The organism is Rhodococcus sp. no. 34, from assembly GCF_054589475.1.
The window spans coordinates 340,564-398,234 of the sequence record NZ_BAAILK010000041.1; the positions used below are offsets into that span (position 1 = coordinate 340,564).

43 protein-coding genes (2 of these 43 only partly in view) are annotated in these 57,671 nt (G+C 62.5%); 21 read left to right on the plus strand and 22 right to left on the minus strand.

Annotated features, from left to right (window positions below; all coding sequences use genetic code 11):
• From ACYP01_RS19100 to ACYP01_RS19120, 5 genes are all read right to left on the minus strand, one after another.
• Positions 1–261: the start of an NADP-dependent oxidoreductase gene (locus ACYP01_RS19100; RefSeq protein WP_042921812.1), read on the minus strand. The gene continues 669 nt to the left of window position 1, outside the view; 261 of the gene's 930 nt are visible here — the first part of the coding sequence; its start codon is at positions 259–261; its stop codon lies beyond the left edge, outside the window.
• A gap of 66 nt (positions 262–327) precedes the next feature.
• Entirely contained in the window at positions 328–1,140 is an 813-nt protein-coding gene (locus ACYP01_RS19105) for a mycofactocin-coupled SDR family oxidoreductase (RefSeq protein ID WP_007733124.1), read from the minus strand.
• 94 nt (positions 1,141–1,234) lie between these two features.
• Positions 1,235–3,592, minus strand: coding sequence for a malto-oligosyltrehalose synthase (treY, locus tag ACYP01_RS19110; protein WP_459681742.1), 2,358 nt, complete (start codon positions 3,590–3,592; stop codon positions 1,235–1,237).
• Between the two features lie 13 nt (positions 3,593–3,605).
• Positions 3,606–5,945 (minus strand): glycogen debranching protein GlgX, encoded by a 2,340-nt coding sequence (gene glgX / locus ACYP01_RS19115; RefSeq protein WP_064689174.1) that lies wholly within the window; start codon positions 5,943–5,945, stop codon positions 3,606–3,608.
• Positions 5,946–6,002: 57 nt separating this feature from the next.
• Positions 6,003–7,295, minus strand: coding sequence for an adenosylmethionine--8-amino-7-oxononanoate transaminase (locus tag ACYP01_RS19120; RefSeq protein ID WP_007733120.1), 1,293 nt, complete (start codon positions 7,293–7,295; stop codon positions 6,003–6,005).
• 38 nt (positions 7,296–7,333) lie between these two features.
• On the opposite strand from ACYP01_RS19120, the gene ACYP01_RS19125 reads away from it, so the two are divergent.
• From ACYP01_RS19125 to ACYP01_RS19135, 3 genes are all read left to right on the plus strand, one after another.
• The gene (locus ACYP01_RS19125) at positions 7,334–8,479 is read left to right on the plus strand and encodes an 8-amino-7-oxononanoate synthase (RefSeq protein WP_314676926.1); all 1,146 of its coding nucleotides are present in this window, start codon (positions 7,334–7,336) and stop codon (positions 8,477–8,479) included.
• The gene (gene bioD, locus ACYP01_RS19130; protein WP_459681746.1) at positions 8,476–9,159 is read left to right on the plus strand and encodes a dethiobiotin synthase; all 684 of its coding nucleotides are present in this window, start codon (positions 8,476–8,478) and stop codon (positions 9,157–9,159) included. Before ACYP01_RS19125 ends, bioD begins: the two co-directional genes overlap by 4 nt.
• Positions 9,160–9,346: 187 nt before the next feature.
• Positions 9,347–10,759: a GGDEF domain-containing protein gene (locus ACYP01_RS19135; protein WP_459681748.1), complete on the plus strand. Its 1,413-nt coding sequence runs from the start codon at positions 9,347–9,349 to the stop codon at positions 10,757–10,759.
• A 61-nt stretch (positions 10,760–10,820) separates the two neighbouring features.
• Here ACYP01_RS19135 and ACYP01_RS19140 read toward each other — a convergent pair whose 3' ends face one another.
• From ACYP01_RS19140 to ACYP01_RS19170, 7 genes are all read right to left on the minus strand, one after another.
• A complete protein-coding gene (locus tag ACYP01_RS19140) occupies positions 10,821–12,203 on the minus strand; it encodes a tripartite tricarboxylate transporter permease (protein WP_459681750.1) in 1,383 nt (460 codons plus the stop codon).
• Entirely contained in the window at positions 12,200–12,691 is a 492-nt protein-coding gene (locus ACYP01_RS19145) for a hypothetical protein (protein ID WP_459681752.1), read from the minus strand. The genes ACYP01_RS19140 and ACYP01_RS19145 overlap by 4 nt, the downstream gene beginning before the upstream one ends.
• Before the next feature lie 76 nt (positions 12,692–12,767).
• Positions 12,768–13,736, minus strand: a complete 969-nt coding sequence (locus ACYP01_RS19150) for a hydroxymethylglutaryl-CoA lyase (protein ID WP_459681754.1) — start codon at positions 13,734–13,736, stop codon at positions 12,768–12,770.
• Between the two features lie 5 nt (positions 13,737–13,741).
• A complete protein-coding gene (locus ACYP01_RS19155; RefSeq protein WP_050655329.1) occupies positions 13,742–15,034 on the minus strand; it encodes a hydroxymethylglutaryl-CoA reductase, degradative in 1,293 nt (430 codons plus the stop codon).
• A gap of 106 nt (positions 15,035–15,140) precedes the next feature.
• A complete protein-coding gene (locus tag ACYP01_RS19160; RefSeq protein WP_459681757.1) occupies positions 15,141–17,114 on the minus strand; it encodes a helix-turn-helix domain-containing protein in 1,974 nt (657 codons plus the stop codon).
• Between the two features lie 10 nt (positions 17,115–17,124).
• Complete coding sequence (locus tag ACYP01_RS19165; protein ID WP_030537101.1) at positions 17,125–17,640, minus strand: tail fiber domain-containing protein; 516 nt, start codon at positions 17,638–17,640, stop codon at positions 17,125–17,127.
• Positions 17,624–17,752 carry a hypothetical protein gene (locus ACYP01_RS19170; protein WP_003941742.1) on the minus strand — a complete coding sequence of 43 codons (129 nt, stop codon included), beginning with the start codon at positions 17,750–17,752 and terminating at the stop codon, positions 17,624–17,626. The genes ACYP01_RS19165 and ACYP01_RS19170 overlap by 17 nt, the downstream gene beginning before the upstream one ends.
• Positions 17,753–18,040: 288 nt before the next feature.
• Between ACYP01_RS19170 and ACYP01_RS19175 the strand changes: the two genes are divergently transcribed.
• A complete protein-coding gene (locus tag ACYP01_RS19175) occupies positions 18,041–18,205 on the plus strand; it encodes a hypothetical protein (RefSeq protein ID WP_003941708.1) in 165 nt (54 codons plus the stop codon).
• 5 nt (positions 18,206–18,210) lie between these two features.
• On the opposite strand, the gene ACYP01_RS19180 is transcribed toward ACYP01_RS19175, so the two are convergent.
• The 3 genes from ACYP01_RS19180 to ACYP01_RS19190 all read right to left on the minus strand — a co-directional run bounded on the left by ACYP01_RS19180 (position 18,211) and on the right by ACYP01_RS19190 (position 19,702).
• Complete coding sequence (locus ACYP01_RS19180) at positions 18,211–18,585, minus strand: VOC family protein (RefSeq protein ID WP_003941681.1); 375 nt, start codon at positions 18,583–18,585, stop codon at positions 18,211–18,213.
• Between the two features lie 29 nt (positions 18,586–18,614).
• Positions 18,615–19,028 (minus strand): VOC family protein, encoded by a 414-nt coding sequence (locus tag ACYP01_RS19185; protein ID WP_030537099.1) that lies wholly within the window; start codon positions 19,026–19,028, stop codon positions 18,615–18,617.
• Between the two features lie 101 nt (positions 19,029–19,129).
• Entirely contained in the window at positions 19,130–19,702 is a 573-nt protein-coding gene (locus ACYP01_RS19190; RefSeq protein WP_459681760.1) for a helix-turn-helix domain-containing protein, read from the minus strand.
• A gap of 64 nt (positions 19,703–19,766) precedes the next feature.
• Here ACYP01_RS19190 and ACYP01_RS19195 point away from each other — a divergent pair, with 64 nt between their 5' ends.
• Together ACYP01_RS19195 and ACYP01_RS19200 are read left to right on the plus strand one after the other, a co-directional pair.
• Complete coding sequence (locus ACYP01_RS19195; protein ID WP_459681763.1) at positions 19,767–20,480, plus strand: AzlC family ABC transporter permease; 714 nt, start codon at positions 19,767–19,769, stop codon at positions 20,478–20,480.
• A complete protein-coding gene (locus ACYP01_RS19200) occupies positions 20,477–20,797 on the plus strand; it encodes an AzlD domain-containing protein (RefSeq protein ID WP_459681765.1) in 321 nt (106 codons plus the stop codon). The genes ACYP01_RS19195 and ACYP01_RS19200 overlap by 4 nt, the downstream gene beginning before the upstream one ends.
• Here ACYP01_RS19200 and ACYP01_RS19205 read toward each other — a convergent pair.
• The gene (locus tag ACYP01_RS19205) at positions 20,783–21,439 is read right to left on the minus strand and encodes a TetR/AcrR family transcriptional regulator C-terminal domain-containing protein (protein ID WP_065352567.1); all 657 of its coding nucleotides are present in this window, start codon (positions 21,437–21,439) and stop codon (positions 20,783–20,785) included. The genes ACYP01_RS19200 and ACYP01_RS19205 overlap by 15 nt on opposite strands.
• Before the next feature lie 164 nt (positions 21,440–21,603).
• Between ACYP01_RS19205 and bioB the strand changes: the two genes are divergently transcribed.
• The 3 genes from bioB to ACYP01_RS19220 are packed head-to-tail and all read left to right on the plus strand — an operon-like array spanning position 21,604 to position 23,440.
• Positions 21,604–22,617: a biotin synthase BioB gene (gene bioB, locus ACYP01_RS19210; protein ID WP_024487821.1), complete on the plus strand. Its 1,014-nt coding sequence runs from the start codon at positions 21,604–21,606 to the stop codon at positions 22,615–22,617.
• Positions 22,614–22,838, plus strand: coding sequence for a biotin synthase auxiliary protein BsaP (bsaP, locus tag ACYP01_RS19215; protein WP_459681767.1), 225 nt, complete (start codon positions 22,614–22,616; stop codon positions 22,836–22,838). Before bioB ends, bsaP begins: the two co-directional genes overlap by 4 nt.
• 11 nt (positions 22,839–22,849) lie before the next feature.
• Positions 22,850–23,440, plus strand: a complete 591-nt coding sequence (locus ACYP01_RS19220) for a DUF2567 domain-containing protein (RefSeq protein WP_003941661.1) — start codon at positions 22,850–22,852, stop codon at positions 23,438–23,440.
• Positions 23,441–23,451: 11 nt separating this feature from the next.
• On the opposite strand, the gene ACYP01_RS19225 is transcribed toward ACYP01_RS19220, so the two are convergent.
• Positions 23,452–24,282, minus strand: a complete 831-nt coding sequence (locus tag ACYP01_RS19225; RefSeq protein ID WP_003941736.1) for an SDR family NAD(P)-dependent oxidoreductase — start codon at positions 24,280–24,282, stop codon at positions 23,452–23,454.
• A gap of 83 nt (positions 24,283–24,365) precedes the next feature.
• Between ACYP01_RS19225 and ACYP01_RS19230 the strand changes: the two genes are divergently transcribed.
• On the plus strand, positions 24,366–24,968 hold the full coding sequence (locus ACYP01_RS19230; protein ID WP_007733070.1) for a TetR/AcrR family transcriptional regulator: 603 nt from the start codon (positions 24,366–24,368) through the stop codon (positions 24,966–24,968).
• Between the two features lie 109 nt (positions 24,969–25,077).
• The gene (locus ACYP01_RS19235; RefSeq protein ID WP_003941794.1) at positions 25,078–25,410 is read left to right on the plus strand and encodes a Rossmann-fold NAD(P)-binding domain-containing protein; all 333 of its coding nucleotides are present in this window, start codon (positions 25,078–25,080) and stop codon (positions 25,408–25,410) included.
• 14 nt (positions 25,411–25,424) lie between these two features.
• Here ACYP01_RS19235 and ACYP01_RS19240 read toward each other — a convergent pair whose 3' ends face one another.
• Positions 25,425–26,153: an NUDIX hydrolase gene (locus ACYP01_RS19240; protein WP_333830160.1), complete on the minus strand. Its 729-nt coding sequence runs from the start codon at positions 26,151–26,153 to the stop codon at positions 25,425–25,427.
• A gap of 102 nt (positions 26,154–26,255) precedes the next feature.
• Here ACYP01_RS19240 and nadA point away from each other — a divergent pair, with 102 nt between their 5' ends.
• From nadA to nadC, 3 genes are read left to right on the plus strand one after another with little or no spacing between them, the layout of a single operon-like run.
• The gene (gene nadA, locus ACYP01_RS19245; RefSeq protein WP_003941702.1) at positions 26,256–27,293 is read left to right on the plus strand and encodes a quinolinate synthase NadA; all 1,038 of its coding nucleotides are present in this window, start codon (positions 26,256–26,258) and stop codon (positions 27,291–27,293) included.
• Entirely contained in the window at positions 27,290–28,861 is a 1,572-nt protein-coding gene (locus ACYP01_RS19250) for an L-aspartate oxidase (RefSeq protein WP_003941771.1), read from the plus strand. Before nadA ends, ACYP01_RS19250 begins: the two co-directional genes overlap by 4 nt.
• A complete protein-coding gene (gene nadC / locus ACYP01_RS19255; protein WP_003941805.1) occupies positions 28,861–29,733 on the plus strand; it encodes a carboxylating nicotinate-nucleotide diphosphorylase in 873 nt (290 codons plus the stop codon). Before ACYP01_RS19250 ends, nadC begins: the two co-directional genes overlap by 1 nt.
• A gap of 6 nt (positions 29,734–29,739) precedes the next feature.
• Here nadC and ACYP01_RS19260 read toward each other — a convergent pair whose 3' ends face one another.
• Positions 29,740–30,648 (minus strand): LysR substrate-binding domain-containing protein, encoded by a 909-nt coding sequence (locus ACYP01_RS19260; protein ID WP_070160579.1) that lies wholly within the window; start codon positions 30,646–30,648, stop codon positions 29,740–29,742.
• Positions 30,649–30,719: 71 nt separating this feature from the next.
• Between ACYP01_RS19260 and ACYP01_RS19265 the strand changes: the two genes are divergently transcribed.
• From ACYP01_RS19265 to ACYP01_RS19290, 6 genes are all read left to right on the plus strand, one after another.
• A complete protein-coding gene (locus ACYP01_RS19265; protein ID WP_459681774.1) occupies positions 30,720–31,613 on the plus strand; it encodes a dihydrodipicolinate synthase family protein in 894 nt (297 codons plus the stop codon).
• Positions 31,614–31,661: 48 nt separating this feature from the next.
• Complete coding sequence (locus ACYP01_RS19270) at positions 31,662–32,957, plus strand: HNH endonuclease signature motif containing protein (protein WP_459681776.1); 1,296 nt, start codon at positions 31,662–31,664, stop codon at positions 32,955–32,957.
• Between the two features lie 124 nt (positions 32,958–33,081).
• Entirely contained in the window at positions 33,082–33,588 is a 507-nt protein-coding gene (locus ACYP01_RS19275; protein ID WP_459681778.1) for an N-acetyltransferase family protein, read from the plus strand.
• Between the two features lie 94 nt (positions 33,589–33,682).
• The gene (locus ACYP01_RS19280; RefSeq protein WP_459681781.1) at positions 33,683–35,674 is read left to right on the plus strand and encodes an ArnT family glycosyltransferase; all 1,992 of its coding nucleotides are present in this window, start codon (positions 33,683–33,685) and stop codon (positions 35,672–35,674) included.
• Positions 35,675–35,708: 34 nt separating this feature from the next.
• Positions 35,709–36,947, plus strand: coding sequence for a hypothetical protein (locus ACYP01_RS19285; RefSeq protein ID WP_459681783.1), 1,239 nt, complete (start codon positions 35,709–35,711; stop codon positions 36,945–36,947).
• Between the two features lie 61 nt (positions 36,948–37,008).
• A complete protein-coding gene (locus ACYP01_RS19290) occupies positions 37,009–37,512 on the plus strand; it encodes a GbsR/MarR family transcriptional regulator (RefSeq protein WP_459681786.1) in 504 nt (167 codons plus the stop codon).
• Between the two features lie 36 nt (positions 37,513–37,548).
• On the opposite strand, the gene ACYP01_RS19295 is transcribed toward ACYP01_RS19290, so the two are convergent.
• Together ACYP01_RS19295 and ACYP01_RS19300 are read right to left on the minus strand one after the other, a co-directional pair.
• Positions 37,549–38,580, minus strand: coding sequence for an iron-siderophore ABC transporter substrate-binding protein (locus ACYP01_RS19295; RefSeq protein ID WP_042449574.1), 1,032 nt, complete (start codon positions 38,578–38,580; stop codon positions 37,549–37,551).
• 182 nt (positions 38,581–38,762) lie between these two features.
• Positions 38,763–40,622 (minus strand): DUF4012 domain-containing protein, encoded by a 1,860-nt coding sequence (locus ACYP01_RS19300; protein ID WP_459681790.1) that lies wholly within the window; start codon positions 40,620–40,622, stop codon positions 38,763–38,765.
• Between the two features lie 192 nt (positions 40,623–40,814).
• Here ACYP01_RS19300 and ACYP01_RS19305 point away from each other — a divergent pair, with 192 nt between their 5' ends.
• On the plus strand, positions 40,815–57,026 hold the full coding sequence (locus tag ACYP01_RS19305) for an amino acid adenylation domain-containing protein (protein ID WP_459681793.1): 16,212 nt from the start codon (positions 40,815–40,817) through the stop codon (positions 57,024–57,026).
• Positions 57,027–57,376: 350 nt separating this feature from the next.
• On the opposite strand, the gene ACYP01_RS19310 is transcribed toward ACYP01_RS19305, so the two are convergent.
• Positions 57,377–57,671, minus strand: the 3' portion of a protein-coding gene (locus ACYP01_RS19310; RefSeq protein WP_459681795.1) for a DUF5655 domain-containing protein. Its footprint extends 275 nt past the window's final position; 295 of the gene's 570 nt are visible here — the last part of the coding sequence; its start codon lies beyond the right edge, outside the window; its stop codon occupies positions 57,377–57,379.

Below are 57,671 nucleotides of genomic sequence, written 5' to 3' on the forward strand. Positions count from 1 at the left end.
CACTTCGTCGCCGACGTTCACATTTGTGACGCCGTCGCCGACAGCCGAGACGACGCCCGCTGCCTCGCCGCCGAGGCGGATGGGAAGTTTCTCGGGGTCGGTGCCGAAAGCGCCGCTGTAGAGCTTGAAGTCGAAGGGATTGACGCCGATCGCCTTCACATCGACCAGGACTTCACCTGATTTCGGCGCCGGTAAATCGACGTCCACGAGCTTCAGGACTTCGGGCGTGCCGTACGTCTGCGCTACAACAGTTTTGGTCATGCCTCGCGCAACCGTCCTCGGGGAAGCGATATTCCCCGAGGACGGGAAAAACTCGAGAAGATTCGATCAGCGGATCAGGGTGCCCAGATCGAGCGGCATCGCGATGCCGGTGATGTGATGGGCCTCGTCGGAACCGAGGAACGCGACGGCGGCGGCGATGTCCTCCGGCTGGCTGACCGGGTCGGGCAAGGTCTGCATGAAGATCGGACCGAGTGTGTGGGCGTTGGCGTCGATGAGCGGCCGCATGTCCGTCATCTGCATTCCGGTTTCCACGCCGTGTGGGTGGATGGTGTTGACCCGAATGTTGTACTGCCCCAACTCCGAGGCCATCGTCTTGGCCAGACCGGTGATGCCGTGTTTGCTCGCGACGTAATGGCCGAGGAAGGGGAGGCCGCGCAGGCCGGCGACGGAGCTGGTGAAGATGATCGAGCCACCGGTGCCTTGCTTGATCAGGTGCGGGATCGCTGCCTTGGCGGTGTGGAAGACGCCGGTCAGGTTGACGTCGAGCGTTTCCTGCCACTGCTCGGGCGTGATCTCCCAGGACATGTTGGCAGAACAGATTCCGGCGTTCGCGACGACGACGTCAAGTCGCCCCAATTCGTCGATGCCGGCCGCGAGCGCCGCGGACAGCGCAGAGAAGTCGCGAACGTCGGTCTTGGTAGCGACAATTCGACGGTCCAGGGCCTTGACCAGTTCGACTGTCTCGGCCAGGTCGTCGTCGGTGGCGCCGGCATACGAGGTGGATTCGAATTGAACACACGCGTCGACGGCGATGATGTCTGCGCCCTCTTCTGCCAGCCGGACAGCTTCGGCGCGCCCCTGACCACGGGCGGCTCCGGTGATGAAGGCAACTTTTCCGGTGAATCGACTGGCGGCCATGCTCAAACCTCCGACTAGTGGTGACGATCTGCTCTTCGGAAGTTAGCGCGACGAAGTTCTTTTCGGGGGTGAATGCCCAGTCAGCGGAAACCGCTCAGCGCACCCTGGTCAACAGGGCACATGGCCCGGCAGCGAAGATGTCCCGCGCATCCGAAGACAAGACGGGTTGTCCGCTCAGTGCGTCGACCCATTCGCCATCTGGCAGGTCCACTCGCGTATCTCTCCAACCGTGCGACGAGAGTCTGAGCGAATGTCGCGTCGCCAGAGCAACGACCATAGGCGGATCACCTGCCGGGCCGCGCGAGAAGCCGACCAGATGACCGGATCCGGAACCTGAAGCGAAGACCGGCCGGTACTCACCGTGATCGAACCACGAGGGGTTCTCCCGCCGCAGTGTCAGTGCCGTGCGAACGAGGTGCAACTTTGCGGTACCTGTTGCGTCGATCGGCGCGGCGCCGGAATCGAGCAGTGATCGCCTCGTTCCGTAGTCGACAAGCCGCCGGTTGTCCGGATCGACCAACGAGTCCTCCCACAGCTCAGTGCCCTGGTAGACGTCGGGAACGCCGGGCCCGAGAAGTTGGAGCAGCTTTTGGCCCAGAGAGTCCGACCAGCCGTGACGCGCGATCCGGCCGACGAATTCGCTGACCGAATCACCGACCGGGCCGTCGATCACCTCGTCGATCCAGCGGTGCACTGCCGACTCGAAGTCGACGTCCGGATCGTTCCAGGAAGTTCTGGCGCCGGACTCGCGGACGGCTTTCTCCGCATAGGCGTGCAAACGCTCGCGCAGCTCTGGAACCGAGACTGCCGAGCGGCCGTCCGCCGGCCACACACCGATGATGTTCTGCCACAAGAACAATCCGGTAAGCGGATCAGGGCTGGGGCACACGTCTTCCCACTCGCGAATCAGCCGGGCCCACAGCGTCGGCACTTGAGACACAACACCGATCCGTGCCCGCACGTCCTCGCCGCGTTTGGTGTCGTGAGTGGACAGACTCGTCATCGCGCGCGGCCACCGCTTCGCTCGGTCCGCGTTGTGGAGATGGAATTCGGCGACGGAGACGGCAAGCGATGCCGGGTTGCCGCCGACTTCCTGACGTGAGACCAGGCGCGCCGTCCGATAGAAGAGTCGATCTTCGACGGACTTGGCCATGACAGCGCCACACACCTGCTGGAAGCGAACTGAGGCTTCACCGCTGTTCACCAGGGATTGCGCCAACACGTTGAACGATGGTTCATGTCCGGGAGCCAATTCGTGCATGTCGCCGACGATCCGAGCGGCCAAACCGGCGAGGGGACTGTAGTCGGATCGGTACACCGGCATCCGAGCGATCGCGACGACAACTGCGTCGTTCAGTTCGGTCTCACTGCAACGACTTCCGGTTTCGCGTCGGATTGCGCGCACGAGTCTGCGAACCTCGGGTGCAAGGTCACCGCGCCCGGTGTCGCGTTTGAACTGACGTTCGGTGTGATGCAACCACGTACTGTCCCCGTCGTCGCCGGTCAGATCTGCGGAGAGTTCGGTCAGTTCGAGTTCGGCGGCGGGATCGACGAAAATGCCGCCCAGTTGATTGAGTGCGTCGTATCCGGTGGTGCCGTCGATCGGGAGCAGCGGATCGAGTGGTTCCGTATGGCCGAGGATCTTTTCGATCACGAGCCACTGATCTGGTCCGATCAGTTCCCGCAGGCGCCCCAGATACTCCGCCGGATCGGCGAGTCCGTCCGGGTGATCGATGCGAACGCCGTCGATCAGTCCTTCGTCGACCCACGACTTCACTTGCCGATGGCAGAGTTCGAAGACTTGGGGGTCCTCTTGGCGCAGTGCAGCGAGTTCGTTGACGGCAAAGAACCGTCGGTAGTTGATGATTCCGGCGTTCCACGGTACGAGTCGGTACGACTGCCTGGAGTGGACCTCCTGTGGAGATCCGGATTCGGTGCCGGAGGCGATGGGGAAGCGGTGCTCGTAGAACGCGAGAAGTGTTTCCTCACCGTCTTTCTCGACAGTCAGTGCGTCGAGATCGTCCTGGCTGCCCAGCACCGGGAGCGAGAGTTTGCCGTCGGCTCCGTTGTCCTCGGCCCAATCGATGTCGAAGAAGTCCGCGTACTCCGACGACTGCCCGTGCGTGAGAACGTCCCACCACCAAGCATTTTCGCGAGGTTTGGCGACACCGACGTGGTTGGGGACCAGATCGACGATCAGGCCCATCCCACGTGATCGAACGGCGCGCGAGAGCTCCACCAGGGCCTCGCGGCCACCAAGTCCTTCGGACACGGTTGTCGGATCGGTGACGTCGTAGCCGTGCGTCGATCCGGACGTCGCAGTGAGGATGGGGGAGAGATAGAGATGTGAGACCCCCAATGCCTCGAAGTAGTCCACCTGTGCGGCCGCATCACGAAGAGTGAATACATCCGGTCGCAACTGCAGTCGGTAGGTGCTGGTTATCGGGGCCATGTGCACGTCTCCCTCAAGCGGTTCTGCGAAGTACCGTCAATGCTCGCGCTTTTACATCCAATGTTGTTCCGGCTTTGATCACGGTATCGCTCTCACCGGTGGGGACCGAGGTGTCGAGTACGACGGTCCATTCCGACGCGTAGTCCGCGTTGGGGGTGGAGAATTCGAGATCTTCGTAGTGGGCGTTGAAGCAGAGAAGGAACGAATCTCCCGTGACGCGCTCGCCACGGTAGTTCGGTTCCGGGATCGCGTCACCGTTGAGAAAGACAGCCAACGACTTGCCGAAACCGCTGTCCCAGTCGGCCGGAGTCATCTCTTCGCCAGACGGCGTGAGCCAGGCGATGTCGCGACTCTGATCGCCGCTTCGAATAGGTCGCCCCTCGAAGAATCGACGACGCCGGAAGACCGGGTTCTTGGCGCGCAAAGCAATTGCGCGCTTGGTGAACTCGACGAGGTCGGCGTTGGTTTCCGCGAGAGTCCAATCCATCCATGACAGTTCCGAATCCTGGCAGTAAACGTTGTTGTTACCCTGCTGAGTTCGGCCCATCTCGTCGCCGTGAGCAAGCATCGGGGTGCCCTGGCTGAGCATCAGCGTAGCCAGTATGTTCCGGCTCTGACGGCCACGCAGTTCGAGGATTTCCGGGTCGTCGGTGGGGCCTTCGACTCCGCAGTTCCACGATCGGTTGTGCGATTCGCCGTCGTTGTTGTTCTCACCGTTGGCTTCGTTGTGCTTCTCGTTGTACGAGACGAGGTCGTGCAGGGTGAAACCGTCGTGAGCGATGACGAAGTTGATGCTCGCGCCAGGGCGACGTCCGGTGGCCTCGTAGAGATCAGAGGATCCGGTGAGACGTGAGGCGAACTCCCCGAGCGTTGCCGGCTCACCACGCCAGTAGTCGCGGACGGTGTCGCGGTATTTGCCGTTCCATTCGGTCCACAGGCCAGGGAAGTTGCCGACCTGGTAACCGCCTTCGCCGACGTCCCACGGCTCGGCGATCAGCTTCACCTGACTGACGATCGGATCCTGTTGCACGAGATCGAAGAAGGCCGAAAGGCGGTCCACGTCGTGCAGTTCACGGGCGAGTGTCGAGGCGAGGTCGAAGCGGAAACCGTCGACGTGCATCTCCGTGACCCAGTACCGCAGAGAGTCCATGATCAATTGCAGCGTATGCGGATGACGGGCGTTGAGGCTGTTGCCCGTTCCGGTGTAGTCCATGTAGTGCTCTTCGTCGCCGTCGACCAGGCGGTAGTAGGCGGCATTGTCGATACCGCGGAAACTGATGGTCGGCCCCATGTGATTGCCCTCGGCGGTGTGGTTGTAGACCACGTCGAGGATCACTTCGATACCCGCCTGGTGGAAGCTGCGCACCATGGCTTTGAATTCCGCTACGGCCGCATCGGGTTTCGTGGCCGAGGAGTAGTCGGTGTGCGGAGCGAGAAAGCCGAAGGTGTTGTAACCCCAGTAGTTTCGCAGACCTTGGTCGAGAAGCACCTGATCGTGCATGAACTGGTGGACCGGCATCAGTTCGATCGCCGTGACACCCAGATCGGTGAGGTGCTCGATGATCACCGGATGAGCGAGCCCCGCGTACGTGCCGCGCAATTCCTCCGGAACTCCGGGATGCGTCGCGGTCATACCCTTGACGTGCGCTTCGTAGATGACCGTCTCGTGATACGGACGCTTCGGCGAGTGGTCGGACGCCCAATCGAAGAACGGGTTGATGACGACGGTCGACATCGTATGGCCGAGCGAATCATGTTGGGGGAAAGGGATCGTGGCGGGTTCGTCGACGAGTGGTTCCGGCTCGAAGGGTTCGGGCTCGAGGATCTCGTCCGATTCCTGATCGCCCGTGGGCGAGTCGTCTTCGAGGCCCACCTCGTCCGATTCGGCTTCCGAACTCGTGTCGTCGGTAGCCTCTTGCGGCTCCACGGCGGGAGATTCGTCGTCTCCTGAAGGTTCGGGGTCCGCCGCCGATTCGACGTCGTACGAGAACAGCGAACGGTCTCCGTCGAAGTCTCCGTCGAACGCTTTTCCGTACGGGTCCAGCAGGAGCTTGCTCGGATCGCATCGCAGACCTGCAGCCGGATCGTACGGCCCGTGTACGCGGTAGCCGTATCGCTGGCCGGGGGATACCGACGGAAGGTACGCATGCCAGACGTAACCGTCGACCTCGTCCATCCGAATGCGGGTTTCGGTTCCGTCCTTGGCGATCAGGCACAGCTCGACGGCCTCGGCGACCTCGGAGAAGAGCGAGAAATTGGTCCCCGCGCCGTCGTAGGTGGCACCGAGTGGGTACGCACTGCCAGGCCATACCGGGATGGGAGTGGCTGAGGTCTCGCTCGGCGGTTGATCCATGAATCAGACCCTATCGGGTGCAGCCGATCGAATCTCGTCGACTGTCTACGGTGCCGATCACCGTTTCGCCTGGCTGCGGGCGGTTGCAAGCATTCCGGCTGTGATCTGTTCCACCTCTGCCTCCGAACACAGGTACGGAGGCATCGCGTATACGAGGTTGCGGAACGGCCGGAGCCAGACGCCGGCGTCGACGGCTGCATCGGTCGCGCTCTGCATGTCGACCGGCTGTTCGAGTTCGATCACTCCGATTCCGCCTTTGACGCGGACGTCGACGACCCCGGGAATTGTGACGGCTTCGGCGAGGCCTCGAGCGAGGCCACGTTCGAGGGTTGCGACGTCACGCCGCCAGTCCATCGCAAGCAGAAGTTCGGTCGACGCCACCGCGACGGCGCACGCGAGTGGATTGCCCATGAAGGTGGGGCCGTGCATCAGCCCGCCGCCCTCACCGGCAGTGATGGTCTCCGCGATCTCCGTGGTGCACAGCGTTGCTGCCAGACTCATGTACCCGCCGGTCAGTGCCTTGCCGACGCACATGACGTCGGGACTGACGCCGGCGTGATCGGCGGCGAACAATTCTCCGGTGCGTCCGAATCCGGTCGCGATTTCGTCGAAGACCAGGAGGACTTGGTACTTGTCGCAGAGGTTACGCAGGTCGATCAGGTACGCGGGATCGTGGAAACGCATTCCGCCGGCGCCTTGGACCACCGGTTCCACGATCACCGCTGCGAGGTGCTCGTGATGCTCGGCCAAGAGCGATTCCAACTCCTGCACGTATTCGGGGAGATAGCCCGCCGGGGGAGCCTGCGCGAAGACCTGAGGGCGCAGGACGTCGGTCCAGAGAGAATGCATGCCGCCGTCGGGATCGCAGACGCTCATGGGGGTGAAGGTGTCACCGTGGTATCCGCCGCGCCAGGTCATCAAACGATTCTTCGACGGCTTTCCGAGGCTCCGCCAGTACTGCAGGCACATCTTCACTGCGACTTCGACGGCCACCGAACCGGAGTCGGAGAGGAACACCTTGTCGAGGTGGGGTGGTGTGATGTCGACGAGCAGCCGCCCGAGGCGAGCGGCGGGTTCGTGTGTCAGTCCGCCGAACATGACATGGCTCATCTTGCCGAGCTGCCGTGCGGCGGCGGTGTCGAGCACGGGATTGCGGTAGCCGTGAATGGCGGCCCACCACGAGCTCATCCCGTCGACCAATCGGCGGCCGTCGGAGAGCGTCAGGGTAGCCCCCTGCGCAGAGTCGACGATCAGCGGACGAGTCGACGCGGGAAACGATCCGTACGGATGCCAGAGGACATCGGCATCGATGGCGGAGACGTCATGGGGATCAAGTCCGGTTGTGAGCACGGATGCACCCTAACCATTGAGTTGAACGGTGTTCAAGTATGGTCGGAAAAGTGAACACCTCGCTGAATTGGCTGACGGCCGTCGAAGCGGACCGCAGGGCCGCTGGACTGCGCCGCGAACTCCGTCCTCGCACGGTCGACTCCCCGTTGATCGACCTGGCGTCGAACGATTACCTCGGACTCGTGCGGCACCCCGATGTGATCGAGGGTGCCACGGCGGCTCTGCGCCGTTGGGGCGCGGGCGCCACGGGCTCGCGTCTGGTCACCGGCACCACCACCGAACACGAACTGCTCGAAGTCGAACTGGCCGAGTTCGTCGGGGCGGACTCCGGACTTGTCTTCTCCTCCGGTTACACAGCCAATCTCGGCGCGGTGACGGCGCTCTCGGGTCCAGGGGCGTTGATCGTCTCCGATGCGGGATCGCATGCCTCGCTGGTGGATGCCTGCCGCCTGTCACGTGCTCGGGTTGCCGTTGCTCCGCATTCGGACGTGGGCTTTCTCGCCGACACGTTGCGCAGCAGAGTGGAAGAGCGAGCGCTGGTCGTCACGGATTCGGTCTTCAGCGCCGACGGAGACCTCGCGCCGCTGCGGGAGATGCATCAGGTGTGCCGCGAGTTCGGGGCGATCCTGCTGGTCGACGAGGCGCATGGCATCGGTGTGCGCGGTGCCGGTGGACGTGGACTCGTACACGAGTCGGGCCTGGCGGGTGAACCTGACGTCGTCGTGACGGCAACACTGTCCAAGTCGCTCGCCAGCCAGGGCGGAGTTGTGCTCGGTGACAACAAGATCCGCGCGCATCTCATCGACGCGGCAAGAACGTTCATCTTCGACACCGGTCTCGCACCGGCCGCCGTAGGCGCGGCCAGGGCTGCACTCGCAGTACTCCAGCGTGAGCCGACGCGAGCGCTCGACGTCCTGGCCCGGGCATCCGAGCTGGCGGACGTCACCGGTGCTCCGTCGCCTGAATCTGCTGTCGTCTCAGTCGTTCTCGGTGATCCGCAACGGGCGTTCGATGCCGCGTCCGCGTGCCGGGACCAGGGACTGCACGTCGGATGCTTCCGCCCGCCGTCGGTTCCGGAAGGAACGTCACGGCTGCGTCTGACAGCACGAGCGACGCTGTCTCCTTCCGAGATGGAGCAGATCTCACTCGTACTTCGCGAGGTATTGGCAGGTGCCCGCGCATGAGTATTCTCCTGGTGACCGGCACGTCGACCGACGTCGGAAAAACAGTGGTGACGGCAGCGCTGGCATCGCTCGCCCTGCAGTCGGGAAAGTCGGTTGCGGTGCTCAAACCGGCCCAGACCGGCGTCGACGTGGACGGTGCGGGTGATCTGGCCGAGATCGAGCGTCTGACCGGCGGCGGTGCGACGTTGGTCGAGTTGGCGCGGTACCCCGAACCTTTGGCGCCGGATACTGCTGCACGTCGAAGTGGTCTCCCGTTGTTGGCGCTCGACGACGTGGTTCGGGTCGCCTCCGACCTTGACACCACCCACGACCTGACCCTGATCGAAGGCGCCGGCGGCTTGCTGGTCGGCTTGGGCGTCGACGGGTTCACCGCTCGCGATCTTGCCGCGGCTCTGGCAGCGCCAGTGGTGCTGGTGGTTGCGTCCGGCCTGGGCACGCTCAATCACACCGCACTGACCGTGGAAGCCCTACGTGCATCCGGCGTGGACTGCGCCGGGTTGGTGATCGGTTCGTGGCCGCAGGAACCGGACCTCGCCGAGAGATGCAATCGCGAGGATCTGGTCTCGGTCAGCGGTGTTCCCCTTCTCGGGGTAATGCCTGCCGGAAGTGGAGGCGCGAGTGTCCGAGAGTTTGCTCGCACCGCTTCGATCACGCTCGGTGAACTTCATTTGACCAACTGACGACGTAACATCCGATTTGTCCTCATCGATAGCCAAGGCACAGTGGGGCGCCTTGGGTTTCGACGTCCCTCGCGTACGATTCCGGTCGGTATATTTCGACGGGTGTCTTGCGGCGACCCTGCATCCGGGGCGCCTTGGTCACCGATAGTGGTTGTCGAATTGTGAGTAGGTCAGTCGAATGTAGGTGGTGAGCACGGTCGAAAAGTCGTTGTCGTCATCGGCCGTACGTCGCGCACTGCTTATCGGCGTAGTCGTCATCGTCTCGTGCCTGGTCGGAATTCTGAGCCGTCTGCCGGGCACGCTTGCAGTCTTCTGGCCGGCCAACGCGCTGCTACTCGGGATCCTATTTCGGTCGCCGCGTTCCGCCACATTGCTCACCTGGATCTGCGTCGTAGTCGGTTATGTCGGAGCCGACCTGATCACCGGTGGGGCATGGGAGTCCACGGTGTGGCTCAACGCGGCCAACATCGTCGGGGTTGCGAGCGGCTTCTACGCCTTTCGCTGGGTCGACAGTGAGGACCGTCGACTGACCAGTATTCAGTCCGTCGGCTATCTCGTGTCGATGACTGTCGCCGCCGCGTCGATGGCGGCGCTCGTGGGCGGTATCGCGAACCGCGTGCTGTTCGGCGGGCAGTGGTGGGACGGCTGGTTGCTCTGGTTCTCGAGTGAGTTCGTCAACTACATGACCATCGTCCCCTTGGTGCTGACATTCCCTTCGCTTCGACGAGTGGATCGGGAACCGAAAGCTGTTGCCACGCTTCTGCGTCGATCAGTCGTTCCGACGGCGCTGCTGGCCGTCTGCATCATCTTGGAGTGGGTGATAGGCGGTGCCGGAGCGATCGCGTTTGCCATGCCGGCGCTGGTGACTGCAGCCTTGCTCACCAATGTTTTTGTCACGTCGGTGCTCACAGCTGTGTCAACTGCCTGGACGTTGGTACTGACGGCCGACGGCCATCTCGGATTGTCCAGCGAGGGCGTCTCGCCGGTCAGCGCGTCGGTCCAGATCGGATTGTCGCTACTGGCGGTAGCGCCGATCGCGGTGGCCTGCGTGATCCTCGAGCGTCGCCGCGCGCTCGAGGCACTCACCCAGGCCGTCACCCACGACGATCTGACCGGTGCGTTGCGCCGGGACGAATTCTTGCGGCGAGGCGGCAGCGTGACGGGTGCGACCGATCCGCGTCGCCACTCTGGACGTCCGGTCAGCGTCCTGATGATGGATCTGGATCACTTCAAGATGGTGAACGACAACCTCGGTCATCGTGCCGGCGATACAGCGTTGGTGAGTTTTGCCGATCAGGTGCGGCGGCACCTCGATGACAAGCATCTCTTCGCCCGATTGGGCGGCGAGGAGTTCGTCGTACTGATGGCCGGTGTCGATCTCGAGGGTGCGACCGAAACAGCCGAGATGATTCGACGCGCGCAAGCGGAGAATTCGTCGGCAGTATTGGGCGACTTCGGGCCGACGGTCAGCATCGGTGTCGCGTGTTCACCCCACGGCGACGCAGACCTGACGCAATTGGTCGATTGCGCTGACGAGGCGTTGTATCGAGCGAAGAAGTTGGACCGCAATCGAACCGTGGCGCTCACGGTCGGTAGCTGAAGAAATACGTGCGGACCCGCAGTTTGTTGCGGGTCCGCACGTGGTGGTGGAGTCGACCGATTCAGAACAGATTGATCAGGGCAGGAACACTGAACAGCGCTACGTAGTAACCCATGAACAGAACTCCGCCGTGAATCTTGAACAGGCGCCCGAGAAGACCACCGACCAGGCCGACCGTCACGGTGATCAGAAGCCCGAGGATGCCGCCCTCCCAGATGCTGATGACCACGACCAGTCCCGTGAACACCGCGATCACAGCTTCGTGACTGATGTGCTTGACCACCGCTGACGCAGCGCGGTACGCGTAGTTCATGGCAAACGGGTATGCGATGACCGTCGCCGTGACCACTGCGAGCAGTCCGTAGAGCAGGAACTCCCACTGCGTCAGGTACGTGGAGAGATTGTTGATCACTCCGGTTTCCTGATTGGTCTCGAACACCGGTGGAGCGTTGAACAGAGGGGCTGCGGGGCCTGCCGCGAGCGGGCTGAGCGGAAGGCCGAAAGCGACGAGTGGGATGAGGGTTTCCGCGATGTAGGTGGATTCCGTCGTACCGTTCTTCGCCGAGACCATTGTGGTCAGTCGGTGATAGCCGTTCTTGATCCGCGCACCTACCAGCTCACCCATCAGAACAGTCATGGCGACCGGGCTGAAGACGAAGGTTGCGCTCGACACCGTGGAAGCGGCGGCGGTGTAACCGATCTGCTTGCGATCGAGGACCTTCAGAGGATTGGGGAAGTATCCCTTCCATCCTTTGATGTCCGGGGCCAATGCAACGGTTTTGGGTTCACTGCGTTCCATGTCCTTACGGCTAGACGGGCCCAAGGTCAATGCGAGGTCCGCGATCAGCGGCCCGACTGCGATCGCAAGGAAGTAGCTGATGTTCAGCGACACATCGTAATTCGACGTCAACGCGCGGGCGCCGAGGATCAAGATCACGAAGGGAACGAGGGCGACAAGCCCGGCCCAGCGGCCTGGTGAGGCGTAGGCGATGCCGATGGCGGCGACCAGGAACAGCCACGGTGCTATCGACTGAACGGTGTCCGCGAACGGCGCGAGGATGGTCGCGAACAAAACGGCAACCGGCACAGCGACGAACGCCGAGATCACTGCTCCCGAGATCGCCTTGCGGAGTGCGATGTGCGGGATGCCGAGTGAGCGCATCATCTGCGCTTCCGGCAAGAGTGGAATCGCCATCGTGTCGCCGGGAATGCCCAGCAGCATCGTCGGCACCGCGTGCGTCATGTGTTTGGCGATCGCACCGGAGAGGAAGAACGTGAAGACCGCCGCCGGGGGAGCGCCGAGCAGAATCACGAGCAGAGTCAGCGGTGCGATCGTGGCGGTCTCGTCCGTGCCGGAGATCAATCCGATGAACGTGAACGCGACGGCACCGATGATGCCGAAGAGAACGGCAATCAGAATTTCGTTGGTCAGAACCGAACTCATGCGCGCCCACCGTCCTCCGGTGTGTTCGAGACCCGTGCGTGCTCGGCCTCGGCAGCGGCGAAGTGGTCGTACAGACCCAGCTCGCGAAGTTCCTGTCGGCTCTGCTCCGGAATGTCGGCGAGAGTGCCCAGACCCTGGCGCTGTTCACTCATCGTCGTGATGACACCGTCGATCGACTCCGCGTCGGCGGCGGCCAAGGCGACTATCCGCTTCGGCTTGATGAAGATTCCGCAGACCACGCCGGCGAGCAGGCAGGCCGCGATGCCGACCAGCAGGCTGTACGCCTGGGCCAACGAAGGTTCGCTGACGACCCGTTCGAACAGTGCCTGGGCCGCGAGAAGGGCCGAGGCGCCGACGACACTGCCGACTGCAACGGAGATCGCGAGGTGTCGACCGTTGACGGTGTCGCCCCAGACTTCGAGGTATGTCTGCTGCTCGGTCGGCTCGGTTGTGGTGGTCGGCGTCGTTGCCGGCTGCGGTGGTGACATCAGTCTTCTCCAGTGTCATGCATGGCGGGGTCGTACAGGGAGGGGCTTGCGAGATGAGGGGCTTGCGTTGCGGGTGTCAGGTGCGTGCTGCGCGGAGGGCGGTGACAACTCGGGACGGGCTCGAGTGGCCGATCTGTTCGGCCATCCAGCTGCTTGTATCGGTGAGCGAATCCAGGTCGATGCCGGTGTCGATCCCGAGGCCGTGGAGCATCCACACCAGATCCTCGGTGGCGAGATTTCCGGTCGCGCCCTTGGCATATGGGCACCGTCCGAGACCACCTGCGGAACTGTCGAATTCGGATACCCCAGCGGTCAACGACGCATAGACGTTCGACAGCGCCTGGCCGTAGGTGTCGTGAAAGTGCATGGCGATCTGCGATGTGGGGATGCCACGTTCTCGGAGGGCGCCGAGCAAAGCGAGCACATGGCCAGGTGTGCCGACGCCGATGGTGTCGCCGAGTGAGAGTGACGTGACACCGCTGTCGATCAGGGTCTTTGCGATGTCGGCGACACGCTCGACGGGCACGGAGCCTTCCCAGGGGTCGCCGAAGCACATGGAGATGTAGCCGCGGACGGGAAGTCCCAGGGCTCGGGCGGCCGCAGTGACCTCGGCAGCCGCGGCGATCGCGCCGTCCACCGTGGAATTGAGGTTGCGTTTCGCGAATTCCTTTGTGGCGCTGACGAATACTGCAACCTCGCTCGCTCCGGCGGCGACGGCCCGCTCGAGACCCTTGCGGTTCGGGACAAGAACGACCGTACGTACCGAGTCCGGCAGGTGCAGCCGACCCATCAATTCTTCCGCGTCCGCAAGTTGCGGGATCCATCGAGGTGAGACGAAACTCGTCAATTCGACAGTGCGAGAGCCGGCCGCGACCAGGCGTTCGATGAACTGGGCTTTCGTCTCGGTCGGGATCACCGCTGTTTCCGCTTGAAGTCCGTCGCGTGGCCCGACTTCGTAGATCCGGACCGAGGTCGGCAGCCCCGGCGCCGGCACTCGATGAGGCGCCGGCTTCCACACCGGTGATCCTGCAACTGTTTCGGTCATTGTCGTCAGTTTCCGCCGCGGATCTCGGCGAGAACCTTCTCGGCATGCTCGACGCGAATGCTCTTGTCCGCGATCAGGCGTGCAACCACGGCGTCGATCTCGCTCTTCTGCGCTCCGGCGGTGGCAGCGATGTTGCGGGCGTGCAGCCCCATGTGTCCGCGCTGGACACCCTCACTGGCCAGAACGCGGACAGCAGCCAGGTTCTGCGCCAGGCCGACTGCCAGAATGATGCCGGCGAGTTCTTCGGCGCTCTCGACGCCGAGCATCTTGATTGCGGCCTGCGCTACCGGGTGCACCTTGGTGGCGCCGCCGACGAGGCCGACCGGCATGGGTAGCTCGAGGGTGCCGACGATGTTGCCGTCGGCATTCTTCTCGAAATGCGAGAGTGAGGAGTAGATTCCGTCGGCGTTGACTGCATGGGAATGGCACCCGGCTTCGACTGCGCGCGTGTCGTTTCCGGTTGCCAACACCACGGCGCTGATGCCGTTCATTATGCCCTTGTTGTGTGTCGCGGCGCGGTAGGGATCCAGCTCTGCCAAGCGTGCGGCATGGATCAGGTTGTCCACAACCTCTGCGCCGCCGATCAATTCGGCGTCGAACACGGCACGAACGCGCGTCAGCCGCAGATCGGCCTTGTTGGTGAGGATGCGCAGGACGACGTGTCCGCCGCCGATCTCGGCTACTCGATCCGCGATTGCCTCTGCCATCGTGTTGACTGCGTTGGCGCCCATCGCATCTCGTACGTCGACATGAAGGTGGAGGACGACGTAGGCGGCCTTGTCCGAGGACACGATGCGAACCGAAATGTCCTTCACGCCACCCCCGACGCTGACCAGCTTCGGGTCCTGCTCGTTGGCGAGTGCAATGATTTCTTCACGTGCCTCGAGGAGTCGGATGCGGGCAGCTGCCGGATCCACGACGTCGACGAGTTGAATCTGGGCTTGCATGATCGGCTGCGTGCTCGAGACGTGAAAGCCCCCGAGTCCGCGTGCGATGCGAGCAGCGTTACTCGCGGCGGCGACCACCGACGGCTCCTCGGTGGCGAGGGGGATCAGGTAGTCCGTGCCGTTGATCGTGAAGTTGGTGGCCACGCCGACCGGGATGCCGATGACGCCGAGGACGTTCTCGACCATGCGATCGGCCTGGTCGATGGTGAGGCCGTCGGCAGCGTCGTAGACCGCGATGTCTGCTTCGGTCAGGTCGGTCTGGCGGACGATCTCGGCGCGTCGTGCGGCGACGTCGTAGGACCGGAAATCGGCGATGCGGCTGTTGGTTGATCGGCTGCTGGTTGATGACACGGGGGGTCGTCCTCCTGAAGTGGTTCTGTGCTCCGCTTCACAGTAGGGAGGTTGATGCCTGCCAGACCACGTGCTCACAACACATCGATCGGACGAAATTGTAGTGTCATGCACCATCGCCGCTGTCGTTGATGTCGCTTCCACCCTCTTCGGCTCCCACTTCTCGAAGTTCGTCGAGCCTCGTCGCCATGGACACGCGAAAGAAGTTCTCGTCTTCACGCCACGAGTGACCGAGGAGCGTGCGGATGCGGTCGAGTCGCTGAACGACGGTGTTCGGGTGGTAGTTGAGTGCGCGGGCAGCCTTGGTCGGGCTGCCGTCGTTGCGGACCAGAGCCCGAAGGGTCGCCGTGAGATCGGTGTCCTTGTCACGGTCGTAGGCGAGTACCGGGCCGATTACTTCGTCGACGAATTGATGGAGTGATTCCGGATTCTCGCCGAACAGAACGGTGTACGGCAGGTACGACGCAGTCGTGACCGCGCCGTCGGTCTTGCCCAACGCCGACAGTAGGCGGGCGGTGCGCAGCGCCGAGGTGAAGCGCGCCGGGAGCTCTTCGGGGCGCTCCGCCGTTGCCGGCGCAATGACTACTGCGTGGGGTCCTACCGAACCGGTGATCTGGCGGTGAACGACGGTCGCCGCAGCTGCCGGGTTTCCCGAGCGCGAGACCACCGCGATCAATCCGGCGTGCTGCGACGCCAAAGCTCCGACCGGCAGACTCTGCCCGATTGCACGGAGCGTCGCGGTGCGGAGTTCCGGAGCGACCGACACCACGAGGACGGTGTCGAGTTCGCCGAGGGAGATACCGAGGTTGCGAGTCCGACGTTCGAGATCGCGCCTCCGCTCGGGCGCACTGCTCAACAGGTCGGCGACCAGTTCGTCACGTGCGCGCCGATCCGCTGCTGCTGCCGCCGAGTGTTGCAACACGAGAATCGCTGTAACCTGAGCTGCCCGTTCCACGGTCCTGAGTTCGACGGGTCCGATCGGCGCGTCCGATCGATTCAGCAAGATCGCCCCGAGGAATGATTCTCCGGCGGTGACGGCGCTGACGAGTTGGATCACGGTCTCGCTGTTATCGGCGACAAACGTGCATCGGCCACTGCGGCGACTCTGGTCGATGGCATCGGACACGGCGCGAGGTAGCGACAACGGCACCGTCGTGATCTGCTCACCCGACGATGTGACGAGAGGGCGTAGCTCACTGTCGACGACGACGGTGCTGCGCTCGAGAGAGCTGCTGAGAGTTCGTGCAACCTGGGCGTATCCGCCGCCGCGGAGAACGGCGTGGATCAGATCCTGGTGGACGACGTTCGATTTGTCCCGCGCGGACACGTGCTCGCGCAGCTCGTCGAGTGCTCTCCCGGTCTCGGCAGCGGATTCCTCGGCGCGGTCGAGTGCCCGCGCGGTTTGCAGGACCACCGAGGCGTGATCAGCCAGCGCCGAGAGCAGGGCGATCTGATCTGCGGTAAAACGCCGTTCCCGACGGTCGGCGGCAAACAGGACTCCGAGGATCTGGCCGTCGGAGAGCATCGGCACGCCGAGAATCGCCACCAGACCCTCGGCGACGATCGCGGCATCGACCACTTCGTCATGGCGCGACTGCGTGTAGTCGCTGTAGTTCTGAACCCATTGGGCTGCTCGAGATTCGGCAATCGCGCTGACCAGTCCCGCGCCGGCAGGAACTTGCAGATGCTGGAGTTCCGGCGAGACCGCGCCGGCCGTCTTTCGAACATTCAGGTCACGAGTGATCACGTCGAACTCGGACAGGTACGTGACGTCGGTGCCCATGATGTCGTGTGCGCGGTTGACCAGCCTCTGCAGCAGTGTGTCCACGTCGCGAACCTGCGCGAGCTCACGTGCACTCGAATAGAGAACCGCCAATTCGTTCTCGCGACGGCGAAGTCGCCGAAATTCCGACCGACTGGCCCGGATGCGGGCCGCGGTCTCCGCGACCTCCGTTGCGCCAAAGCCGAATTCGGCAAGTACCTGTTCGACATGTTCGTCGCCGACTGCATCGGACGTCACGTCGAACAGCGCGGCAATCACGTTGGGCGCTGAGTCGGAGTCTGAATCAGGGGCGGTCACACCGAACAAACTACAGACCGGTGGATCCACCGAATTCGTCGAGCGGTGTGGATATGTGATTGTTGTTTGTTTCCAATGCATTCCGAGTCGTGCTCGTGTCTCCCGTTTCCCGTCTCAGTCTGTTCACGTCCTTCTCGAGCGCGCTGACTTCTGTCTCGAGGGCACTGATTTTGCGGTTCAACGCTTGGATGCTCGCCATGCAGACGCCGTTCGCGTCGACGGCGGAGATCCGGCGGGCGTTGGATCCCAAGCCGAAAATCGCCGCAAAGTCTTGCGCCATCGGACCCAGGTGACGGACCGACTTGTGGTCGAATCCGTAACTCCACGTACTTATTCGGAGTGCCGTCAACCGGTCGAGCACGTCCTGCGCGCTCGTCGGAACATCTACGCCGGTATGCACGCCACGTCGATGCGCGGCCCGTGCGAACACCCACTGCGCGGGGTGTCGCATCGCGGCGTTCACCCGAATACCGACCCGAGTGCCCAAAAATTCAGTGCGCTCGCCCTCGTCAGGCGGTGAGTTCACGTCGTGCGGTTTTGACGGTCTTGTCGCTCAGCAGAATTCCCGCTCCTGCGCCGAGCAGTCCGAGGCCGATTCCGACAGCGGCGCTGCCGAGGCCCAAAGCAATTCCCAACATGATTCCTCCAAAAATTGTGCGGTGAATTGAGGGGCCAGGTGTCCGACGAAAGTGCTGCCGACCTGCTCCGCGCTCATCTTTCACATTGCTCCGCCGTGCGGGCGATGACAACCCGTCTGGACCGAATTTCTCGTGGAAAACACAGGCGTGCAACACTGGGTGAAGAACTGCTGAGTCATCGGCGTCTTGTCGGCGCCGTACGGGCGGCAGTAATTGAGTAGCCATCGACCGATCTCTAACGCAGGTTTATCTGCGCGCGGCAACGATGACCAGGCAAAAGGGTGGCATGTGAACGAATCGAGCAGTGGCTTGTTTTCCGACCTCAGCGCGTCGGAGCCCGTTGTCGACGCGAAAAGCGCCGAGCAACTGGCTGCCGAGCGTGAAACTGCGGCAGCAGAACGCTCCAACACCGACACCGCTGAACAGCGGCAGTCGCAGCTGTTCAGCGGTTAAGCGCGTCAGGACTCCTTGATCACCGACAGAACATTGCCGGCGGGATCGGTGAACCAGGCGATGTCGGGGCCGTTGCCACGCATGATGCCTCGCGCATCCTGGGGGAATCCGTCGTATTTGAGAAACTCCACGCCACGTGCGGTCAGTTGGTCGACGGTTGTGTCGATGTCGTCGACGACGAAGTTGAGAATCGTGTAGGTCGCCGCTTCGTGATTCGGCTTCGGATAAACGAGGATCTCGGTTCCGCCGGCAATATGTAGGCGAATCAGTCCCATGTCTTCGTCGGTTACTTTCAACCCGAGTGTTTCGCCGTAGAACTTCTTTGCAGAGTCGATGTCTGTCACCGAAAATCCGCTGAATGCTTTCGTGTCTGTAAGCATGACTATCTCCGTTCCCAGCGGTTGCCGGACTAGGTGGTTTGGGAATCCGTCATTCCGGATTCCATCTCGGCCCTGGCTTCCTCGCTGAACTCGATGATCTGAACGTAGTTTCCGTCGGGGTCGATCGCGGTGGCGAACAAACTGCCCCCGCGGTCTTCGAGTGGAGCGTGCCATTTTCCGCCGAGCGCATCGATGCGCTGTGCGATCGACCGGGCGTCGTCGGTCTCGACGTTGAGGAACATGCGACCCGGCTGGGGGTTGGTCTCGCCGACGTCGTCGCGTCTGTCGAGCATCACGTAGAAACCGTTGAAGTCGAGCACGTCGTAGCCGGGTTCGCCGGGAGTCCGGTCGACCTTCGGGGCGAACGCCTCGGCGTACCAGTCGCGCAAGCGTTCGGGGTCGGTGCTCGAGAGCAAAATGCTGCTGATGCTGGATCCGGACATGGGTCCTCCTGCTGTCGGTCGTTACTGTCGTCGGCAATCGAGGCTCTGGCCACATCACCTCCCAGATACAGACTTCCCGCAGCGGCGAAACTCATCGCGGCTCAGGTGTGTTCCGACACCAAGATCGCTGTCGTCCCTGGTTCGAGCGCCCGAAAGATGTGCTCCTCGTCGCCGGGATAAGCAAGATAGTCGCCCGGTCCGAGTTCGATCGGATTTGCAGTGGGCCCGACCTCCGCCCGTCCGGTGCCGATCACGACGTGTTCGGTGGTGCCGCGTGCATGCGGAGTGGAAATACGCGGCTCGCCCGGTTCGGCGACTATCCGATACAGATCGCGTCGTGCGTTCGGTGGGCTCGGCGCCAAGAGCGTCGCGATGTACGACGCGTTTGTCGACGCAATCGCGGGACCTTCTCCGGCTCGAATCAACTGAACGGTCTGTGCCTGAGAGTCGACGAGTTGTGAGAACGGCACACCCAATGCGTTTCCGAGTGCCCACAGAGTTTCGAGGCTCGGATTTCCGAGTCCGGATTCGAGTTGGGAGAGTGTGGACTTGGCGATATCGGCGCGCCGGGCGACCTCCGAAAGGCTCAAGCCCGCTCGGGTGCGCTCGCGTTTGAGTGCGACGGCGACCAGTTTCTGAGGAGTCTCCGCTGTATCCGTTTCATTACTGGGCATCGTTCGATTCTCCGATCGATCGTTCTACTTGACGAACGGTGTCACTTCGTTCAACATAGAATACATGCGTTCTTTATGGCGAACAGTTGATCGAGACACGGTTCGGGTGAGCGTGCTGATCTGTCTCTCCGTGGCCATCGTCGGTGTGTCCTACGGTGTGACGGCAGGATCGGCTGGATTCTCGTTGTGGCAGCTTTTGGCGTTGGCTGTACTCGTTCTGGGAGCGTCTTCGGAGTTCTTGTTCATCGGAATCATCGCGGCCGGAGGCGGCGCCGTCGCTGCAGTTGTAGCCGGCTTGCTGATCAACTCCCGAAACTTCGCCTACGGATTGGCAGCGGGATCTTTTCTCGGCGAGGCTCGCCACACGGATTCAGGCTGGCGCAGGGGCTCGGGCTGGCGCAAGTTGGTCGGCGCGCACCTGGTCAACGACGAAAGCGTCGCGGTTGCCATGGCGCAGGAATCGGTGGAGCGCAAGCGTGCGGCTTTTTGGTTCTGTGGGATCGGGATCGCGGTGTCGTGGCCGATCGGAGCGCTGCTGGGCGGGCTGCTCGGCAGTGTCGTCCAAGATCCGGCCGCGTTGGGATTGGATGCCGCTTTTCCGGTTGTCATTCTGGCCCTTGTCCTGCCCGCGTTGAGGGAAAAGGTGACGCTGCTTGCCGCCCTGATCGGTGCAGCAGTCGCGGTGTCCACGTCGCCGTTCCTGCCGTCGGGTACCGCTCCGCTCGTAGCGCTGCTGAGTATCGCGGTGACGATCCCGTTCCGGGAGAAGGTTCGATGAATACCGCATCGGTCTGGATCGGTATTGTCGTGTTCGCTTGCGGTTCTTACGCTTTGCGGGCAAGTGGCGTTCTGCTCCGCGCTCGGGTGAAGCTTTCGGTTTTTGCCGAGAAAACCCTCGATCGTGCTGTCGTGGTGCTGCTGCTCGCAGTGGTTGTGACATCGACGGTCTTCACCGGGCATGACGTTGCGGGGCCGGCGCGGATGCTCGGCGTGGTGGCCGGAGGCATCTGCGCCTGGTTCAAGGCGCCGTTGGTAATGGTGGTGATTGTCGCGGCCGGCACTACTGCAGTACTCCGACTGTCAGGAGTGTCGTAGAGCCGATTCGGTGCGCGTTGAATGTGTGGTCGAATTCAGGCGAGTGCGGATGCCGTCGATGAACAGGTCCAGGCCGAACTGGAAGCGCACTGTCGGATCGCCATCGAGGAGGTCCTCGTCGGAACCGCCGCCGATCACCTCGGGGGAGTCGGGGGAAATGGGTGCTCGGGTAAGTGCCCCCATTTCTTCCATCTGCGCTCGGGACTGCTCGTCGACGGTGTGGCCGAGTACGTAATACAGCAGGGCATACGCCGCGAGTTGGGCGTGCTCGCGTGAGAGACCGGATTCTTGCCCGGCTTGTACGAAATGCTCGCGCACCTTGCTGCTTGTCATCCGCGAGGCGAAGGTGGCGCTGACCAACTCGGCGCCGTCGCGGTGCGCCAGTAGGGCAGACCGAAGTCTGTGTGCCAGTTCCGAATACGCTTCTTGCCACGTGTCTGCGTCGACGGGGGCGTCGAGGTCTTCGAGGATCTTGTCGACGACCGCGCCCAGCAAGGTCTGTTTGTTCGGGAAGTGCCAGTACAGGGCGCCGGGTTGGACACCTAGTGAGGTTGCGAGCCTGCGCATCGTGAGGTCGGCAAGTCCGAACTCGTCGAGTATCGCCATGGCGCCGTCCAGCACGTCGCCGCGTCGCAACTGCACTTGTCGTTCCCCTCGTTTCGTCCCGCTGTGGAGCGCTCTCGATCGAATGTCGATCGGACCCGCCTTTGACAGTATTCCACCGCGTCTCTAACGTGAACACCGTTCAACTTGTACGGTGTTCAATTTTGCTGGTTTCGAAGGAGACGTCTGTGACCCCGCCCCCGATTAGCACGGCCCCTGCGACGGTCGACATCCTCGACCAGGCGCGCGAGCAAGTTCTCGAAAGAGGAGTTGGCCTGACCGAAAGCCAGGTGCTCGACGTACTCCGACTCGACGACGACAGGCTCGAAGACCTGCTGGCTCTCGCCCACGATGTGCGTATGAAGTGGTGTGGACCGGAGGTCGAGGTCGAGGGCATCATCAGCCTGAAGACGGGCGGCTGCCCTGAGGACTGCCATTTCTGCTCGCAGTCCGGACTCTTCCAGTCGCCGGTTCGCGCGGCGTGGTTGGACATCCCGAGCTTGGTGGAAGCTGCCAAGCAGACTGCGAAGTCGGGCGCTACCGAGTTCTGCATCGTGGCCGCCGTCCGCGGACCCGACGCCCGGTTGCTCGCTCAGGTTGCCGCAGGCATCGAGGCGATCCGCAACGAGGTCGACATCCAGATCGCCTGCTCGCTCGGCATGCTCACCCAGGAGCAGGTCGACCAACTGGCCGCCATGGGTGTGCACCGGTACAACCACAACTTGGAAACTTCGAAGTCGCATTTCCCGAACGTCGTGACCACGCATTCGTGGGAAGAGCGGTGGAACACGCTTCGGATGGTTCGCGAAGCAGGCATGGAAGTGTGCTGCGGCGGAATCCTCGGCATGGGTGAATCGCTGGAGCAGCGCGCAGAATTCGCGGCCAACCTGGCTGAACTGGAGCCGGACGAGGTCCCGCTCAACTTCCTCAACCCGCGTCCGGGCACCCCGTTCGGTGATCTGGACGTGCTGCCCGCCAGCGAGGCGCTCAAGTCCGTGGCGGCATTCCGTCTCGCGCTGCCTCGCACGATCTTGCGCTTCGCGGGTGGACGCGAGATCACTCTCGGCGACCTGGGTGCCAAGCAGGGCATCCTCGGCGGAATCAACGCCGTGATCGTCGGCAACTATCTGACGACCCTCGGACGTCCCGCCGAGAAGGATCTGGATTTGTTGGTGGATCTGCAGATGCCGATCAAAGCACTGAACGACACTCTGTGAGCACTCCGGTGACCGAGGAGCGGTACAACCCGTTCACCGGGCGTCGGTTCGTCGACGGCGTCGACGATCCGACGCCGACTGCGGCGTCGATGGGGCTCGAGCCTCCTCGCTTCTGCGAGCAGTGCGGGCGCCGCATGATCGTTCAGGTCAGCCCTGACGGATGGTGGGCGAAATGCTCCCGACACGGTGTCGTCGACTCGATCGACGTCGCCCGCAGGTAGCGTCACTCTGTGTGATCTCTCTTCGGCAGACTCGTCTGCGCACCGCGATCGTGATCGCCGCAACCATTGCGGGCGTGAGCGTGCTCGTCGGTGTGCTGTGGGCGTTCTTGGCTCCGGCCGAGCACCTGTTGGTGGTGTCCGAGGGGCGCGGCGTCGCGTTGACGGGTGAGAGCCTTCATCAGTTCGACGCGAGCGCCGTGTTCATCTGGCTGGCACTGATCGTCGGTGTGCTGTCGGCTGTGGCGGCCTGGTTGGCACGCCTGAGTCGAGGTCCTTATGCCCTGGGCGGGTTGATAGTCGGTTCAGTGGCAGGTGCCGGACTGATGGCACTCGTGGGTTCGGGCGTGACAAAACTGCGTTTCCCTACGGCCGACAATCCGGCGGTCGGGGAGATCATCGCGCGGGCCCCGAACGTCGGAACTTTGCTCGTGCTTCTGTTTCAGCCGCTTGCGGCGTGCGTCGTGACATTGGTTCTTGCAGTGCTCAATCCGTACGACGACCTCGGGGTGGGGGACCACCCGGAATCCGGGGATCCGGAATCTGGGGATCCGGCCACCGACACCGAACAGACCGAAGTCGAGAGCCAGCCGAAACTTCCGTAACTGTTGCGTCGCTAGGCCGGCGAGGTCGACGAGCGCTTGGTTTCGGCTTTCATTCGCACGTCACCCAACAGTCGCCCGGAAATCAGCGCGCCCAACCGGCGGGTTGCGAAGCGAGTGCTGATCGAGGACACCCAGTTCGGCAGTCCCGATACGACGGTCGGCGGCGCGTTGCGTCGATCCAGTGCTCGGAAAGCGGTGTCCACCACCTGAGTTGCCGTCTGCATTCGCCCGACCGCCGCGTCTTCGGAGCCGACTACGTCGAAGAACTCGGTGCGCGTCGGACCGGGACACACCGCCAATACAGTCAATCCGCTGCCGCGAGCTTCGGCCCAGAGCGCTTCGGTGAAGTTGAGCACAAACGCCTTGGACGCGCCATAGACGGCCATGCCCGGTGTCGGCTGGAACGACGCTGTGCTGGCGATGTTGACCAGTGCTCCGCGGCCGGTGAGAAGGTCGGGCAGGAATGTGTGTGTCAGCTCGACCAGCGTGGCGATGTTGAGCTGAATCTCGGACGTGACGCGCTCGAGGTTTTCGTCCACGAATGCTCCGTGTGTTCCGAATCCGGCGTTGTTGATCAGGGACGTGACCGTGATGTCGCGACTGGCGAGTTCTTGGTGCAGGGTCGCGCCGACGCCGGGTGCGGCCAGGTCGGCGGGCAGAACCGTGACTGTGATGCCGTGGGCGACGCGGAGTTCGGTGGCGAGTGCTTCGAGGCGGTCGGCCCGCCTGGCGACCAGAACCAGGTTTGCGCCGCGAGCGGCAAAGCGATGAGCGAATTCCACTCCGAGCCCAGCGCTGGCTCCGGTGATGAGGACGGTGGTTCCGGCTACGTCGATGGCCATGGTGACTCCTTCGGTTCGGGTGATCCCAAATGTAGGCACTGACACCATAGTTGTCAATGACAACATTTTGATATGGTGCCACCATGCCCGCCCACGAACAGCCGTATCATCACGGCAGCCTGCGACAGGAACTCCTGGCGTCGGCCGAAGCAACACTCGAACGAGATGGCGTCGACAAGTTGTCGCTGAGGCAACTCGCGCGTGAGGCGGGCGTGAGCCACGCGGCTCCGGGCAAGCACTTTCGTGATCGCCAGGCTTTGCTCGATGCCTTGGCCGAAAGTGGATTCCATCGGATGACCGGTGCGCTCGAGCGGGCAGTCGCGGATGCTCCACCGACCGCGAGGGCGCGGTTCTCCTCGCTCGCCAATGCCTACGTGGATTTTGCGCTGGAGCATCCGGGCCTGCTCTCTCTGATGTACAGCAACAAGCATGCGCCGGGCGCCGCCGAAACTGTCGTCAACGCGGGGCACGCGACGATGGACCTGACCGTCCGGCTCGTTTCGGAAGCTCAGGCCGCAGGTGACATTGCCGCCGGTGATCCGGAAAGCATTGCGCTGGTTGCCTTTGCGACGTTCCACGGCGTCGCGACGCTTGCTGCGGGCGGAATGTTGGGCGACGTGCCGGTGGGCGAGGTGGTGAACGCGGCCTCGACGGTCTTCTGGGCGGGCCTTTCCAGGGCTGTCTGAGGTGGGGCGCGCAATTCCCCAGAGTTCTCACAGAACCAGCACAAGGGAAGCACAAGATTGCGGACTTACATAGGAGTCAAGAAGTTTGATTCCGAGTGGAGGTTCGGCAATGAGTGTTTCAGAGATCGCCCCCAACAGGGGGGTTGTACTTGTCACGGACATCGGCTTCGAGCACGGTGCGCGCACGGCCGCCGAGTTTCTCGACGCTGGTTGGAGCGTGGCAGTCACGGCGCGGACGGTCACCGAATTGGTTCGCGTCATGGCGGGAAAACCTGCCCATCGCTTCTTTGCGATTGTCGCCGATCCGACGGATCGTTGGCAGGCCGATCGGATTCTCGATCGGGTGACGACTCGGTTCGGTGTAATCAACCGGGTCATCGATCCGGCCGGCGCCGTGACCTCGGTGTGGTTGCAGCGCGGAAGTCTCGAAGCTGTTGCCTGACAGTGCGATCGGTGTCAGCTTGGCGGCCGTAGTGCGGCGAATTCGTCGGTGACCCGCAAGGTGGAGTCGGTGAAACGGTACAGGGCGGGTGGACGTCCACCCGACTTGCCGGACGGTGCGGTGTTGCCGGTGGGAGTCAGAACGCCTCGACGCCCCAGCACGCGTTGCAAGTTGGTGGCATCGACCTGGTAACCGAGGGCAGCGCAGTAGATTTCGCGCAGTGTCGACATCGCGAACTCTTCCGGGGCCAGCCCGAATGCGATGTTGGTGTACGAGAGTTTCGCGGCAAGTCGATTGCGCGCGTGCCGTACGACGGTTCCGTGGTCGAACGACATCTCCGGCAACTTCGAAACCGGGTGCCAGGCCGTGTCCGGTGGCAGTTGTGGGTCGGCGCTGAGGGGAACGAGTCCGAGGAAGGTCGACGCGATGCGGCGCGGACCCGGCACGCGCTGTGGATCACTGAAGACGGAGAGCTGTTCGAGGTGGGCGACCTTTCTTAGGTCGACCTTCTCGGCGAGGAGTCGTCGAGCGGAGGTCGTCAGGTCCTCGTCGTCGCGCAAAGTGCCCCCGGGCAGGGACCACGTGCCCTTCTGTGGGTTGAGTGCACGCTGCCACAGCAGCACGGCCAACTCTTCACGACCTTGCGGGCAGTGATCGCCGTCAACTGCGGCGATGCTTGCGGGGAAGGTGCGAACTTGGAACACCGCTGCAAGCACTTCGTGGGTGGTGTTACTATTGGGCACGTTTTCGATCCTAAGTCGAAAACCTCGAATACGGAAATCCGGGCCAGCCCGTCCGGATTTGAACTGGGTGACGAGCCCGGGTTCACGGTGAAGGAGAACGCCATGACGACCACGACGTTATGGGAGGGATCGGCCTCGCAGATTCACGACGGCCCCGGCGGATACAACGGAGTCGAAGCGACCCCCGAGTGGGCCGCTGAGATCAAACGTCTGGCTCGCGAACGCGGCGCGACGATTCTTGCGCACAACTACCAACTGCCTGCGATTCAGGACGTCGCCGATCATGTCGGCGACTCCCTGGCGCTGTCGCGAATCGCTGCCGAGGCGCCCGAGGACACGATTGTCTTCTGCGGTGTGCACTTCATGGCCGAGACCGCGAAGATCCTGTCGCCGTCCAAGACCGTGCTGATCCCGGACGAGCGAGCCGGCTGCTCTCTGGCCGACTCGATCAATGCCGAGCAGCTTCGTGAGTGGAAGGCCGACAACCCGAACGCGCTGGTGGTGTCGTACGTGAACACAACCGCAGAGGTGAAGGGTCTCACCGACATCTGCTGCACCTCGTCCAATGCCGTCGACGTGGTCAACTCGATCGATCCCGACCGCGAGGTTCTGTTCCTGCCGGACCAGTTCCTGGGAGCGCACGTCAAGCGCGTGACGGGCCGTACCAACATGCAGATCTGGGCTGGTGAGTGCCACGTGCACGCTGGCATCAACGGTGACGAGCTGACGGCCAAGTCCAAGTCGCACCCGGACGCCGAGCTGTTCGTGCACCCTGAATGTGGTTGCGCTACTTCGGCTCTGTACCTAGCCGGTGAAGGCGCGGTCCCCGCGGACAAGGTCAAGATTCTCTCCACCGGCGGAATGCTCGACGCTGCCCGCGTCACCAAGAGCAAGCAGGTTCTGGTCGCGACCGAGATCGGGATGCTGCACCAGTTGCGCAAGGCAGCGCCCGACGTCGATTTCCAGGCCGTCAACGACCGCGCGTCGTGCCCGTACATGAAGATGATCACGCCTGCCGCGTTGCTTCGCTGCCTTCTCGAGGGCAAGGACGAGGTCCACGTCGATCTCGAGATGGCCAAGCGTGCACAGAAGTCGGTGCAGCGCATGATCGAGATCGGTAATCCGGGCGGCGGCGAGTGACCAGCCCTGCCGGGCGTTTCGCCTGGGAGGCTCATGCCGACCTGGTCGTCGTGGGAGGCGGTGTCGCGGGCCTCACCGCTGCGCGCACCGCTTCTCTGCGGGGACTGAAAGTACTCACGGTCAGCAAGGGCGGTCCGACGGACACCGCGACTCAGTACGCGCAGGGCGGCATCGCGGTCGTCGACGATCTGAATACCGATTCCGTCGAGTCGCACGTTTCGGATACGTGTGAGGCCGGCGTCGGTTTGTGCGACGAGGAAGCTGTCTATTCCATCGTCGAAGCTGGTCACGACGCTGTTGCTGCGCTGGCCGCGTTGGGAGCGGTCTTCGATCGCGGGCGAGACGGCGAGGTGTCGCGCACCCGCGAGGGTGGGCACAGCACGCGTCGGATCATCCATGCCGGCGGCGACGCCACTGGCGCGGAAGTGCAGCGGGCTCTCAATGCTGCCGGGCTCCCCGTTCTGTTCGGTGCAGCGGCAGTCCAGGTGGTGACCAACCGGCGTGGGGTGTGCGGACTCATCGTCTCCTCGCCGGAAGGCCTCGGAGTGATCCATGCGCCCGCGGTGCTGCTCGCTACCGGCGGACTCGGTCAGTTGTATGCCTGCAGCACAAATCCGCCCGGAGCGACTGCCGACGGAATCGCGTTGGCACTCGAAGCCGGTGCGGCGATTGCGGACCTGGAGTTCGTTCAGTTCCATCCGACGGTGCTCTTCACTCCGGGCGGGGTAGGCCGCCGACCCCTGATCAGTGAGGCGGTCCGCGGCGAGGGCGCGATTCTTGTCGACACCAACGGTGATTCGGTCACCGCAGGTGTTCATCCGCTGGGTGATCTCGCCCCGCGTGACGTGGTCTCGAGGGCAATCGCAGCACGCCTACGCGATCTCGGCACTGATCACGTCTATCTCGACGCTCGCAAGCTCGACGGTTTCGATTCGAGATTCCCGACCATCACGGCGTCCTGCCTCGAAGCGGGCATCGATCCACGCACCCAATTAATTCCGGTCGCTCCGGCCGCGCACTATTCGTGCGGCGGAGTCGCCACCGACGTCCATGGACGAACGGGAGTGCCTGGTCTCTACGCAGCAGGCGAAGTGGCTCGCACGGGATTGCACGGCGCGAATCGTCTTGCGTCCAACAGCCTTCTCGAGGGTTTGGTAGTCGGGGAGCGTGCAGGAATCGCAGCTGCCGAGCGTCGCGAGGTTCATGCCGAAGTGGTCAACGTGGTGCGCAAGCCGATGCCGATCCTGCCGCGAGAGACCGTGCAGTCCGTCATGACGGCACACGCGTCGGTGGTTCGCGACGGAGGCGGTCTCCAGATTGCGCGAGCCGCGCTTGCCGACGCCGAACAGACAGTGGCGGTGGCTGCTCCGGACCTCGAAGACGCGGCGCTCACGTTGACCGCGACTGCATTGGTCGACGTGGCCGTGGCGCGAACCGAGAGCCGTGGCTGCCATACCCGCACCGACTATCCTGAAACAGATCCGAATCAGCGTCGCAGCACTCGGATCAAGATGGGTGCCGATGGAGCGCTCGAAATACCCGACATGTTGTTGACAGGAGTTCATTGATGACCGAGCAGAAGATCCTGCCCGCGCCGCTCGACCGTGACGAGCTGCTCACCTTGGTCAGGCTCGCTCTGGACGAGGATCTGCGCTATGGACCCGACATCACTTCTACCGCAACGGTTCCCGCCGATGCGGTCGCGAAGGCGTCGGTCGTCTCACGCTCCTCGGGTACTGTCGCCGGCATCGACGTCGGACTGCTTGTTCTCGACGAGGTGATCGGCGCGGGTAACTACGAGGTCGTTGATCGGGTGGCCGACGGAACTCGGGTTGCGCCAGGTCAATCGGTGCTCACCGTTGTCGCGCCCACCCGCGGACTTCTCACGGCAGAGCGCACGATGCTCAACCTCGTCTGCCATCTCTCGGGAATCGCCACGGCGACATCACAGTGGGTCGACGCCATCGCCGGCACTCATGCCAAAGTGCGGGACAGCCGAAAGACACTGCCCGGACTGCGTTCTCTGCAGAAATATGCAGTCCACGTGGGCGGAGGCGTCAACCACCGTATGGGATTGGGTGACGCGGCGTTGATCAAGGACAACCATGTTGCTGCTGCCGGTTCGGTGGTCGCAGCACTTCGTGCGGTCCGTGAGCTCGCCCCGGACATCGAGTGCGAAGTTGAGGTCGACAACCTCACTCAGCTCGATCAGGTGCTGGCGGAGAACGTGGAACTTGTTCTGCTGGACAACTTCCCGCTGTGGCAGACGCAGATCGCGGTCCAGCGCCGAGACGCTGTTGCTCCAGAAACCAAACTCGAGTCATCCGGTGGTCTCACCATCGACGTTGCCGCAGAGTACGCCCGAACCGGCGTCGACTACCTCGCTGTCGGTGCCTTGACGCACTCGGTGACGGTCCTCGACCTCGGGCTCGACATGTAGGTGTCGCTATTGCTCGGCGTCCAGCAGTTGCGGGACGGCCGAGCGAAGCGCGTTTGTCACGGTTGCGACCGCCGGGTGAGCGTCGGAGCCCGCTCGGTGTGCAATCTTCGTCCTTCGTCGAATGTGCATCGGCGTCAGGCGCACACCTAGCGGCGGATGGATTGCTCCGAGTTCAGGAACCAGTGAAACACCCTGTCCCGCAGCGACGAGGGCGAGAACGGTGGCGAACTCGTCGATGTGGTGTCGCACTTTCGGGGTGAATCCAGCTGCCTGGCATGCGCGAATAGTCATTGCATGACAAGCAGTTCCGGGAATTGCGGTAATCCAGGGACGTTCTACGCAGTCGGTCAGCGATGCGACAGCGTCGTGGGGATCTGACTCGATGTCACTCGAAGCGAGGTACACGGCTTCGCTGCACAGCGGCAATGTCGTCAGGCCCGGTTCGGTGGGGCGAGGGACGAAGTCGTAGTCGTGAATCAATGCCAAGTCCAGAGTCCCAGCTCGTAGGTCGTCGGCGACGTCCGCCGGGTCGATCTCCGAAACCATCGGTTCCAACCCGGGATGCTCGCGAGACAGGGCGATCAATGCCGCCGGGAGGATCGCCCGTGCCGCGGTCGGGAACGTTCCGATGCGCAGCGGCCCCGCCAGTCCACGACGTGCGTCGACCAATTCACCTGACGCCTGCTCCAGGCGTTGCAGGATGGCTTCGGCATGACGTGCGAGGTTCTCACCGGCGGGTGTCAGTCGGACGCGACGGCCTGTTCGTTCCAGCAGCGGCACGCCGGCTTCACGTTCGAGGACGGCCAACTGCTGCGACACCGCGGAGGGACTGAACGACAGCGCCTCGGCAACGGCAACGATGGTTCCGCGCAGCGCTAGTTCGCGCAAGAGCTTCAGTCGACGAACATCGAGCATCAGATCAGCTTACGCTCGACCATGGAAATGCGAACTGGACCTACAAGGTTTGTTCGGTGAGGCTGGGTTCTATGACTACGACTCGAGTTGACTGGGCCGGAATCCATGTTCCACTGATCACGCCCTTCGAGAGCGACGGTCGTATTGCAACCGATTCACTCGAACAGCTTGCGCACCAGGTCCTCTCCGAGGGTGCGGTCGGACTTGTTGCGCTGGGGACTACGGCGGAAGCCGCAACGCTCACCGAGCAGGAGAGAGTGACCGTTCTGGATATCTGTGCGAATGTGTGCCGTGCGAGAGGCGCGACGTTGATCGTCGGCGCGGGCAGTAACGACACGGCGGGCAGTGCGCAGGCGCTCGGGAGGCTGGCTCGGTGGCCTGAGGTCTCGGCGGCCTTGGTGCCGGTTCCCTCCTTCACGAGGCCGTCGAAAGCCGGTGTGGTGGCGCATTTCGCGCATCTGCAGTCGTCGAGCCCAGTGCCGCTGATCGTCTATCACGTGCCGTACCGAACTGCGTGCGATCTGGACAGCGGCACTATGCAGGAGGTGGGTACTTTGCCCGGGGTTGTTGGTGTGAAGTATGCCGCGGGCGGTATCGACGCAGCTGCCGTCGAACTCTTCGCGGATCTTCCAGGCGACTTCGCCGTACTGGCGGGGGATGATCTGTTTCTCGCGCCTCTTCTGGCCTTGGGTGCGGCCGGTGGCATCTTGGCGTCCGCTCATGTGTCGACCGCTGAGTTCGTCCGCTTGGTAAAAGCTTGGGACAGTGGCGATGTGGACGGCGTCCGCGACCTCGGGCGGAGTTTGTCGAAGCTGTCCGGAGCTCTGTTTTCCGAACCGAACCCGACTGTGATCAAGGGCGTATTGCATGCGTTGGGACAGATTCCGACTCCCAATGTGCGACTGCCGTTGCTACCTGCGGGTGACGAATCGGTAGCGCGGGCGCTCGAGGTCTACCACTCTTGACTCGAACGGGTGTTCGAGTATTGTTTGGGGAGGGGATCGGGGGATTCAATGAGTGTCTTGTTGTCGGATGTGGTGTCTGGTTCTGCGGTGGGGTTACGCGGACGGTTGTGGCAGTTGACTGCTGCCGAGTTGCGCGCTGCTGCTGTCGAGGCGAGTGCGGAGATTCTGCGCCTGGAAGCCGTTCGAGTGGCCGTGGTGGACGAGTTGTCGTTGCGCCCGGATGATCAGGTGATCGCGAGCCGCGGGGTGGGTGCGTGGTTGGCGGCGAACACGATGCTGCAGGTTCGGGACGGGAAGAAGATCGCCGCGTTGGGTGCGGCTTTGCGGCCGTTTCCGGCGGTGGCGGCTCGGTTCGATGGCGGGGATTGTTCGTTCGATCATGCTGTGTTGATCGTGGCGTTCTGCGAGTCACCGCCGAAGGGGATGCCGGAGGAGGCGCTCCCGAAGTGCATCGATTTGTTGTTGGCTGCTGCGTCGGGTGTGGAGGCGACGACGACGAAGGTGCGGAACGTGATCGCGACGTTGGAGCGGTTGTTCGAATCGGATGAGATTCCGCCCGCCGAAGACATCGACCGGAACGAGCTCCGGATCGCCTCGACATTGAATGGTCGGGTGGTGGTGCGCGGGGATTTCGACGCTCTCACCGGGGAGATGTTGCTGTCGGCGTTGTCGAATTTGACGATGCCGACCCCGGCACCGGATGGGACGCCGGATTCTCGGTCGGCGGCGAAACGCACGGCGGACGGGTTCACCGAACTGGTCCGCCGTTATCTCGATTGCGCCAAGACCGGTTTCGATGGTGGTCAGCGTCCGCATGTGAACGTGCACATCAATGCTCGGGATCTGGCGGAGCATCGGGACTGCGCCGCATCTTCTGATGGTGAAGAGTCTGTGTCTGATCTTGATGTCGGGCACATGCCGTGGCTCGGACCGCTGTCGGTGTCGCAGACCAGGCTCCTCGGGTGTGATTGTTTCCTGTCGACGGTTCTGCTCGACGATCATGGCGCGCCCTTGGATGCGAAACCACGAAAGAGGTTGGTGACCGCCGAACAGCGAGTGGCGTTGATCGCCCGGGACAAGGGCTGCGCCTTCCCCGGCTGCACGTGCGTGCCCGCCTGGACGGATGCGCACCACATTAAGCACTGGGCGAACGGTGGCCCGACGGTGATGAACAACCTGGTCCTGCTGTGCCGTTCACATCATCGATTGATGCACCGCAAATCCGGGTTCGTCGGCAAATGGGTGATCCGGATCGGTGTCGACAACAAACCGTGGTTCGTCCCGCCGCCCTCGATCGACCCGCAGCAGCATCCGCGACCGGCCAACACCACATTCAAAACCTGACTGAGTGGTGACACCCGTTCAGGCGCACAACTTCACGCCGATAGGCTTCAACTCGGAGATACACCCGGGTTGGGGCCTGGAGGCCGTGTTGTTGTGAACGGCTGCAGATTTGGGGGAGGTGGTTGTGGACGTTGTGCAAGCGGTCGAGACCGATGGGCCGGAGATTCTGGCGCTGCGGCATGCGGCAGAAGACTGGTTGGCAGAACGCGGAATCATCCAGTGGCGCCCGCGTGAAGTGTCTGTCGAGCAGGTCGAGCAGCAGATTTCGAGAGGGGAGTTCTTTGTTGCGCGAGACCGGGAGCAGTCGAGGATTGTCGGCGCCCTGCGGTTGATCTGGTCGGACCCTGTGGTCTGGCCCGATTCGAACGAGCGTGCTGGTTACGTGCACGGATTGGTTATCGATCGAGAATTCTCCGGAACCTCGATGGGCGAACGCTTACTCGGCTGGGCCCATCGACGTTCCGCGCAGGAGAACGCGCAGTACCTGCGGCTCGATTGTGTAGAAACCAACGTGCGATTGCGTCGCTACTACTTGGACGCCGGTTTTACCGAGGTCGGGCGTCGTGACTTCGGAGACGATGCCGACACCGGTTGGTTCAGTGTCGTGTTGTTCGAGCGCTCCCTGACCTGATCCCATTCACAGCAACTTTCCAGGCGGCTCCCAGTGCCGCCAGGGTTGGGGACGCGATCGTTGGCAGGACAGTAACTCATGAAGGGACTTCCTGATGACCGCCGTTCTGCATCCGGCCCCGCCTCAGCGCCCGGCACCAACTGCCCATCGAGCGGAGTCCTCGCCGTCGTGGTTCCGGACGCGCAGTACAGGATTGGCGCTGACGATCCTGTTGGCGGCAACGGCAGTCCTGTATTTGTGGAATCTGACTGCGAGTGGCTACGCCAACACCTTCTACGCTGCAGCGGCGCAGGCCGGCTCCCAGAATTGGAAAGCGTGGTTCTTCGGGTCCCTCGATGCCTCGAATTTCATCACGGTCGACAAACCGCCCGCTTCGTTGTGGGTCATGGGTCTGTCTGGGCGAATCTTCGGATTTTCGAGTGCCAGCCTTCTAGTTCCGCAGGCATTGATGGGCGTCGGATCAGTTGCGCTCGTATACTCGGCCGTCAAACGAGTGGCGTCGCCCGCTGCGGGTTTGGTGGCGGGAGCTGTTTTGGCAGCTACGCCCGCTGCCGCCCTGATGTTCAAGTTCGACAATCCTGATGCACTGTTGGTTCTGCTCATGACTGTCGCCGGCTACTTCGCTATTCGCGCCATGTGCACGGCGATCGGTCGTCGAGCCGCGATGTGGGTGGCGCTCGCAGGAGTAGCGCTGGGGTTTGCCTTTCTCTCCAAGATGCTGCAAGGGCTGATGGTGTTGCCTGCATTTGGTGCCGCGTATTTGATCGCCGGACAGGTGCGCTTGCGGACTCGCCTGGTCCATCTGGTGATCGGTGCTGCGTCCGTTGTCATATCGGCTGGGTGGTGGGTGTTGGCAGTGTGGCTGTGGCCCGCTGATTCTCGCCCGTACATCGGCGGATCGACCAACAACAGCGTCATGGACTTGGTACTGGGATACAACGGATTGGGTCGACTTTTCGGGAGCACCGGTGGCGGTGGCGGAATGGCCGGTGGCAGTGCAGGTTCGAGCTTCGGGGGAAGTGCCGGACTCGAACGGCTGTTCGGCAGCGAGATGGGTATCCAGATTTCCTGGCTTATTCCTGCGGCTTTGATTGCGCTGGTGTTCGGCTTACTCGCCTGCGGGCGCGCACCGCGCACAGATCTTGTCCGTGCGTCGTTGATCCTGTGGGGTGGTTGGTTTCTCGTTACCGGCCTGATCTTCAGCTACATGTCCGGCACGATCCACCCCTACTACACAGTTGCGCTTGCGCCCGCCGTCGCGGGGATGATCGGGACCGGTGGATACGCTCTGTGGTTGGTCCGTGCCCGTTGGATCGGACGTTGCGGCTTGGCTGCGACGATGCTGGCCGCAGGAATCTGGAGTTGGGTGTTGTTGCACCGCAATGCCGACTGGCTGCCGATGCTGAAGTGGATTCTGTTGGCGGGCGCTGTCGTCGGCGCGATCCTGGTTCTCGTGGGAGCCAAGGATCGATTCCGCAAGCTCGCTGTCGCTGGATTGATTCTTGGATCGTTGGCAGGGATAACCGGTTCTGCGTCTTACGCGATTGCCACTGCCGCAACAGCGCACGGCGGATCCATCCCGACGGCCGGACCAACCGGCGCCGTGTCCGACTCCGGAATGGGCGGGGGAGGAGGTATGGGTGGGGGCCCAGAGCTGCAAAACGGTGACGCTCCGCCGAATTCTTCTGACGCGACTGTAAATCCGGCGTCGAACGGGCAAGAACTGAGTAGCGGCAGCGAAAGTACTTCCGAGTTGACGGCAATGCTGGTCAATGCGGGCACCACGTGGTCGGCCGCGACCAACGGCTCGCAAAGCGCAGCAACCTACGAGTTGGCCAGCAATACCGCGGTGATGGCGATCGGCGGTTGGAGTTCCGATCCCGCACCGACATTGGATCAATTCATCCAGTACGTGGCAGACGGAAAAGTTCACTACTACATTGCCGGTGGCCAGGGCGGAAGCCAGAGAGAGGGCCAAAGCGGGGGCAGCACCTCGAGTGTCATCCAGGAATGGGTCGAAGCCAATTTCGCATCGACGACCGTGGGAAATTCCACGGTTTACGACCTCACTGGGTATGTCGGATAGTCACGTAGTTGTTGCCGTAGGCAATGATCGAGAAATGTCTGGGCGCACCGCACACGAGTCGAACCGTCGCCGCGAGCAATGGACCTGGCGCGACGGGTTGGTGATCGTCTCGATCGTCGCATTGGGAACTGTTGTCGCGGCCGTGACGAACGAGGACACGGGCACGTCGATTCCCGGCTGCGAGTCTGTGGAATCGCCGGGTCCGCCGGTGCGATTCAACTACGGTTTTGCCGGTGAGTCCGGTTATGACGACCCGGACTATCCGTGGTTCTCGGGTCCGAAGGCCACCGCCATGAGCGATGCACTACTCGAATCGTTGCCTTCCGATGTGGAGGTTGTATTTGCGAGTCCGTCGCAATCGCTCGAGCTTGCGCCGATCCAGAATTACCGGGGGGCTTCGTTTCCTGACGGGGTCGACCCGATCGAGTTCAGCGGTTCGACGTCGGCGAAGGGAACCTTGACTCGCGTCGGGCGGACTGCGGATATCTCGGTTCAGGTGCGTGCATGGGATCAGCCGGTGCCGCCGTGCTTGGAGGGTCTGGTGGATCGGCGGGAGCATCTCGAAAACGGAACAGTGCTGGACATTGCGGATTTCGAGGACGAAGTCGCTTCGGATGTCGGGGGCGAGCGCGGTGTCGTCGCGTATCTCGGTGATGGATCCCGGGTTGTTGCCAGCGTCGACACGTCGACCGGAACTTCGTCGGATGCTTCCCCGCTCTTGACGATGGACGAACTGATCGCGTTAGCGACCGCGCCGGGGCTTGCGGTGACTGCGCCGGTTCCAGACTCGACGCCGCCGCCGATGGCATCCTGCTACACCGATTCTGTGAATGCCGGTCCACCTGCGTCGCGCATGGATATCGACCGACTGAATCAGTTGCTCGATGCACGTTGGAAGGATCTCGGCGCGGCAGGCGTCACTTTGGAGCGCCCGCTCGGTTCGTTGGTTCCAGATGATTACGGACAGGGAGGAGTGTGCGAGCGGATCGTCGCCTCGACAGCGGACGGCAGCAGCGATGTCGAAATATCAGTTGGTACCGCTGTGCCGGAACGGGGTGAGACACTGACGTTGCCAGGCTCCACCACCGTGACTCGCCTGGTCGATCCCGATGGCTCGGGCGATGACACGGTCCGAGTTGTTCACCCCTCCGGCGAAACAGTAGTGGTGACCCAGTTCGTGACATCGGCGGGCTCCACATCGGCGTCGCCTTTGACGATCGAACAGCTCGAGTTCATCGCAACCACTCCAGGGCTGGTGATTTCGGCTCGGTGACGGTGGTGCTGGCACAATAGTGGCGAATTGTTCGTACCCAGAGACGTCGGAGGCTCAACGAATGGGCGATGCCAGCCCTGCTCGCGGTGACGACTTCTCCACCTGGTTCATCGACCAGTTCTCCGTGTACTGGCAGTCCGGCGGTGGGGCTCGTATCGAAGGTCGGATTGCGGGCTATCTGCTGATCAGCGAGTCGCAAGGGGTCGGCGCCGAAGAGTTGGCGCAGGCACTCGGAGCAAGTCGCGGATCGGTGTCCACCTACATTCGTCGGTTGATCGACCGGGGGTTCGTCAAGCTCACGCGCAAGCCTCGGGATCGGACTCACTACTACGTCATGGATTCCGACGTGTGGGGCGGATTCCTCGAAACAGAGCACATGTATCTCGAGAATCAACGCAAGCTTGCGACCGAGGCCCTGCAGTACGCAAATCCCAACGGTCCCGCGTACATTCGTGTGCTCAACATGCGCGATTACATGGGGTGGATCATCGACAATCGCATGCTGAGCAGTGAGTGGATGCGATTCAAAGCTGAACGCGACGGCAAGAAACCCGCGTCCGAATAGGACGCGGGTTTCTCGATCGCACGATGCTGATCTACATCACTTGTTCAGCTTCGCGATTGCCTCGTCGATCATCGGCACGTAGCGCTCGAGCGACCAGGGCACGGTCAGAGGGTTGATCATCGAGGAACCGGTGACGAAGGGCTGTTCGGTCGGAGCGATGACAGTTCCCCGAGCCACAGCGGGGATTGCCTGGTAAGCGGGCTGCGCTTCGATCTCGGCCCGATTGGCCGGGTCCGAGTAGAAGGTGAAGAGCAGGTCGGACTTGTCGAGGAGGTTTGCGTTCTCGAGGCCGATGACGGCGGAGTCTGTTCCTTCAGATTCCGTCAAGGTGTAGACGACGGGATCGACCTGCAGGCCAAGTGCGCGGACCATGGCCACACGCTGCTCTTCGGCGAAAAAGACGCCGAGGGTTCCTGGGCCCGTGTTGTAGATGAAGGAGAAGCTGACGTCGGCGTAGTTCGGATGTGCTGCAGTCGATTCCGCGAACTGCGACTTGATCTTGTCGATTTCGGCTGTCGCCTTCTCGGATTCGCCCATGGCTTTGCCGATGACGCTGATCTGGTCTTCCCACGTGATGGTCCAGGGGCTCTCGGCGTAGGCGACGGTCGGCGCGAACGCGTTGAGTGAGTCGAACTGCTGCTGTGTGATGCCGGACCAGGGGGCGAGGATCAGGTCGGGTTCGAGAGCGATGATCGCCTCGATGTTGAGATCGGTTCCGCCGGTGAACTGCTCTGGCAGTTCGCCACCTTGCTTCGTGACCGCTTCGTGGACCCACGGCAGATACCCGGTGTCGTCGCTGCCCCATGCGTACTTTTCGACGCCGACCGGGATCGTGCCGAGCGCGATTACGGTCTCCGCCGACCCCATGCCGAGAGTCACGATTCGCTCGGGCTTTTCGGTGATGACGGCGTTTCCGAGCGCACTTTCGATGGTGACGGTTTCGAAGTCGCTGCTGCTCGATTCGGTTGCGGTGTCGTTGTTACTGCATCCGCCGATTACCAGGGCGGCAATGACCAATCCACTCAGCGCCACAGTTCGGCGAAGTGAGCGCACACGGGCGTATCGCATGGGGAACCTTCCGTTGTCGATGCGCCGAGGAGTGAGACTCCGACGGATCGCAGCCGACGGCCGGTTCCAGGCGCGTCAGGAAGCATAGGCTAGCCTTCGCCAAAGTTTCAAATCTGCTGAAAGTTCACGAGCCCGACAAACGGCGACATGCCAGGGGCCTCGTCGACGTTTGCCGGTCAAGCTCAGCAGCTAGGAACGTCGACGGTAATCTTCGGGTCGTCGACAAGCGGCTGGACCGGTACGCGTGCTTCACCCTCGGCTGTGGGCTCGGTCAGATCGAACTTCAGCTCAACGGTCTGGCCTCGCGGAATGACGGCCCTGGTCATGAATGCCGGGTGGCCCTGTTCGGTTCCGTTGACGGCAAACGAAATCTGCTCGCCCACGGAGACTGCGTCGAGTTTGGCGCCGGTCGTTGCCAGTAGTGTGACTGCAGCCACGTTGGTGCCCTTGGGTAGTCGTCCGGGGTTGTCGACGATCCCGCTGACATATTCGGTCAGGTCGGCGTCGGGCGCGTTGTTTGTCAGTCGAACAGTGACCGTTGTCTTTCGGGTGTCGCCGGTGCACGTCTGGGCTGTGTAGTCGATTTCTCGTGTGAGGTAGTAGTCGAGCTTGTTGCCGGCTTGGTTGTTGATCACCACACCGGCGTACGGCGCCGCATCATCGGGAATGGTGTGCCCGAGGACGGTGTCGGCGAGAACCGATTGTTCGTCGGGGTGAGAGCTCCACACGGCGATTCTGCCCTCGCTGATGCCCTTGCCCAGAGCTTCCAGCAGTGCGCTCGGCGACTTGATGTTCCCGGTCATCTTCTCCACGACACGAGCTGCGATTGTCTGCAGATACTGCTTTCGTGCCTTGTTGTCGGAAGGGAAGCGAGCGTACGCAGTCGACTCGGTCAGTTCCACGACGTTGTCGGCGGTGACCGACTCTCCGTCGGGCATCTTGATCGGTCCTACCGCTTCGAGGATGTAACTCAGGGCGATCGGATCGGTCGCTATCGCACCGTCGACCATCTCACCCCCGGACTCCTGTGACCACAGGGACTGCCAGATCTGCGCTGCGTAGGGAAAGTGCGAGCTGAGGTTGCTGTTGCGAGAATCGGTGGTCGGGCGACTGTTTCCGTACAGCTGGTTGAAGTCAGGACCAAGGTCTATCGGTTGATTGTCCAGTGTTAGTTCGGAGTTGGGGGAGAGTGTGTCCACCCGAGCGGCGCCGTCGTCGACTCGGACGATGCCGTATCCACCCAACAGGCCGCCGGTTCCTCGCGCTTCCGCATTGGTCTGGAAACCGATGAAGTAGTTGCGCGGTCCGTCGGTGCCGAGCATTGCCGGTGCGATGCGCGCCGCGGTGGCGGTGTTCGTCAGGAGGGTAGCCAGTTCGCTTGTCTGCGACTGTAATTCTGCTCTGGCATCGTTAACTCGGCCCAGGTACTTCGATTCGGGAACTTCCTGTGCCTGCGACGACAGCAATTCCGCGGCGATAGCTGTTTCGGCCAGTTTCGGTTCCGCTTCGCGTAACGGTGCGAGTGCCAAGCGCCCACCGGGCTGCACCAATTCCGTTGGTGCGAGTGAAGTTCCGGTAGTCACGGCAGGGCCGAGAACGTCACGCGTAAGCCCCTGAACGACCTCGGTCATCTGGCGCGTCGACTCGAACGGCGACCCGATGACGGGAATTGCGGCGGTGATGTTCCAGGGGAGTGAATGGGTGTTGTCGTATGCGGCCGATGCTTCGCGATCGGCTTCCGCCGCGGCAGACTCTGCGACTCCCGTATCTCCGGCCAGGAGAGCGCTCTTCGCCGACTGTGCGTGGTCGCGAGCCGCCTCCAGGTTGTCTTTCGCTTCGTATGCCGTGTACCCGAGCCATGCCACGAAACCGCCCACTACCAGCGTCGTTGCGGTGATCGCGACTGCCGTTCTACGGCTTCGGAGAAAAGCGGCCGCCCCCTTGGTTTCGCGCTCCGGGCCCCTCGGTGGGATGGTGTTGGAGCCGCTCGGTTCAGCCCCGGAATCGTCGTCGGACTTTGGTCCCACCGTGTCGTTGTTCATCCGCTGAAGCTCCTGACGTTTGAGTGCGTGAAAGCTGCGTCGACATGTCTAGCAGTGTTGGCCCAGTGGTGAAAACTTAGACGAGACAGTAGGGTTCGGTTCGGCCGTTCGTGGTGTTCGCTCCCATGGATTCACGTGATCAGCCACCGAACGTTCGTGAAAAACAAGGCTGGTGAAATGTGAGGTGACGGGTTGAGTGCTTTTCCGTTGTCTCGGGCTCAGCTCGCGCTGTGGTTCGCGCAGCAATTGAGTCCGTCAACTCCGTTCGTGGTGGCTCAGTACGTGGAACTACGCGGACCGGTTGACGTCGACGCGCTGATCGAGGCAACGAATACGGCATGTCATGAATTGGAGTCGCCGTTCGTTCGCCTCGTCGCTACCGATGCCGAGCCGGCACAGGTCGTCGATCATTCGATCGTCGACGATCTCGCATACCTCGACTTACGCAGCGACCGCGACCCGGTTCGGCGCGCGAACGAGTGGATGACAGCGGAATACTCACGGCCACTTGACGTGATGTCTGACCGCCTGATCTCGGCAACCTTGCTTCACCTGGCAGATGAGCACTACTACTGGTACTCGCACGCCCATCACCTCGTGCTCGACGGACATGCGGCGATGACACTCACCGCTCGGGTGGCCGAGCGCTATTCGCATCTGGTTCATGGCAAGACGCTGACTCCTTTCGGTGGTCTCGGGGTAGGTGCACTGCATGACCTCGACGTCGATTACCGATCCTCGTCGCGGTATCGATCGGACGAGCAGTACTGGACGGAGATGTCCGAAGGCCTGCCCCGCCCGGTTCGCCTCGCCGACGGCGCCGGCCTGACGTCCATGCCGCAGCGCATGATGGTGCGGACACTGAATCCAACTCTTGCAAAACGGCTTTCGGATGTCGCGACCGAGTGGACTACCTCCGAGGTGGCGGTCCTCGTCGGTGCATTCGCGTCCTATCTCGGTCGCATGACTGATTCCGATGACGTAGTCCTCAGCTTGCCGGTGTCCGGCCGCACCACGGCGACGTCGAAACGTTCAGGTGGGATGCTGTCCAACATCGTGCCTGTTCGTGCGCAACTCGAACGGGATCTGTCGCCACAAGAACTGGTGCGTCAGATCTCGGTTCAAATGACCGGTGCGCTACGCCACCAGCGATTCCGCTACGAGGACATGGGCTTCCAGGAGGGTCAGGGCGGATCCCGTGAGGCGGCGGGCCCGGCCGTGAACGTCATGATGTTTCACGAAGCGATTCGGCTCGGTGACGTCGTCGGCGAATTTCACGTCCTCACATCCGGACCCACCGAAGACCTGTTCTTCAGCATTTATCCGTCGATCGCGGGGGAGAACGTTCGCCTTTCCTTCGAAGCCAATCCGCACCTCTACAGCGAACGTGACTTGGCGATGCATCATCGTCAGTTCGTTCGGCTACTCGAGGGGTTCCTCGACTCGGCTACCCGTGCGCTCGGTGACCTCCCCATCCTCTCGACGGATGAAGTGAAGGATCTGGTCCCTGCGCTAGGTCAGCGGACGGACGGATTCGCGACGCTCGATTCGGTCATCAGAGGCGGCGCAGGGCAGGGGAGTGCCGTCGCGATCCGCGAGCAAGGTGTGGACGTCACTTACGACCAGCTCGGCGCTCGCGCGGATGCACTCTGCGCCTTGCTCGTGGAGAACGGAGTCGGACGAGGCGACGTCGTCGGGATCCTCACCGGGCGCTCGACCGATTCCGTAGTTGCATTTCATGCAGTAGTGCGGGCTGGTGCTGCCCTTCTCTTCGTGGATCCTCAAACACCCTCCGAGCGTGTCGCTTTCCTTCTCGACGACGCCGACGTGTCCGTTGTGGTCGGTGGCGAACTCGTGAACGTGCCGGCCTGGGTCTGCGTCGTCAACCCCAGGGAAGACGAGACCGTCGAAGGTCCGGTGGATCGACGCGTGGGGGCGGGTTCATCTATCGCCGACCTGTCTCTGGACGACACCGCCTACGTGGTCTACACCTCTGGTTCTACCGGGCGACCGAAGGGTGTCGCGGTCACGCACCGAGGCATTGTGCCGTTGCTGCGTTCTCACACACGGCGTCTGAACATCGATAGTTCCTCCCGCGTCGCGCTCCTTGCAAACACATCGTTCGACGTGGCGATCCTCGAGATTCTGCTTGCACACGGCTGCGGCGCGACCGCAGTGATCGTTCCTCCCGGATTGATCGGCGGAGTGGACCTCGAAGACTATTTGCGACTTGAAGGTGTCACGCACCTGAACTCGACGCCATCGGTTCCGTTGACGATGGATCCTCGGGCTTTGCCGGAACTTCGAGTCTTGAACGTCGGCGGCGAGCGACCGCCGGGAGCGCTAGTGGATGCGTGGTCGAGTCACGTCGACATCGTGAATTCGTACGGGCCCAGTGAAGCAACCGTCGCGGCATTCATGAGCGAGCCGCTCGCGCCTGGTGGTGATACTCCGATCGGGCGCCCGATCGACGGCGTTTCCGCTGTGGTGTTGGATTCGTCGTTGCTGCCCACTCCGGTCGGCGCCGCGGGGGAGCTGTACGTGATGGGACACGGACTGGCGCGAGGGTACCTTTCTCCGACGCTCACCGCGGAGCGTTTTGTCGCTGCGCCCTTCGGTGCTGCCGGCGCTGGTGAGCGTATGTACCGCACCGGGGACATGGTGCGATGGAACGCTGCCGGTCAACTCGAGTTCTTGGGCCGCTCTGATCAACAAGTGAAGATCCGTGGAGTACGCGTAGAACTGGGCGAGATCGAGGCTGTGCTCCTGTCGACTCCCGGCGTTGCGCAAGCAGCGGTGGTCGAGCGATCCGGGTCGCTTGCGGCGTATGTGACCGCGGACGAAGGCGCAGCTCATCCGTTGAGCCAGACGATGGTGCTCGATCATCTGGCTTCCCGACTTCCTCGTTCCATGCTGCCGAGTTCGGTGACCATTTTGGCAGCATTGCCCGTCACGAGCCATGGAAAGACTGACCGTTCAGCGCTCCCCGAACCGGCGTCGTCCGCGCCGGTCGAGCAGCGCGCGGCGGTCAACCACCCGATCGGGTACGACGAGGAATTGATTGCCTCGGTGATGGCCGAGGTCCTCGGCGTCGGAGTTCTCGGACCGCACTCCGACTTGTTCGCCTGGGGCGGTAGTTCACTCGACGCCGTGTATGTCGCCGCGCGAGTGAGTTCCGCCCTCGGAAGACGGGTTGGTGTCAGGGACGTGTTCGGTGCCCCGACGCCGGCGCGCCTGGCCCGGGTGATCCGTGCGGGGCGGGCGGAGTGGGTGGAGGAACCCCAGCGCATTTCGGACGACCTCGTCGTGGAAATCGCACCGGCGCAACAACGCCTATGGTTACTCAATCGTCTGGATCCCCAGTCGTCGGCGTACAACATTGCGTTCGAGGTCGCGTTCAGTGGTGCTCTGGATATCGAGGCGATGAGGGTGGCGGTAGGTGACCTGACCGATCGCCATCTCGTCTTGCGTACTGTTTTCTCGTTCGACCAGAATCACGACGCGTGGCCGATCCAGGTTGCGACCGCGACTCCGGTGACTCTGATCGAGGTTGCGTCCGAGGATTACGAGGCTGCGTCAGCGGATTTGGTTGCGGCGGGTTTCGACCTGGCGACCGATACGCCTCTTCGCTTGATCCTCGCCTCCGGCAGCGATGCCGACCACCGCATGACCGTGGTTGCCCATCACATCGCCCTGGACGGCCTTTCGTTCGCGACGATCGTCTCGGACCTCATCGCGGCGTACGACGCTCGCGCCGACGGACGGTCGCCGATCTGGCCTTCGCCCGCTCTCGACTACCGCGACTATTCCGCTTGGCACAGAACCATTCTCGGTGATCCCGCGGATCCACAGAGCTTGGCAGGACGCCAGCTGGAATTCTGGTCCGACACACTCGCCGGTGTTGATCCGACTCTGGCGCTTCCCGTGGACAGATCCCGCCGGCCGGACCAACCGTCGTCGGCTCCGGACGTGACGTTCGAGTTGCCCTCACCTATCCATGCGGCGCTGAACGAGATCGCTCGCGCGCACGACTGCACAACCTTCATGGTGTTGCACGCTTGCCTTGCGATCGCACTGAGCAAGATCACCGGTGCGTCCGATGTGGTCATCGGGACCCCGACCTCCGGACGAACGCATCCTTCGTTCGACGGTGTCGTCGGTATGTTCGTCGGGACCGTCGCGCTGCGAACGCTCCTTCGCGGCGGAGACACGTTCGGTGAGTTCTTGACTCGGGTGCGCGAGGTTGATGTGGCGGCCCTGTCCAATGCCGACGTCCCGTTCGACTGGGTGGTCGACCGTGCGGTCGGTGGGGCCGTAGGCGAGAAGAATTCTTTCCTCCGAGTTGTTCTCGCTGTCGATCCGGTAGCGCCCGACTCCGAGATCGCGATGGGAACTCTGACGGTGCACGGCACTCCGCTACCCCCCGTGCACCCTCGCTTCGACCTCGAAGTGACGGTGCGCGAGGATCGTACGATTGACGGCGACGCGAGCGGTATTCGCGGCACTTTCCGATATGCCGACGATTTGTTCGATGCAGGCACCGTGCAGAGCTGGGTCGAGCGGCTTCGTCGAGTGTGTGGCTCGATTACCGAGAACTCGTCAATCATGCTGCGTGACATCGATGTTCTCAGTGTTGCGGAACGCGAAGAATTGTCGGCTCGGGTGCCGGCGCCGTCGATTGTCGCGCAGTCGCTGCCTGACCTCTTCGGGGCCGTCGCAGCCCGGCATCCGAATGCAATCGCGGTGTCGAGTGGCGATACTCGTTTCACCTATGAAGAGGTGCGAGTTCGTTCGGAGGGCCTTGCCGCTGTCTTGATCGATCGAGGAATTCGAGTCGGTGATCGCGTGGCGGTCGCCCTGCCTCGATCGGTCGACCTCGTCGTAGCCATCATCGCTGTCGTTCGCGCGGGCGCGACGTACGTACCGATCGACTTGCAGTATCCCGACGCTCGTATCCACTACGTACTTGCCGATGCAGGCCCGAAAGCGATTCTGTCGACGGACGAATCTGCTGGGCGGTTCGTTGGGTACGAGCAACTTGTCATCTTCGTGGACGAGACGACTGACGCTACGGCCGACTGGCCCGTTGCACAGTCGGAGTCCGCCGCCTACGTGATCTACACTTCCGGATCAACTGGAGCTCCCAAAGGCGTAGTGGTGTCTCAGGACAACGTGTTGGCGCTGCTCGCCTCGACCCGAGAGATCTTCGACTTCAACGCCGAAGATGTGTGGACGATGTTTCATTCGTACGCATTCGACTTCTCGGTCTGGGAGATGTGGGGTTCGTTGACCACTGGCGGATCCCTCGTGATCGTGGACGGTGATGTCGCGCGCTCACCCGAAAGATTCGCGGATCTGATTGTGCGGGAACGAGTGACCGTTCTCAATCAGACCCCGGCCGCCTTCTATGCGTTGGCGGAAGTCACGCAGGAAATGCTGCTTCCGCTCCGGACGATTGTTTTCGGCGGTGATCGCCTCGACGCCGGGCGCGTGGAGGCTTGGTTCGATCGGCACCCGGACGTGCGGGGCGTCAACATGTTCGGAATCACCGAAACCACAGTCCATGTCACCAGTTTCGATCTTGTCCCCGGTGACGAGACTGTCTCGCCGATCGGGTCCCCACTACCAGGGTTGCGCAGCTACGTACTGGACGCGTCGTTGAAGCCCGTCCCTCCGGGATCTGTCGGCGAACTGTATGTTGCGGGTCCGCAGGTGGCCGAAGGCTACTTGGGTCGACCCGCGATGACGTCTTCGCGATTCGTGCCTGAACCCGGATTCGATGGATCACGGATGTACCGCAGCGGCGATCTGGTCCGTTGGCGAGCCGGCCGACTCGAATATGTTCGCCGCGCCGACGGTCAGATGGCACTGCGCGGTTACCGCATCGAACCGGGCGAGGTCGAATCCGCGCTGTTGGCTCACACGTCGGTGGAGCAGGCCGCGGTAGTGGTGAGAGAACTCGACAGCGGGCCGACTTTGGTCGGTTACATCACCCCGGGGAGCGGACACGACCTCGACGGCGTCTTGCGGACTGCTCGTTCGTTGCTGCCCGCGCACATGGTTCCGTCGGCTTTGATGGCGCTCGCGTCATTACCGGTCACGATCAACGGCAAAATCGACCGAGCATCGTTGCCGACCCCGGTGTCTCTCACGCAGCCGACTCGGCAGTCGCGAGACTTCTTCGAGCAGACAGTCGCAGCTATTCTGAGCGATTTGATGGAAGTTCCGCATGTCGATCCGGTCCGGAACCTCTTCGATCAAGGCGCCAATTCCTTGATCGCCACTCGTCTTTCGTCGCGTCTGAACTCCGCCCTGGGCTGCAACCTCGACGTCCGCGATGTGTTCGAGCACCCATCCGTCGATCAGCTCGCAGACATCGCTGCTGCGCGGATAGGTGTAGGGCGAACCGGCGCGGAGCACGCGTCTGACGTGTCCTTGGGGCCTCGTTCGGACAACACGGAAGTGCACCTGTCAGCTTCCCAGCATCGAATGTGGATTCTGAATCAGTTGGATACAGACTCCGCCGGATACAACATCCCGATCGTGCTGCGCTTGGCAGGCGAGCTGGACGTGGTTGCGGCCGAACTGGCAATTCGTGACGTGATCAATCGCCATCGCACTCTGCGGACCGTGTACCCGGTTGTCGGCGGCGGCCCGGTTCAGACGGTGCTCGACGCCGAGGATGCGCTTCCGGCCTTTCAGCTCGAGGCACTCGACGGCGGCGACGCCGAGAATTGTGTAGCAGAACTGGTGGGTTCGGGCTTCGATGTCACCGTTGATCCGCCCGTACGTGCGGCACTTCTCCAGGTTTCACCTGTCGAGCACATCCTGGCTGTCGTCGTCCATCACATTGCCGCCGACGCTCGATCACTCGAATTGTTGGTCCGCGACTTCACTGCGGCGTACATCGCCCGCTCGGCGCAGCACGCTCCGCAGTGGTCGCCGCTCGCGCTCGAATACTCCGATTACAGTGCATGGCAAAGGGAATCGGGGATTCCCGAGACGGTACGCAGCTACTGGATGCAGGCTCTCGAAGGAGTTCCCGAGCAGGTGACGCTTCCCCTCGATCGTCCACGTTCGACGTTCGCCCGTGCGTCGAGCTGTCGGGTGGAGATCTCAGGTTCGGTACGAACGGGCCTTCAGACACTCGCACGATCGAACAACGCGACCATGTTCATGGTTGTACACGCCGCTCTCGCGGCGCTGTTGGCGAGGTACAACGGTAGCGATGACGTAGCTGTCGGCACTGTTGTGTCCGGACGCGTCACACCTGAACTCGACGAGCTGGTCGGCATGTTTGCCGGCACGATTGTTCTTCGAACCGAAGTCGATCCGTCGAACTCGTTCGGCCGGTTGGTCGAGCAGGTTCGTCAGCGTGACGTAGCGGCGTTCGCGCACGCAGAGATGCCCTTCGAATCGCTGGTCGATCTGATCGACCCACCGCGATCGCGTTCGCGACATCCGTTGTTCCAGGTGGCGCTCTCGTTCCGAACTGCTGAGACCGCCGCGTGGTCGATACCAGGGCTGGACATCACACAGATTGCTCCTGAAGTCAGGCACGCAAATTTCGATCTGCAGGTCAACGTCACGGACGAGGGGGTCGGGGGCGAACTCGGTCTCGAATTCGTCTACAACGCTGATCTATTCGATGATCTGACGGTATCGAGCTTTGCGGGCCGGTTCGAGCGCTTCCTGAATCAAGTGTCTGTCGACCCGAATGTCGCCGTAGGGCAAATCGACCTGTTGGACAGTGCGGAACGAGCTCTTCTCGTCCCCGCACACGGCGCGGTCGACCGGCCTGATCGATCTCGACTTTCCGGTACGACACTTGCCTCCATGCTGCGCTTCGGCGTCGAATCCGCCCCGGACGCTGTGGCGGTCGAGGGTGAGGGCAACACACTGACGTACCGGGAACTCGATGCCCAGTCGGATGTCGCAGCCGACGAGTTGCGCTCCCGGGGAGTTGGAGTCGACCAGGTCGCTGCTTGGACTGCAGATCGGTCGATTGCGTCGATCGTGCAACTGTGGGCAATCGCGAAGGTCGGTGCAGCTCCGGCATTGACGGACCCGGAACAGCCGCAGGCGCGAGTACGCGATGTCCTCGAAACACTGGGCACCGGAGCGATCGGCGGCCGCAACGCTGGTGGTGAAGACGCTGGTGGTGAAGACGCTGGTGGTGAGAAAGTCACCGACTCGGTGCGCGAATATTCCGAGAACCTGGCGGCCTACGTAGTTTTCACGTCAGGAACGACCGGAACCCCCAAGGCTGTGGTCGTGACCAACGGCGGGCTCGGTGTGATCGCCGAAGACCTGCCCGGTCGATTCTCGGCTAGGCCAGGTTCTCGCGTATTCCATCGCGGAGCGCCAGGATTCGACATGACGTTGCTCGAGGTGCTCATCGCGAGTGCGTCCGGGGCCACGCTCGTTCTGGCGAAGAACGAAGAACTGTTCGGCTCGGGACTCGCATCAGCACTGAGGCGCGAGCGAATTACTCATCTGTGCGCCACACCTACTGTCGTCGCCTCGATCGGCGATCCTTCGCTGCCGGACCTTTCCACGGTGATGTTCGGGGGCGAGCGACTCGGCGGCGCGTTGGCGAAGCGCTGGCAAGCCGGACGCCGAGTCATCAACGGATACGGACCTGCCGAGTCGACGATGTATTCGCTTGCTACCGAACCACTGTCGATCGAACAACTGTCGGGTGACACTCACGACGGATCGATCGGGTATCCACTGGCCGGGGTCGACGCCGTCGTGCTAGATGATCGACTCGAACCGGTGCCGCCGGGAGTCGCCGGCGAACTGTATCTCTCAGGTCGAATGCTCGCTCGCGGTTACGCCGGCCAACCGGCCCGAACTGCGGAACGATTCGTGGCAACCGGTTCAGGCGCCCGGATGTACCGGACGGGCGACCTGGTGATGTGGAAGCCGGAAAGCCCCAAATCCGAGGGAAGTACGTATCGCCTGCATTATCTCGGGCGAACCGACGTGCAGGTGAAGGTCAACGGTGTCCGGATCGAACCGGGTGAGATCGAGGCAGTCATTCAGTCTGTCGCGAACGTCGACTTCTGTGTCGTCGGGGTTCGGTCGGCCGAAGGTGGAAGTCCTCTGTTGGTCGCCTACGTGAGAAGTTCAGGTGCCGAAAGAGTTGACACAGGTCAACTTCGCGCTGCCGCCGCAGAAGTCCTTCCGACGTACATGGTTCCGCATGCCATCGTCGACATCGAGGGCGAGCTTCCGATGCGGAACGGCAAGGTCGACTTCGCCCGTCTCCCGTCGCCGACACTGGATGCTTCCCGTGCAGAGGGGCCGGCCACCGCCACCGAACGTGTTGTAGCCGGAGCTTTTGGTTCCGTCCTCGGTGGGAATGAGGACGACCGCGACGCAGACTTCTTCTCGCTCGGGGGCAACTCGCTGTCGGCCGCGGAGGTTACCTCGCTCTTGAGTAGTACTCTGGGGCTGGTTGTTCCGCTCAGGACCGTATTCGAGCATCCAACAGTTGCGGCGTTGGCAGCCCGGCTCGATTCGCTCGAGCAGAACGACTCGGTGACCGATCTTGTCCGACTGGAACCGCGCCGCGACCCCACGCCCGCACCCCTGTCACGAAACCAGCGTGCGATGTGGGTACTGAATCAGCGGAACACGGCGAGCGGCGCGTACAACCTGCCGATCTGCATCGAGATCGACGGTGAACTCGACGCGGCCGCGCTGCGTCAGGCAGCAACGGATCTTGTCGGTCGTCATGATGTCCTCAGAACCCGGTATCCGGGCACTCCACCGGTTCAGGTCGTGGATCCTCCGACCTCCGTGACAATGGAAACGCGGCTGGTCGCCGACATCGAGGTCGAGGTGCTGCTGCGAGAGTTCGGCTCGCGTGGTTTCGATGTAGCGGCAGACCTGCCGGTGCGCTGGATGCTGCTCCAGGTGTCACCGGTCAGGCACGTTCTGGCAGTGAGCTTTCATCACATCGCAGTCGACGGGGTGTCGATGCGAACGGTGGTCGGCGACCTGCTGACCGCGTACGGCAAGCGACGAGCTGGACTGGATTCGCAATGGTCTCCGTTGCCGATCCAGTACGGGGATTTTGCCGCGTGGGAGGCAGCACGTGACGTTTCCCCTGTCGTCGAGCAGTTCTGGCGCCGAACGCTCGACGGTGTGACATCTGTGTCTCCGCTGACGGTGGATCACTCTGATGGCGGGCCGGATACCGTGGCGCAGCGAGTGAACTTCGTGATACCAGCCGTCATCACCTCGGCACTGCAGGCGCGAGCCGACCGATTGAAGGTCTCGCTGTTCGCGGTGGTTCATGCGGCGTTGTCGGTGGTGCTTGCCAAGCTGAGTGGAAATCCCGATGTCGTGATCGCGACAGCTGTCGACGGACGGCGGGCGCCTCAGCTCGACGGCGTGGTCGGCATGTTCGTGGATACGGTGCCTCTTCGCCTTCGGATCGACGGGGACGTGCCGATCGATCTTCTGTTGGGTGCAGCTTTCGATGCTGATGTGGCAGCGTTCGAAAACAGCTCTGTTCCTGCCGAATTGGTTGGTGAGCTGCTCGGTGGACGAACTCCCCAGATTGCGCTGGGTCTGCAGAACTTCGCGATCCCTGCCGTGGAGGTTTCCGGTCTCACGATCGAGGCTCGCGAAATCGAGACCGCGACAACGAAGTTCCCCATGCATGTCTCGCTCGCACCCGCTGTCGACGGTTCATTGACCGGAGCGCTCATCTATGCCGCGAGCGTTTTCGATCCTTCGAGCGCCGACGCGGTTACCCGACAGCTGTCGAGAGTGCTCACCTCGATTGCCGAGGATGTGCCAGTACTCGTTTCGGATCTCGCGGTGGGCGCGGCGCCCAGTTGGACTGCTGCCGAAGTCGATTCGTCCCGCACGCTGACCGAGATCTTCGCCGCCACCGCGGCGCGATTCCCGAACAACATTGCTCTCGACGACGGACACCGCACGGTGACGTATGCCGAACTCGACTCTGCCTCGGATGCCCAAGCCTGGGAACTGGTGGCTCGGGGAGCAGGACCGGGTGCCGTGTACGAGATTCCGGCGGTACGGACTATCGCGTACCTGGTCCGAATGTTGGCGATCTCGAAAACGGGCGCGGCATTCGTGCCGATCGACCCCGACCTGCCACCGGCACGTCTGAAGCAGCTGCGCACAGTCCTCTCCGATCGCAGCCCTGTTCCCGGTCGGCAGTATCCGGATTCAGTCGCGTACGTTGTTCACACGTCCGGGTCGACCGGTGAACCGAAAGGCGTTGCAGTCACCCACCGAGGACTGGGCCTGCTGACCGACGATGCTGTCCGCAAGTACGGCGTGACTTCGGACTCGGTTGTGCTGCACGGTTACAAACCGACGTTCGATGCAGCAATCCTCGAGATGATGTTGGCGATCGGCGCCGGGGCTACCTTGGCGGTCGCTCCTCGGGAGGCTTTCGGCGGAAGGGCACTCGAAGAATTCGTCGCAGAACGCGGCGTCACTCACATGTTGTCCACTCCAGCCGTACTCGACACGATGGCTCCGGAGCGGTTCGATTCGCTCGCGGTGGTGGCAGTCGGTGGCGATGTGCTCTCACCTTCCACCGCGCGTGCGTGGAGTCGCCGCGCGCGAATGCTCAATGCGTACGGACCGACGGAATGCACGGTGGTCACCACTGTCGCAGAGGTGGATCATCGGGTCACGATCGGAGTCCCGCTCGCCGGAATCGGTGCAGAGGTGCTCGATACGCGACTGCGTCCGGTGCCGTGGGCCGGGATCGGTGAGTTGTACGTCAGCGGGCCCGGGCTTGCGATGGGCTATGCCGGAGATCCTGCCGGCACCGCCACGTCGTTCATCGCAGCACCCGGTGGGCACCGTCGTTATCGAACCGGTGATCTGGTTCATCGCCGCACGGATGACACTCTCGGATTCGTCGGACGCTCCGACCGTCAGATGAGCGTGCGAGGAATCCGCGTCGAGCCCGCCGAAATCGAATCAGCTCTGCGTCGGTGCACGGGCGTCGAGGCTGCGGCGGTTGTCCTCGTCGACGACATCGCCGTTGCGTGCGCGGTCGGCGATGGTGTGGAGGCGGATCAGCTGACAATCGAGTTGGCCGCGATGTTGCCTGCGTATCTGATGCCCGGCCGCGTCGTCGTATTGGAGTCGATCCCGCTCACGACGAACGGAAAACTGGATGCAGATGCGTTGCGGCGCCATGTGTTCGAGAGCCAGGCGCCCGATGCAGCAGTGACGGTTTCGGAGGAACTCGTCACCGCTGTCATGTCGGAACACGTGTCCGGAAGTTTCGGCGCTCTGCACAACCTGTTCGAATCAGGTGGTGATTCGTTGGCCGCGGCAGCGGTGGCAGGTCGCCTCGCCTCGATCTTCGCGCGAGATGTGCCTGTTCGCGCCGTCTTCGACAATCCGTCGCCGCGAGCGATGTCTCAGTGGCTGTCGGCGAGCGCGTCCGATGGCAAACGCCGCGAACTGACTCGACGTGATCCCGGCAAGCCGGCCCCGCTGGCGCCCTCGCAACAACGACTCTGGCTGATCAATCAGCTTCAGCCGGAATCGACTGCGTACAACCTGACGTTTGCAGCGGTCCTGGCAGACGACATCGATCGTTCGGTCTTGAGCAGCGCGCTCGGCGACGTCGTCGATCACCATGCCGTATTGCGAACTGTCTGTGTTCCGGGTGAATTCGGTCCGCAACAACTTGAAATAGACTCTGTTGCATTCGATCTCACTGCGGTATACGTCGGCGATATCCGTGCGAGCGCTTCGGCATTCGCGACTGTGCCGTTCGATCTCGAACGAGATGTTCCGTTCCGTGTGCGTGTGTTCGCCGAAAAGGCAGGAGTCGACTCTGCAGGACTGACGGTCCTGGTCATCGTTGTTCACCACATCGCGATCGACGGAGCGTCGATGGGCCCGATCCTGACCGATTTCGTGGCAGCGTTCGAGGCCAGGTCGGCAGGTCTTCCCTGGGATCGCTCGTCGGGGGAGATCAGCTACGGCGACTACAGTTTCTGGGCGAGAGAGAGCTTGGGTGACCCCGAGGATTCTCTCAGCGTGGCTCACCGGCAACTCGACTATTGGTCGGACGCACTTTGTGGCGTCGAGGATGTGTTGGCTCTACCCGTCGACAACCCCCGGAGTCCCGTGTCTTCACGATCCGAGGAGATGGTGACGGAAGTCCTCGACGGCGCCACCTACGACGCGTTGTCGGCGTTGGCTCGTTCGCATGGCGTCACGGTATTCATGGTCGTCCACAGCGTGATTGCCGTGCTGCTCGCTCGCGAGTGCGTCACGGACGACGTCGTGGTGGGAGCAGCTGTGAGTCTGCGGAACGATCCGGCGCTGCTGAGCGTCGCCGGAATGATGGTGGGTACTGTTGCATTGCGCACGAGGATCAACTCCACCGATCGCTTCGCTGCTGTTCTGGACGAGGTTCGCCGTGTCGATCTGGAAGCAATGGCGAACGCGGACGTCTCGTTCGACGACGTCGTTGCGAAGGTCGATCCGCCGCGCAGGATGAACGAGCATCCGCTGTTCACGGTCATGCTGGCGTACCGGCGAGCGCTGGAGTTGCCGCAGATCGACGGCATTACCGTCTTCGACATCGACAATTCAGGGGCGTCGACCGGTTACGACTTGACGTGGGACCTGGTCGACACCGGTGACAGTCTGACTATTCGATTGCTGTATGCGACGGACAAGTTCCGCGAGTCGACCGCGGAACTGTTCATGCAGCGGGTGAGACGTATCGCCGAATCAGTGACCGCGGAACCCGAGATTGTGATCGGGGAGATCGAACTGCTGTCCGGACTCGAACGCTCGGCGCTGACTGCTGCGAATCCTCGCCACGTCGAACCTCTGACGATTGCCGACATTTTCGAACGCGCTCTGCGTCAGGCGCCCGACGGCGTCGCGCTGGAAGAGAACGGCAGACGCTGGACTTACCGCGACCTGCACGAGGAGTCGTCGCACTGGACACGCGAGTTGGTGGTCCGAGGAATCGGACCCGACGACGTGGTGGCCGTTGCGCTCGGGCGCGGGCATCTGTGGATCGTTGCGTTGTGGGCAGTAGCGCGTGCAGGCGCAGCGTGGCTGTCGCTCGATCCGGCGCTGCCGACAGCGCGCCGGCAGACGATGGTCGAGGAATGCGGTTCGGTTGTCGGTTTGACAGCGGGAGGTGCATCCGAGAGTTTGCCCGAGTGCGTCGAGTGGGTGGCGATGGACGAATCCCGCACTGCTGGTGGCGCTGCCGAGGTATCGGCAACGCCGGCTCACCCCGACAACCTCGCCTACGTCATCTACACGTCGGGTTCCACGGGAAGACCCAAGGGCGTGGAGGTTTCACACCGCGGAATCATGAACGTCTGCACCGCACACGCCGAGATCGCCGAGCTCGAGCGTGGCCCCCGAGTCCTGCAATTGGCGTCGTCGACCTTCGACGCGTCGGTGATCGAGATCCTTCTCGCGGCTGCAGGGTGTGGAACGCTGATTCTGACTCCCGACTTCGTCTACGGGGGAGAAGAACTCACGAATCTGCTGATAGCCGCCGACGTAACACATCTGATCGTGACGCCGACGGTCCTGGCGACAGTCGATCCGGATGCAGTGCAACCGTTGATCGTCGAATCGATGGGGGAGCCGCTCTCTGCGCGCCTTGCGTCGGCGTGGTCACCCCGACATCGCATCGTCAACGGATACGGACCGACCGAATCAACGATCGCGGCATCGATTTCCGCACGGATCACTGACGCGGACGTCACTGTCGGCACTCCAGTCCCTGGTACGACAGCATTTGTTCTCGATCAGAGGCTCCGACCGGTTCCGGATGGCGTTGCGGGAGAACTGTTCCTCGCCGGTGAGAATGTGGCACGGGGGTACGTCGCTTCCCCGGCTCTGACGTCCGAGCGCTTTGTTGCCAATCCTCATGCGGTGGGGACTCGGATGTATCGCACGGGTGACCTCGTGCGTCGTAGGCGTCACGACCGAGCGCTCGAGTACCTGGGTCGCAACGACGCGCAGGTGAAGGTGCGGGGTGTCCGCGTGGAACCGGCGGAGGTCGACGCGGCTCTGTCAAGCCATGGAGCAGTGGCCTTCTCGGTAACCGTTGTCTGTGACGACGGGCACGGATCCGCTGAGCTCCGTTCGTATGTGACGTTGGCGGAAAACGGTTCGGCGACGGAATCGGAGCTTCGCGGGTTCGTCTCCGGCCTGCTGCCGAAGCACCTGCTGCCTTCGTCGGTGACGATAGTGGGCGAGGTACCGTTGCTCGCTTCGGGGAAGATAGACGCAGCGGCACTTCCTGCTCCTTCACCGCAGCCAGGGTCGAGTGTGGATCGACCCATCTCGGATACCGAACGTCACGTGGCACAGGCATTCGAGGGCGTGACCGGCGCGAAATCGGTCGGCCGCTACGACGACTTCTTCGAGCTCGGCGGGACATCGATGGGTGCAGTTCGAGTGGCTACGCGCTTGCGTGAGAGCCTGAACAGGGAATTCCCGGTTCAATGGATTTTCACCGACCGAACTGTGGCGGAGCTTGCCTCTCGGATGGATCTCGTTCATGCCGATGTCTTCGAGGGTGATTCGCTTCGTTCGGATCCGCTGGACACGGTCGTCATGCTCGGCGGCGACCCCGATGACCAACGGCCGCCGTTGTTCTGTGTGCATCCGGTCAGCGGAATTGCCTGGTGCTACGCCGGACTCGTCGGTCAGCTGCGGGGTCGACGGGTGTACGGCATCCAGGCAACGGGAGCAGGTGAATTGCCAGGCACGGTGGCGGAGTTGGCGTCGGGGTACGTCGATGCCGTACGGACGGTGCAGCCGTCGGGTGAATACCATCTACTGGGTTGGTCTGCCGGCGGAACGATCGCGCTCGAGATGGCGAGCCAGCTCGAAGAGGCCGGCGATCTGGTCGGTTCGGTTGTCATGCTCGACGCGCTGTTACCGGAGATGATGCCATCGGTACAAGCGGCTCCGAAACCTTCCGAACTGTTCGCGCAGATCGGGCTATCCGAGGTTGAAACTGAAACTGCAGCACTGACTTTCACAGACGTTGCGGCAGAGATCCGAAGGCAGACCGGTATGGATTTCCTTTCCGATACGGTACTCGAATCCGTAGTGGGTCGGGTGGAAAAACTGTCGCGAATCGTTCGGGACCACACGCCGAGCCACTATTTCGGGTCAGTGGAACTGTTTGTGGCGCAGCATGATCTGCCTGAACATCGTCACCTGGTCGAAAGGTGGTCCGAACTGGTGGGGCCGTTGCGGGCGTACCTGGTCGACTGCTCCCACTCGGAAATGTCGAGCACTGAGGTGTTGGCGGAGGTCGCCCAAGTTCTCGTCGGCTATCTCGAAGGTGTCGATTCGGATTCGAAGGATCGCAATCATACTGGGGTGCAGTAGATCTAACGGGCCGGGACTTTGGTCCGGAATTGTCACTCCCGTGGTCCCCTTGCTTCAGTTCCGCAAGTAGAATCTGTAGCATTTCCCTTGTGGCAGTAAGCCATTCAGAAACTATCTCCGGAGGATCGTATGTTGGGTTCCCTTTTTTCCATCAGCTCTGAAATCGGTGTTCCGTCCGTCGACGCGCTCTTCGAGGCTGCTCGGACCATCATCGGCGCGCTCTTCGGCCTGAGCTGACACGTCGCAGCGACCTTCCCCCGCGGTGAAGAAAGTCCCTGTTCTCCGACAAGGAGAACAGGGACTTTCGTGCAGCCTGCAGGTGAGCGTTTGCGTGGCGGTGAGTGAGTGACCTACCGGCCGTTCTGTTGATACGCGATCGCTGTCAGCAATCCGACTTCGTCGTTCACGTCTGCGGTGCTGCTGAGCCCGATCTTGTGGGTCGACTGCCCGGGAGCTTTGGCCGGCACAAGAAGTTCGGATTCGGGGGCCTCGACAAAACGTAGTCCGAGGTCGACTCGGGCCTTGGTGGCCGCTGCGATGGCGGCGAATTGGCGAGCGCGAACGAAGGGTGTGTAGGTTCCGCGGCCTTCGACCCGAACATCGGCTCCAAGTTCTTCGATCAGACGTCGGGCTGCATCGAAGATC

Excerpts from the sequence above, each read along its gene's own strand:
- ACYP01_RS19290 (WP_459681786.1), top strand. The coding sequence starts at position 37,009 with ATGGGCGATGCCAGCCCTGCTCGCGGTGACGACTTCTCCACCTGGTTC.
- ACYP01_RS19125 (WP_314676926.1), top strand. The coding sequence starts at position 7,334 with ATGGTCGGAAAAGTGAACACCTCGCTGAATTGGCTGACGGCCGTCGAA.
- ACYP01_RS19185 (WP_030537099.1), bottom strand. The coding sequence starts at position 19,028 with ATGTCCGGATCCAGCATCAGCAGCATTTTGCTCTCGAGCACCGACCCC.
- ACYP01_RS19235 (WP_003941794.1), top strand. The coding sequence starts at position 25,078 with ATGAGTGTTTCAGAGATCGCCCCCAACAGGGGGGTTGTACTTGTCACG.
- ACYP01_RS19200 (WP_459681765.1), top strand. The coding sequence starts at position 20,477 with ATGAATACCGCATCGGTCTGGATCGGTATTGTCGTGTTCGCTTGCGGT.
- nadC (WP_003941805.1), top strand. The coding sequence starts at position 28,861 with ATGACCGAGCAGAAGATCCTGCCCGCGCCGCTCGACCGTGACGAGCTG.
- ACYP01_RS19285 (WP_459681783.1), top strand. The coding sequence starts at position 35,709 with ATGTCTGGGCGCACCGCACACGAGTCGAACCGTCGCCGCGAGCAATGG.
- ACYP01_RS19265 (WP_459681774.1), top strand. The coding sequence starts at position 30,720 with ATGACTACGACTCGAGTTGACTGGGCCGGAATCCATGTTCCACTGATC.
- ACYP01_RS19150 (WP_459681754.1), bottom strand. The coding sequence starts at position 13,736 with ATGACCGAAACAGTTGCAGGATCACCGGTGTGGAAGCCGGCGCCTCAT.
- bioD (WP_459681746.1), top strand. The coding sequence starts at position 8,476 with ATGAGTATTCTCCTGGTGACCGGCACGTCGACCGACGTCGGAAAAACA.
- treY (WP_459681742.1), bottom strand. The coding sequence starts at position 3,592 with ATGGCCCCGATAACCAGCACCTACCGACTGCAGTTGCGACCGGATGTA.
- ACYP01_RS19180 (WP_003941681.1), bottom strand. The coding sequence starts at position 18,585 with ATGCTTACAGACACGAAAGCATTCAGCGGATTTTCGGTGACAGACATC.
- nadA (WP_003941702.1), top strand. The coding sequence starts at position 26,256 with ATGACGACCACGACGTTATGGGAGGGATCGGCCTCGCAGATTCACGAC.
- ACYP01_RS19230 (WP_007733070.1), top strand. The coding sequence starts at position 24,366 with ATGCCCGCCCACGAACAGCCGTATCATCACGGCAGCCTGCGACAGGAA.
- ACYP01_RS19295 (WP_042449574.1), bottom strand. The coding sequence starts at position 38,580 with ATGCGATACGCCCGTGTGCGCTCACTTCGCCGAACTGTGGCGCTGAGT.
- ACYP01_RS19105 (WP_007733124.1), bottom strand. The coding sequence starts at position 1,140 with ATGGCCGCCAGTCGATTCACCGGAAAAGTTGCCTTCATCACCGGAGCC.
- ACYP01_RS19225 (WP_003941736.1), bottom strand. The coding sequence starts at position 24,282 with ATGGCCATCGACGTAGCCGGAACCACCGTCCTCATCACCGGAGCCAGC.
- ACYP01_RS19145 (WP_459681752.1), bottom strand. The coding sequence starts at position 12,691 with ATGTCACCACCGCAGCCGGCAACGACGCCGACCACCACAACCGAGCCG.
- ACYP01_RS19260 (WP_070160579.1), bottom strand. The coding sequence starts at position 30,648 with ATGCTCGATGTTCGTCGACTGAAGCTCTTGCGCGAACTAGCGCTGCGC.
- ACYP01_RS19140 (WP_459681750.1), bottom strand. The coding sequence starts at position 12,203 with ATGAGTTCGGTTCTGACCAACGAAATTCTGATTGCCGTTCTCTTCGGC.
- ACYP01_RS19300 (WP_459681790.1), bottom strand. The coding sequence starts at position 40,622 with ATGAACAACGACACGGTGGGACCAAAGTCCGACGACGATTCCGGGGCT.
- ACYP01_RS19170 (WP_003941742.1), bottom strand. The coding sequence starts at position 17,752 with ATGTTGGGAATTGCTTTGGGCCTCGGCAGCGCCGCTGTCGGAATCGGC.
- glgX (WP_064689174.1), bottom strand. The coding sequence starts at position 5,945 with ATGGATCAACCGCCGAGCGAGACCTCAGCCACTCCCATCCCGGTATGG.
- ACYP01_RS19195 (WP_459681763.1), top strand. The coding sequence starts at position 19,767 with ATGCGTTCTTTATGGCGAACAGTTGATCGAGACACGGTTCGGGTGAGC.
- ACYP01_RS19280 (WP_459681781.1), top strand. The coding sequence starts at position 33,683 with ATGACCGCCGTTCTGCATCCGGCCCCGCCTCAGCGCCCGGCACCAACT.
- ACYP01_RS19270 (WP_459681776.1), top strand. The coding sequence starts at position 31,662 with ATGAGTGTCTTGTTGTCGGATGTGGTGTCTGGTTCTGCGGTGGGGTTA.
- ACYP01_RS19190 (WP_459681760.1), bottom strand. The coding sequence starts at position 19,702 with ATGCCCAGTAATGAAACGGATACAGCGGAGACTCCTCAGAAACTGGTC.